Source organism: Nonomuraea salmonea, assembly GCF_042428605.1.
GTDB classification, from domain to species: Bacteria; Actinomycetota; Actinomycetes; order Streptosporangiales; family Streptosporangiaceae; genus Nonomuraea; species Nonomuraea salmonea.
Window position 1 is genome coordinate 112,627 of the sequence record NZ_JBHMCF010000003.1, and the last position, 57,509, is coordinate 170,135.

Annotated in this window: 51 protein-coding genes and 2 riboswitches (2 of these 53 only partly in view); of the genes, 20 read left to right on the forward strand and 31 right to left on the reverse strand. The window is 70.4% G+C overall.

Annotation, left to right across the window (positions count from 1 at the left end):
• The 6 genes from ACFFR3_RS01745 to ACFFR3_RS01770 form a co-directional block, all read right to left on the reverse strand.
• A protein-coding gene (locus ACFFR3_RS01745; protein WP_355421430.1) for a GTP-binding protein crosses the window boundary here: on the reverse strand, positions 1-536 show its 5' portion. The gene continues 43 nt to the left of window position 1, outside the view; only the first 536 of its 579 coding nucleotides appear in the window; its start codon is at positions 534-536; its stop codon lies beyond the left edge, outside the window.
• Positions 517-924 carry a DUF742 domain-containing protein gene (locus ACFFR3_RS01750; RefSeq protein WP_245956307.1) on the reverse strand — a complete coding sequence of 136 codons (408 nt, stop codon included), beginning with the start codon at positions 922-924 and terminating at the stop codon, positions 517-519. The genes ACFFR3_RS01745 and ACFFR3_RS01750 overlap by 20 nt, the downstream gene beginning before the upstream one ends.
• Before the next feature lie 21 nt (positions 925-945).
• Entirely contained in the window at positions 946-1,368 is a 423-nt protein-coding gene (locus tag ACFFR3_RS01755; protein WP_090935862.1) for a roadblock/LC7 domain-containing protein, read from the reverse strand.
• A complete protein-coding gene (locus tag ACFFR3_RS01760; RefSeq protein WP_379482489.1) occupies positions 1,365-4,571 on the reverse strand; it encodes a nitrate- and nitrite sensing domain-containing protein in 3,207 nt (1,068 codons plus the stop codon). The genes ACFFR3_RS01755 and ACFFR3_RS01760 overlap by 4 nt, the downstream gene beginning before the upstream one ends.
• A gap of 251 nt (positions 4,572-4,822) precedes the next feature.
• A complete protein-coding gene (locus ACFFR3_RS01765; protein WP_364384601.1) occupies positions 4,823-6,220 on the reverse strand; it encodes an aminobutyraldehyde dehydrogenase in 1,398 nt (465 codons plus the stop codon).
• A 27-nt stretch (positions 6,221-6,247) separates the two neighbouring features.
• A complete protein-coding gene (locus ACFFR3_RS01770; RefSeq protein WP_345397923.1) occupies positions 6,248-7,513 on the reverse strand; it encodes a glycosyltransferase in 1,266 nt (421 codons plus the stop codon).
• A gap of 117 nt (positions 7,514-7,630) precedes the next feature.
• Here ACFFR3_RS01770 and ACFFR3_RS01775 point away from each other — a divergent pair, with 117 nt between their 5' ends.
• Entirely contained in the window at positions 7,631-8,245 is a 615-nt protein-coding gene (locus tag ACFFR3_RS01775; RefSeq protein WP_345397921.1) for a TetR/AcrR family transcriptional regulator, read from the forward strand.
• On the opposite strand, the gene ACFFR3_RS01780 is transcribed toward ACFFR3_RS01775, so the two are convergent.
• The 4 genes from ACFFR3_RS01780 to ACFFR3_RS01795 form a co-directional block, all read right to left on the reverse strand.
• Positions 8,239-9,288: an ABC transporter ATP-binding protein gene (locus tag ACFFR3_RS01780; RefSeq protein ID WP_345397918.1), complete on the reverse strand. Its 1,050-nt coding sequence runs from the start codon at positions 9,286-9,288 to the stop codon at positions 8,239-8,241. The two genes, ACFFR3_RS01775 and ACFFR3_RS01780, sit on opposite strands and share 7 nt — an antisense overlap.
• Positions 9,275-10,054, reverse strand: a complete 780-nt coding sequence (locus ACFFR3_RS01785; protein ID WP_379482490.1) for an ABC transporter permease — start codon at positions 10,052-10,054, stop codon at positions 9,275-9,277. The genes ACFFR3_RS01780 and ACFFR3_RS01785 overlap by 14 nt, the downstream gene beginning before the upstream one ends.
• Positions 10,047-10,850, reverse strand: a complete 804-nt coding sequence (locus ACFFR3_RS01790; RefSeq protein WP_364384590.1) for an ABC transporter permease — start codon at positions 10,848-10,850, stop codon at positions 10,047-10,049. Before ACFFR3_RS01790 ends, ACFFR3_RS01785 begins: the two co-directional genes overlap by 8 nt.
• A 74-nt stretch (positions 10,851-10,924) precedes the next feature.
• On the reverse strand, positions 10,925-12,043 hold the full coding sequence (locus tag ACFFR3_RS01795) for a polyamine ABC transporter substrate-binding protein (protein WP_364384587.1): 1,119 nt from the start codon (positions 12,041-12,043) through the stop codon (positions 10,925-10,927).
• Positions 12,044-12,403: 360 nt separating this feature from the next.
• Here ACFFR3_RS01795 and ACFFR3_RS01800 point away from each other — a divergent pair, with 360 nt between their 5' ends.
• Positions 12,404-13,423: a hypothetical protein gene (locus ACFFR3_RS01800; RefSeq protein WP_379482491.1), complete on the forward strand. Its 1,020-nt coding sequence runs from the start codon at positions 12,404-12,406 to the stop codon at positions 13,421-13,423.
• Positions 13,420-14,379 (forward strand): SIS domain-containing protein, encoded by a 960-nt coding sequence (locus ACFFR3_RS01805; RefSeq protein WP_379482492.1) that lies wholly within the window; start codon positions 13,420-13,422, stop codon positions 14,377-14,379. The genes ACFFR3_RS01800 and ACFFR3_RS01805 overlap by 4 nt, the downstream gene beginning before the upstream one ends.
• A 48-nt stretch (positions 14,380-14,427) precedes the next feature.
• Here the strand turns inward: ACFFR3_RS01805 and ACFFR3_RS01810 are convergent, their stop codons facing one another.
• Positions 14,428-15,705, reverse strand: a complete 1,278-nt coding sequence (locus ACFFR3_RS01810) for an RNA-guided endonuclease InsQ/TnpB family protein (RefSeq protein ID WP_364384578.1) — start codon at positions 15,703-15,705, stop codon at positions 14,428-14,430.
• A 22-nt stretch (positions 15,706-15,727) separates the two neighbouring features.
• Between ACFFR3_RS01810 and tnpA the strand changes: the two genes are divergently transcribed.
• Positions 15,728-16,144 (forward strand): IS200/IS605 family transposase, encoded by a 417-nt coding sequence (tnpA, locus tag ACFFR3_RS01815; protein WP_364384575.1) that lies wholly within the window; start codon positions 15,728-15,730, stop codon positions 16,142-16,144.
• Positions 16,145-16,265: 121 nt separating this feature from the next.
• Here the strand turns inward: tnpA and ACFFR3_RS01820 are convergent, their stop codons facing one another.
• From ACFFR3_RS01820 to ACFFR3_RS01835, 4 genes are all read right to left on the reverse strand, one after another.
• Positions 16,266-16,832: a GTP-binding protein gene (locus tag ACFFR3_RS01820; protein WP_345397895.1), complete on the reverse strand. Its 567-nt coding sequence runs from the start codon at positions 16,830-16,832 to the stop codon at positions 16,266-16,268.
• A complete protein-coding gene (locus tag ACFFR3_RS01825; protein WP_345409593.1) occupies positions 16,813-17,127 on the reverse strand; it encodes a DUF742 domain-containing protein in 315 nt (104 codons plus the stop codon). Before ACFFR3_RS01825 ends, ACFFR3_RS01820 begins: the two co-directional genes overlap by 20 nt.
• Before the next feature lie 66 nt (positions 17,128-17,193).
• On the reverse strand, positions 17,194-17,616 hold the full coding sequence (locus tag ACFFR3_RS01830; protein WP_345397892.1) for a roadblock/LC7 domain-containing protein: 423 nt from the start codon (positions 17,614-17,616) through the stop codon (positions 17,194-17,196).
• A complete protein-coding gene (locus ACFFR3_RS01835) occupies positions 17,613-20,327 on the reverse strand; it encodes a sensor histidine kinase (RefSeq protein ID WP_379482493.1) in 2,715 nt (904 codons plus the stop codon). The genes ACFFR3_RS01830 and ACFFR3_RS01835 overlap by 4 nt, the downstream gene beginning before the upstream one ends.
• A gap of 365 nt (positions 20,328-20,692) precedes the next feature.
• Between ACFFR3_RS01835 and ACFFR3_RS01840 the strand changes: the two genes are divergently transcribed.
• The 5 genes from ACFFR3_RS01840 to betA all read left to right on the forward strand — a co-directional run bounded on the left by ACFFR3_RS01840 (position 20,693) and on the right by betA (position 27,229).
• Positions 20,693-21,721 (forward strand): quaternary amine ABC transporter ATP-binding protein, encoded by a 1,029-nt coding sequence (locus tag ACFFR3_RS01840; protein ID WP_379482716.1) that lies wholly within the window; start codon positions 20,693-20,695, stop codon positions 21,719-21,721.
• Positions 21,718-23,634, forward strand: coding sequence for an ABC transporter permease (locus tag ACFFR3_RS01845; RefSeq protein ID WP_345397880.1), 1,917 nt, complete (start codon positions 21,718-21,720; stop codon positions 23,632-23,634). The genes ACFFR3_RS01840 and ACFFR3_RS01845 overlap by 4 nt, the downstream gene beginning before the upstream one ends.
• A complete protein-coding gene (locus tag ACFFR3_RS01850; RefSeq protein WP_364384561.1) occupies positions 23,631-24,602 on the forward strand; it encodes an ABC transporter substrate-binding protein in 972 nt (323 codons plus the stop codon). Before ACFFR3_RS01845 ends, ACFFR3_RS01850 begins: the two co-directional genes overlap by 4 nt.
• A 66-nt stretch (positions 24,603-24,668) precedes the next feature.
• Positions 24,669-25,607: an ABC transporter substrate-binding protein gene (locus tag ACFFR3_RS01855; protein WP_345397874.1), complete on the forward strand. Its 939-nt coding sequence runs from the start codon at positions 24,669-24,671 to the stop codon at positions 25,605-25,607.
• Positions 25,604-27,229 (forward strand): choline dehydrogenase, encoded by a 1,626-nt coding sequence (betA, locus tag ACFFR3_RS01860; RefSeq protein ID WP_379482494.1) that lies wholly within the window; start codon positions 25,604-25,606, stop codon positions 27,227-27,229. Before ACFFR3_RS01855 ends, betA begins: the two co-directional genes overlap by 4 nt.
• A 2-nt stretch (positions 27,230-27,231) precedes the next feature.
• Here the strand turns inward: betA and ACFFR3_RS01865 are convergent, their stop codons facing one another.
• Both ACFFR3_RS01865 and ACFFR3_RS01870 read right to left on the reverse strand, forming a co-directional pair.
• Positions 27,232-28,026, reverse strand: coding sequence for an ABC transporter permease (locus ACFFR3_RS01865; protein ID WP_364384552.1), 795 nt, complete (start codon positions 28,024-28,026; stop codon positions 27,232-27,234).
• Complete coding sequence (locus ACFFR3_RS01870) at positions 28,023-28,955, reverse strand: ATP-binding cassette domain-containing protein (protein WP_364384549.1); 933 nt, start codon at positions 28,953-28,955, stop codon at positions 28,023-28,025. Before ACFFR3_RS01870 ends, ACFFR3_RS01865 begins: the two co-directional genes overlap by 4 nt.
• A gap of 79 nt (positions 28,956-29,034) precedes the next feature.
• Here ACFFR3_RS01870 and ACFFR3_RS01875 point away from each other — a divergent pair, with 79 nt between their 5' ends.
• Positions 29,035-29,805 carry a TetR/AcrR family transcriptional regulator gene (locus ACFFR3_RS01875; protein ID WP_345397862.1) on the forward strand — a complete coding sequence of 257 codons (771 nt, stop codon included), beginning with the start codon at positions 29,035-29,037 and terminating at the stop codon, positions 29,803-29,805.
• Positions 29,806-29,866: 61 nt separating this feature from the next.
• Here ACFFR3_RS01875 and ACFFR3_RS01880 read toward each other — a convergent pair whose 3' ends face one another.
• From ACFFR3_RS01880 to ACFFR3_RS01910, 7 genes are all read right to left on the reverse strand, one after another.
• Positions 29,867-30,448, reverse strand: coding sequence for a GTP-binding protein (locus ACFFR3_RS01880; RefSeq protein WP_364384545.1), 582 nt, complete (start codon positions 30,446-30,448; stop codon positions 29,867-29,869).
• Positions 30,429-30,791: a DUF742 domain-containing protein gene (locus tag ACFFR3_RS01885; RefSeq protein WP_345397859.1), complete on the reverse strand. Its 363-nt coding sequence runs from the start codon at positions 30,789-30,791 to the stop codon at positions 30,429-30,431. Before ACFFR3_RS01885 ends, ACFFR3_RS01880 begins: the two co-directional genes overlap by 20 nt.
• Positions 30,792-30,817: 26 nt before the next feature.
• Positions 30,818-31,240, reverse strand: a complete 423-nt coding sequence (locus ACFFR3_RS01890; RefSeq protein WP_345397856.1) for a roadblock/LC7 domain-containing protein — start codon at positions 31,238-31,240, stop codon at positions 30,818-30,820.
• Between the two features lie 21 nt (positions 31,241-31,261).
• Positions 31,262-34,531, reverse strand: coding sequence for a sensor histidine kinase (locus tag ACFFR3_RS01895; RefSeq protein WP_345397853.1), 3,270 nt, complete (start codon positions 34,529-34,531; stop codon positions 31,262-31,264).
• Between the two features lie 133 nt (positions 34,532-34,664).
• Entirely contained in the window at positions 34,665-36,890 is a 2,226-nt protein-coding gene (locus ACFFR3_RS01900; protein WP_364384537.1) for a [protein-PII] uridylyltransferase, read from the reverse strand.
• A 157-nt stretch (positions 36,891-37,047) separates the two neighbouring features.
• Positions 37,048-37,386, reverse strand: a complete 339-nt coding sequence (locus ACFFR3_RS01905; RefSeq protein WP_345397847.1) for a P-II family nitrogen regulator — start codon at positions 37,384-37,386, stop codon at positions 37,048-37,050.
• Positions 37,383-38,696 carry an ammonium transporter gene (locus ACFFR3_RS01910; protein WP_364384532.1) on the reverse strand — a complete coding sequence of 438 codons (1,314 nt, stop codon included), beginning with the start codon at positions 38,694-38,696 and terminating at the stop codon, positions 37,383-37,385. The genes ACFFR3_RS01905 and ACFFR3_RS01910 overlap by 4 nt, the downstream gene beginning before the upstream one ends.
• A gap of 204 nt (positions 38,697-38,900) precedes the next feature.
• Here ACFFR3_RS01910 and ACFFR3_RS01915 point away from each other — a divergent pair, with 204 nt between their 5' ends.
• Positions 38,901-39,827 carry an ABC transporter substrate-binding protein gene (locus ACFFR3_RS01915; RefSeq protein ID WP_379482495.1) on the forward strand — a complete coding sequence of 309 codons (927 nt, stop codon included), beginning with the start codon at positions 38,901-38,903 and terminating at the stop codon, positions 39,825-39,827.
• Positions 39,828-39,897: 70 nt separating this feature from the next.
• Here ACFFR3_RS01915 and ACFFR3_RS01920 read toward each other — a convergent pair whose 3' ends face one another.
• The 5 genes from ACFFR3_RS01920 to ACFFR3_RS01940 form a co-directional block, all read right to left on the reverse strand.
• Entirely contained in the window at positions 39,898-40,659 is a 762-nt protein-coding gene (locus tag ACFFR3_RS01920) for an MOSC domain-containing protein (RefSeq protein ID WP_379482496.1), read from the reverse strand.
• Positions 40,660-40,739: 80 nt separating this feature from the next.
• Complete coding sequence (locus ACFFR3_RS01925) at positions 40,740-41,681, reverse strand: sigma-70 family RNA polymerase sigma factor (protein WP_345397839.1); 942 nt, start codon at positions 41,679-41,681, stop codon at positions 40,740-40,742.
• 218 nt (positions 41,682-41,899) lie between these two features.
• Positions 41,900-42,586, reverse strand: coding sequence for an SDR family oxidoreductase (locus tag ACFFR3_RS01930; RefSeq protein WP_364384523.1), 687 nt, complete (start codon positions 42,584-42,586; stop codon positions 41,900-41,902).
• 82 nt (positions 42,587-42,668) lie between these two features.
• Positions 42,669-43,472: a MurR/RpiR family transcriptional regulator gene (locus tag ACFFR3_RS01935; RefSeq protein ID WP_345397836.1), complete on the reverse strand. Its 804-nt coding sequence runs from the start codon at positions 43,470-43,472 to the stop codon at positions 42,669-42,671.
• Positions 43,473-43,592: 120 nt separating this feature from the next.
• Positions 43,593-45,299 (reverse strand): ABC transporter ATP-binding protein, encoded by a 1,707-nt coding sequence (locus tag ACFFR3_RS01940; protein WP_379482497.1) that lies wholly within the window; start codon positions 45,297-45,299, stop codon positions 43,593-43,595.
• A 237-nt stretch (positions 45,300-45,536) separates the two neighbouring features.
• Between ACFFR3_RS01940 and ACFFR3_RS01945 the strand changes: the two genes are divergently transcribed.
• The 3 genes from ACFFR3_RS01945 (at position 45,537) to ACFFR3_RS01955 (ending at position 50,086) form a co-directional block, all read left to right on the forward strand.
• A complete protein-coding gene (locus ACFFR3_RS01945; RefSeq protein WP_379482498.1) occupies positions 45,537-46,913 on the forward strand; it encodes a DUF4331 domain-containing protein in 1,377 nt (458 codons plus the stop codon).
• A 243-nt stretch (positions 46,914-47,156) separates the two neighbouring features.
• Positions 47,157-48,368, forward strand: coding sequence for a tetratricopeptide repeat protein (locus ACFFR3_RS01950; protein WP_364378645.1), 1,212 nt, complete (start codon positions 47,157-47,159; stop codon positions 48,366-48,368).
• Positions 48,365-50,086, forward strand: coding sequence for a nickel/cobalt transporter (locus ACFFR3_RS01955; RefSeq protein ID WP_379482499.1), 1,722 nt, complete (start codon positions 48,365-48,367; stop codon positions 50,084-50,086). Before ACFFR3_RS01950 ends, ACFFR3_RS01955 begins: the two co-directional genes overlap by 4 nt.
• A 52-nt stretch (positions 50,087-50,138) precedes the next feature.
• Here ACFFR3_RS01955 and ACFFR3_RS01960 read toward each other — a convergent pair whose 3' ends face one another.
• Entirely contained in the window at positions 50,139-50,897 is a 759-nt protein-coding gene (locus ACFFR3_RS01960) for a hypothetical protein (RefSeq protein WP_364378651.1), read from the reverse strand.
• A gap of 42 nt (positions 50,898-50,939) precedes the next feature.
• A complete protein-coding gene (locus ACFFR3_RS01965) occupies positions 50,940-51,644 on the reverse strand; it encodes a FadR/GntR family transcriptional regulator (protein ID WP_345397812.1) in 705 nt (234 codons plus the stop codon).
• 124 nt (positions 51,645-51,768) lie between these two features.
• On the opposite strand from ACFFR3_RS01965, the gene ACFFR3_RS01970 reads away from it, so the two are divergent.
• The 6 genes from ACFFR3_RS01970 to gcvH form a co-directional block, all read left to right on the forward strand.
• Entirely contained in the window at positions 51,769-53,139 is a 1,371-nt protein-coding gene (locus ACFFR3_RS01970) for a glutamine synthetase family protein (protein WP_364378654.1), read from the forward strand.
• A gap of 9 nt (positions 53,140-53,148) precedes the next feature.
• Positions 53,149-54,492, forward strand: a complete 1,344-nt coding sequence (locus tag ACFFR3_RS01975) for an aldehyde dehydrogenase family protein (RefSeq protein ID WP_364378657.1) — start codon at positions 53,149-53,151, stop codon at positions 54,490-54,492.
• 6 nt (positions 54,493-54,498) lie between these two features.
• Positions 54,499-55,263 (forward strand): 3-oxoacyl-ACP reductase, encoded by a 765-nt coding sequence (locus ACFFR3_RS01980; RefSeq protein ID WP_345397809.1) that lies wholly within the window; start codon positions 54,499-54,501, stop codon positions 55,261-55,263.
• Between the two features lie 13 nt (positions 55,264-55,276).
• Positions 55,277-55,981, forward strand: coding sequence for a gamma-glutamyl-gamma-aminobutyrate hydrolase family protein (locus ACFFR3_RS01985; RefSeq protein ID WP_345397806.1), 705 nt, complete (start codon positions 55,277-55,279; stop codon positions 55,979-55,981).
• Positions 55,982-56,035: 54 nt separating this feature from the next.
• A riboswitch (glycine riboswitch) is annotated at positions 56,036-56,133 on the forward strand.
• A 4-nt stretch (positions 56,134-56,137) separates the two neighbouring features.
• A riboswitch (glycine riboswitch) is annotated at positions 56,138-56,221 on the forward strand.
• A 42-nt stretch (positions 56,222-56,263) separates the two neighbouring features.
• Complete coding sequence (gene gcvT, locus ACFFR3_RS01990; RefSeq protein WP_345397803.1) at positions 56,264-57,349, forward strand: glycine cleavage system aminomethyltransferase GcvT; 1,086 nt, start codon at positions 56,264-56,266, stop codon at positions 57,347-57,349.
• On the forward strand, positions 57,346-57,509 hold the 5' portion of the coding sequence (gene gcvH, locus ACFFR3_RS01995; protein ID WP_345397800.1) for a glycine cleavage system protein GcvH. The gene runs 226 nt beyond the window's last position; the window shows 164 of its 390 coding nt (coding positions 1-164); it begins with the start codon at positions 57,346-57,348; the stop codon falls past the right edge of the window. Before gcvT ends, gcvH begins: the two co-directional genes overlap by 4 nt.

Below are 57,509 nucleotides of genomic sequence, written 5' to 3' on the forward strand. Positions count from 1 at the left end.
AAGGTGATCAAGGTGGACTTGACCGACTCGCGCTGCCGGGCGTCGAGCCGCACGATCGGGATGTGGTCGCCGATCGACAGCGCCTCTCTGATCTCGTCCTCGGCGTGCGCGAACTGACCGTCCCAGCCGTTGATGCCGATCACGAAGGGCAGCTTGGCCTCTTCGAAGTAGTCGATGGCCGGGAAGCTGTCGGCGAGCCTGCGGGTGTCCACGAGGACGACCGCGCCGATGGCGCCGCGGACGAGGTCGTCCCACATGAACCAGAACCGGTGCTGCCCGGGCGTGCCGAACAGGTACAGGATCAGGTCGCGGTCGAGCGAGACCCGGCCGAAGTCCATCGCGACGGTCGTGGTCGTCTTGTTCGGCGTGAGCGAGACGTCGTCGACGTGCGCCGAGGCGTCCGTCATGACCGCCTCCGTGGTGAGCGGCAGGATCTCCGAGACCGCACCCACGAATGTCGTCTTCCCCACGCCGAAGCCCCCGGCCACGACGATCTTCGTCGAGGTTAGGCCGGGGCTAGAGCCTGCGAAGTCCACTGAGCACCCTTTCGAGCAAGTTGAGGTCCGGCTTTCCCGCGTCCAGCGCAGGCTGGTGCACGCGGATCAGGCCTTCCGACGCCATGTCGGCGATCAGCACCCGGACCACGCCAAGAGGCTGGCGTAAAAGGGCGGAGATCTCGGCAACCGACCGGACGTTCCGAGTCAGCTGAATGATCGCCTGATACTCCGGACTTAGTAGGGAAATGTCTTGGTATTCAGACGTCACGGAGGACACAAGTGCCTCCATGGCGAACTTCATCCGCGGCGCCGTGCGCCCCCCTGTCACGGCATAGGGCCGTACCAAGGAGCTCGGCTTCTGCGGACGGGGAGCCGCCGGATGCGGCGGAGTGCTATCACCAGCCCAACCCTGCTGACCTGACACCATGTTCTCCTGTCACCGCCCGATTCAGCGGGGGCGGGCCGCTTGCAGCTCAGCGCGTACGGCCGGCGTCAGCACCTGACCGGCCCGCTCGACCAGCAACGTCATCTGGTACGCGACCAGACCCATGTCGCAGTCGGGAGCCGCCAGGACGGCCAAGCAGGATCCATCACTGATCGACATGATCATCAAGAGCCCACGCTGCATTTCGATAACGGTCTGGGTCACCATACCGCCCTCGAAAACCCGCGCGGCGCCTTGGGTCAAGGAGATCACGCCGGAGGCCACGGCGGCCAGCTGGTCGGCCCGGTCCTTGGGAAAACCCTCGGAGAAGGCCAGCGGCAACCCGTCAGACGACACCACGACCGTGTGGGCGACGCCTGGCACGTTGTTCACGAAGTCCGTGATCAGCCAGCTGATGCCACGCGCTCCCTGGCTCATTTCTCTCATTTGTCCTCCTCATTCTCTTCTCCGCGGGTGAACGCCCGGCCTTGCCGGACACCCTGCTGGAAGCTGGAGAGCCGGCTGCGCAACCGCTCGGGTGAGATCTGCGGTGCTGGTGAGGTCGCCTGGGGCTCGGCCAGGCTGGCCGTACCGGGCACCAGGTTGGCCTTGGGAACGCGGCGCGGCAGGCCCGACTGCGTCGTGCCGCCCTGCTGCGGCTGGACCGCGGCCTGTGCCGCCTGGAAACCGGAGTCGGCGGGCGACGACCAGGACGCGCTCACACCCGACGCCCCCGGCTTGCGCTGCGGGAGCCCGGACCTGCTCACGCCGCCCTGAGCCGGGCTCTGGCTCGGGCCGCCCTGAGCGGCCGCCTGCGGCGGCGGCCCGTCGGTCACCGGCGGGTGCACCGCGGTGATCTCGTGCTCGGACTCGGGCTCGATCTCGTGGCGCGGCTTGAGCACCTCAGGGTCGGGACGGCGGAACCAGTCCGACCCGACCGAGGAGAAGATCGGCAGGAACTCCTCGTTCTGCTCCTCCATCGGCGAGTTGCGCACCGCGGGGAGCGGACCGGTCATGTCCTGGGAGGAGTAGTCGCCGGGGCCGAACGGATTGTAGGCGGAGTGCCCGTTCTGCTCGAACTGGTCGGCCGGCTTGGGCTCGTCGGCGAACGGCGAGCGGTAGCCGTCACCGAACTGGGGCCTGACCCGGTCATCCGACTCGAACAGCGACCTTCGGGGCGCCGGGTCGGCGAACGACGACCAGCGCGGCTCCTCCTGCTGCGGCTGCTGCTGGGGCGGCTCGGTGGCGAAGGACGGCCACTGCGGCTCGTCGCTCTGCAGGGGCGGCGGCTGCTCGGCGAACGACGGCCACCGGTTCTCCGCGAACGGCTTCGGCTCGGCCGCGGGCGGCTGCTCGTCGGTGAAGGACGGCCAGCGCTGCTCGCCCAGGGGCTGCTGGGGGACGTTGTTCTGCGGAGCGGGCGTCTCCTCGGCGAACGACGGCCAGCGCGGCTCCTCGGCCCGCGGCGGCTCACCGAACGCGGGCGGCTGGTCGCCGCCGAAGACCGACGGCTGGTCGCCGAACGCGGACGGAGCCGGGTCGGGGAAGGCCGGCGCCGGGTCGGGGAAGGCCGGCGGCTGCTCGCCGAACGACGGCCAGTTGCCGGTGCCCGGCGCGGGCAGCGAGCCCGGCCACTGCGTGTCCATCACCTGGTCGGGCATGTCGTCGAACGACGGGTGACCGTTGCGCGACGGCTGGCCGAGCGAGCTCGGGTCGAACGTGGTGAACGCCTCGTACTGGCCCTGCTGGCTGCCCTGCCCGTTGCTGATGAGCATGTCGGGCATCATCACCAGGGCGCTCAGGCCGCCGTGCTCGCGCATGCTGAGCTGGACGCGGACGCCGTGGCGCAGGGCCAGGCGGCCGACCACGAACAGGCCCATGCGGCGGGAGACGGACACGTCCACGACCGGCGGGTTGGCCAGGCGCCAGTTGGCCTCGGCCAGCTCCTCCTGGCTCATGCCGATGCCCTGGTCGTTGATCGTGACCAGCACGCCGCCCTCGGCGGGGGTGCTGGTGACGGTGACCTTGCTCTCGCGCGGGGAGAAGGAGATGGCGTTCTCGATCAGCTCGGCGAGCAGGTGGACGGCGTCGGTGACGGCGGGGCCGACGATCTGGGTGCCGGACGGGATCTGGATCTGGACCCGCTCGTAGCCCTCGACCTCCGACAGCGAGGCGCGGGCGATGTCGACCAGCGGCACCGGCTCGCTCCACTTGCGCGCGGCCTCCTGGCCGGCGAGGACCAGGAGGTTCTCGCTGTTGCGCCGCATGCGGGTGGCCAGGTGGTCGAGGCGGAAGAGGTTGGCGAGCCGCTGCTCGTCCTCCTCACCCTGCTCCAGGCCCTCGATGAGCTGCAGCTGGCGCTCGACCAGCGTCTGGCTGCGGCGGGAGAGGTTGACGAACATCGAGTTGACGTTGGCGCGCAGCTTGGCCTCGTCGCCCGCCAGCCGGATCGCCTCGCGGTGGACCTCGTCGAACGCCCGCGCCACTTCACCGATCTCGTCACGGGTGTTGACGCCGACCGACGGCACCTCTGGCACCTGCGCGCCCTCACCCGACTCGCGCAGCACGCGGACGGTCTCGGGCAGCCGGGTCGTGGCGACCTGCAGCGCCTCGGCACGCAGCCGGCGCAGCGGGCGGACCAGCGAGCCGGCCACGCGGGTGGTGATGATGAGGACCAGGAGCAGCAGGACCAGGATCAGCGCACCGGAGATGATGGCGTTGCGCTGCTCGGTCGCGCTCAGGTCTCGGGTCGTCGTCACGATCTTCGTGGCCAGGCCGTCCTCGACCTTGCGCATCGCGTTGGCGACGGTGGTGGTGCTCTCGTACCACTCGTTGAGGTCGCGGTTGGTGGTGACGTCGAGGTCGCGGATGCGGTTGGTGGCGCTCACCTGAGCCAGCGCGCGCTGCCGCATGGCGTCGGCGAGGTCGACCTGCGGGCCCTTGACGGTGTCCTGGTAGGTCTTGAGGTCCTGGGCGGCGGCCTCCAGCTCGAACGAGGTCTGCTCGGTCTGCTGCTTGTCCCAGGAGCCGAGGAAGTCCGACCAGTCGGAGCTGTCGACCTTGGTCCCGCGCTGCAGCTGCATGTTGATGAGCAGGATCTGCTGGCGCGCGGCCTCCTCCTTCATCCGCTGCAGCGAGCCGAGCGCGGCCACGTCACCCTGGAGGGCGTCGTCGCTGACACCGTCGCCGAGGTCGCTCTGGAGCGTGGAGAACGTCTCGATCATCGTGCTGTACGTGCCGACGACGGCTCGGGCGGGGACGCTGCCCGTCATCGACTCCCGGAGGCTGTCGAGACCCTCGAGCCAGCGGCGCATGTTCCTGACACCGTCGAGCACGCGGGTGGAGTGGGAGGCGTCGATGGCCGCGGCGGCCGACAGCACCTGCTGCTTGGCCTTGTCGGTGGCCTGCCGCTGGGTCTTGAGCTGCACCAGGCGGCCGCCCCTGCGGCGGTCGGCGACGTACCAGGCGGTGAGCGTGCGCTCCCTGGCCAGCTCGTGGTTGAGGCCGCCGACGCGCTGCACCAGCTCGGCCACCTGGGTGAGCCGCTGGTATTCGGCGCTGGTGCCGATGGCGTTGGCCAGCTGGACGCCGGCGAGCAGCACACCCACGACGGTGGGGATGAGGATCAGCGCGACCAGCCTTGAGCGCACACGCCAGTTCGCCAGCCGGAACCGTCCGCCTGTGTACTCCCCTGACCGGGTGTGCCTGGGGTCTTTCGTCCTCACTGAGTCTCGCAACCTCTCGCCGGTACGTGCTCGAAGAAAATCAGACACGCGTGTGGCGCATGGGATTCTGTCCGGCCGGGTAATTGGAACACAACCCGTACCAGATCGGCCAACCGAACATATCCCATCACATGCGCCCAAAGAGGCACTTTGGGCACGATAGCGCCACCACGTTTTCAGGCAGGGCGGAACGAATCCCGCTCGGCCGGTGCCGCATGCTTCACCATCAGGTGCCGCGTCACCGAGTACTCCTGCACCGCCTCCTGGCTCATGTCCTTGCCGAACCCACTGCCCTTCACCCCGCCGTGCGGAGCCTCGCTGGCGATGGGCAGGTGGTCGTTGACCCAGGTCACTCCCACGTCCAGCCGGTGTGATACGCGCATCGCGCGAGCCACGTCACGCGACCACACCGACGAGGCGAGACCGTATCTAGTGTCGTTGGCCAGCCGGACCGCTTCGTCCTCGCCATCGAACGGGAGCGCGACCAGGACCGGTCCAAACAGCTCACCTTGGACGATCTCGCTGGTCTGTGCGACATCAGTCACAAGCGTGGGTGGATAGAAAAAGCCGGAGCCCCCGATCGGGGAGCCTCCGTGCGGAACGCGCCCTCCGGCCCGCTCCACGAAGCCGTGCACGCGGTCGCGGTGCGCGGCGGAGATCAGCGGGCCGATGTCCGTCGCCGGGTCCCAGGGGTCGCCGGCGGTGATGCCGGCCAGCGTCTCCTTGATCGCCTCCACCGCGTCGCCGTAGACCTCCCTGGCGACGTAGACGCGGGTGGCCGCGGTGCAGTCCTGGCCGGTGTTGTACGTCGCCCCCATGGCGACGCCCCGGGCCATCTCCGCCAGATCGGCGTCCTCGAACACCAGGGCGGGCGCCTTGCCGCCGAGCTCGAGGTGAACCCGCTTGAGCGTGGCGGCCGCGCCGGTCATGACGGCGCGGCCGGTCTCGGTCGAGCCGGTGACGCTCACCATGTCCACGCCGGGGTCGGTGACCAGGGCCTGGCCGACCTCGGCGCCGCCGGTCACCGCCTGCACCAGGCCATCGGGTGCGCCCGCCGCGCCGAACAGCTCGGCCAGGCGCAGCGTCGTACGCGGGGTCTGGGGAGCCGGCTTGATCACCACGGCGTTGCCCGCGGCCACCGCGGGACCGACCTTCCAGACCGCCATCACGAACGGGAAGTTCCACGGCGCGATCGACCCCACCACCCCGACGGGACGGCGCAGCAGGACCGAGGTGTAGCCGGCGCTGAACACCCCGGCCCCGGTGCCCTCCAGCGACCGGGCGGCCCCGGCGAAGAAGCGCAGGTTGTCGGCGGCGAAGGGCAGCTCACCGTCGCGGAAGACCGCCGCCGGCTTGCCCGTCTCCTCGACCTCCAGCCTGGTCAGCTCCTCGGCCTCGGCCTCCACCAGGTCGGCCAGGCGCAGCAGCACCCGGGCGCGCTCGCCGGGAGTGGCCTGCGACCACTCCTCGTACGCCGCGCGCGCGGCCGAGACCGCCTTCGCGACCTCCTCGACAGGCGTGTCGGGGACCTCGGCGAAGGGCAGGCCGGTGGCGGGGTTGATCAGTTCGCGCATCAGGAAGACTTCAACTTTCGGGTCGTGCTACTGGCCGAGCTGCTCGATCAGGTCGGCGGCCTTGCGCAGGCCGTCGCGGCGCCTGATCTCCTCGCCCGAGGCGGCGAGCCGCGCCCGCAGCTCGGTGTCGCCGAGCAGCTTCGCGATCGCCCCTGTGAGTTCTTCGTCGGTGAAGGTGTAGGTGGAGAGCCTGACACCGTAGCCGAGCTCATCGACCCTCTGGGCGTTGTCGTACTGGTCCCAGAAGAGCGGCAGCAGGATCATCGGCTTGCCGAAGTGCAGCGCCTCGGTGGTCGTGTTGTTGCCGCCATGGGTGATGACCAAGTCACACAGTGGGATGATCTTAGTCTGCGGGAGGAACTCCTCGCCCCACATGTTGTCGTGCAGCTTGATCTCCTCGTGCAGCGGGCCCTTGGAGACGACGTACTGGTGCGGGGTGGTGCCCAGCACGTCGATCACCCGCTGCATGAGGCCCACGTCGGCGGAGCCGAGCGAGCCGAGCGAGAAGTAGATCAGCGCGTGCTCGTTGCGCTCGAAGGGCAGCTCGAAGTCCTGCTCGGTCTCACGCACCGAGGAGTCGAGCCGGTGCCACGCCGGGCCCAGAGGGCGCTCGGCGACGTAGTCGAGGATCTCCGGGTAGACGTAGAGGTTCAGGTCGCCCTCGTGGATGAAGTCGAGGTCGGGCAGCGGCGGCGTGCCCTGCTCGACGCACCACGCGTTGTAGGCGGTCCACAGCTCGCGGTGGGTGCGCTCGTACTCGGCGCGGAAGGCGTCCCACTCGGAGCGGTCGTTCGCGGGCAGGCCGGAGAAGACCGGCGGGATGTTCGGGCCGCGCACCTCCAGCGGCTGGCAGGAGACGATGCGCACGAACTTCTTGCCGGCGGTGATGAGGGCCGGGAACGTGAGCACGTTGTCCTCGATGATCACGTCCGGGTTCACCCGCTCGATGATGGCCTTGAGCTGCGGCTCGCAGTACTTCGCTCCGTCGATGAGCTCGGCCCAGATGGGCTTGGTGACGGTCTCGAGCTGCTCGCGCGTGCTCTTGCGGTACTCCGGCGCGGTCTCGCGGATGAAGTCCTTCCAGAACTGGCCGGGGTCCTGCTCCTCCTCGGACGGCGGGGCCAGGTCGACGAGGTCCTCCTCGAAGCCGAGCGCTTCGAGCTTGCCCTTCCACGAGGCCTCGGCGGCGAAGACGACGCGGTGGCCGCGCTTGCGCAGGATGTCGCCGATGCCGATGGAGTTGTTGGTCGGTCCGTACGCGCTTTCCGGCATGAACAGGAAGGTGAGAGACATCGAGACTCCGGGAGAACTCGTCATTTTGAAGGTGAATTCAAAAACGGATCTAGCGTGAAGGTCAAGTTAAGGGCACTATGGTCAACGGCCAACTGAACAGTGGCCTAAGGAGTGAAGGTGGTGAGGGTGGCTCAGCGCAAGAGCCGCAGTGACCGGCGCATCGACTTGATCGAAGCCGCACGCAGGGCCATCATCCGCCATGGCATCGACGGTGTACAGCTCTCGCACGTCGCCGAGGAGGCCGGGCTGACCTCCGGCGCCGTGCTCTACCACTACCCCGACCTCAGCGAGCTGCTGGTCGAGGCGCAGCAGGCGGGCATGGAGCGCTTCTACGAGCAGCGGCTGCGCCGGCTCGCCACGATCACCGACCCGGTCGAGAAGCTGGTCGTCACGATCAGGTCGGGGCTGCCCACCGGGCCGCTCGACCCCGACGTGCGCCTGCTCAACGAGCTGGGCGGGGCCGCGGGCCGCAACCGGGTCTACGGCGTGCTGCTCACCTCCCTGTACGACCGGCAGGTCTCGATGTACCAGGCGATCCTGGACACCGGGGCCGCGCTGGGCGTCTTCAGGCTGAGCGCCGACTCGGTGACGATCGCCCGCAACCTGGTGGCCCTGGAGGACGCCTACGGCTACCGCATCACCGCCAGGCACCCCCTGATCGGCCCGGCCGAGGCTGCCGGGCTGATCCTGTCCTACGCCCGCGCGGCGACGGGCAACGACCTGGCTCATTGACCGGCCGCCATGATGACCGCGTCCTCGGCGTTCCAGCGCACCTTGACCTTGGCGCCCGCCTTGATCGTGCCGGCGCCCTGGACGGCGGCCAGCACCGGCTTGTCCTGGCCCTGAACCTGCACCGACAGGTGCGAGACGCCGCCGAAGAAGCTGACGTCGAGCACGGTGCCCGGCAGCCCCCTGGTGGCGCTCTCCTCGGCCAGCTCGATCTTCTCGGGCCGGACCGCCAGCAGCGCCTCCGCGCCCGCCTCCAGCTCGTCCAGCGGCGTGCCGGCGAGCATGCCGAACGTCGTGCTCTTGATGCCCTCAAGGCCGCTCGCGGTGCCGGTGAACAGGTTGTTGGCGCCGACGAAGTCGGCCACGAAGGGCGAGCGGGGCCGCTCGTAGAGGGCGATGGGCTCGTCCACCTGGCAGACCCGGCCGCTGTCGAAGACCGCGATGCGGTCGGCCAGCGACATGGCCTCCTCCTGGTCGTGCGTGACGACCACGAACGTGATGCCCACCTCGTGCTGCAGCCGCTTGAGCTCCAGCTGCATGTCGGCGCGGACCTTCTTGTCCAGGGCCGACAGCGGCTCGTCGAGCAGCAGCAGCCGGGGCCGCTTGACGATGGAACGGGCCAGCGCCACGCGCTGCCGCTGGCCGCCGGACAGCTGCGCGGGCTTGCGCCCCGCGTGCGCCGACAGGCCCACCGTCTCCAGCACCTCGCCGACGCGCTGCTTGACCTCCTGGCGGGGCAGCTTCTCCCGCTCCAGCCCGTACGCGACGTTCTTCGCCACGGTCATGTGCGGGAACAGCGCGTACGACTGGAACATCAGGCTGATCGGCCGCCGGTTCGGCGGCTTGGCCAGCAGGTCCTCCCCGTCGAGCGTGACACCGCCCGCGTCGGGCGTCTCGAACCCGGCGATGATGCGCAGCAGCGTGGTCTTCCCACAGCCGGAGGGCCCGAGCAGGGCGAAGAACTCCCCCTGCTCGATCTCCAGCGAGACGTCGTCCAGCGCGGTGACACTGCCGAACTTCCGGGTGATCCCGTCAATCTCGAGCACGCGATTCCCCGATCTTGGTCAGGCGCTGCCCGGCGATCACGGCCGTGAAGCTCACCAGCAGCACGATCGCGGCCAGCGCATTGATCTTCGGAGTGACCCCGAATCGGATCATGGAGTAGATGACGATCGGCAGCGTCTGCTCGCTGTTGCCGATCGTGAAGAACGCGATCACGAACTCGTCCAGCGACAGCGTGAACGCCAGCAGCGCGCCGGCCACGATGCCCGGCATCAGCTGCGGCAGCGTGATCTTCATGAACGTGGTGACCGGTCCCGCGCCGAGGTCGCGTGACGCCTCCTCGAGCGAGGTGTCCGCGCCCGTCAGCCGGGTGCGCACCACCGCCGCCACGAACGCCATCGCGAACACGCCGTGGGCCAGCACGACCGAGTACAGGCCGAGCGTGAGCTGGATCGTCCCGTACAGGATCAGCAGGCCGATGGCGATCACCAGGTCGGGCAGCACGGCGGGCATCAGCGCGACCGCTTCCAGCACCTTGGACCTGGTGTGCCGGACCAGGCCGACGGCCAGCAGCGTGCCGAGCACGGTGGCGATCACCGTGGAGCCGGCGGCCACGATCAGCGTGTTCACCACGCCGGACAGGACCCGGTCGTCGCGGGCCAGCTCGCCGTACCACTTGAGGCTGAAGCCGTCGAAGCTGTACGCCGAGTCGCCCGCGTTGAACGACATCACGACCAGGACGGCGATCGGGAGGTAGAGGAAGACGTACGTGGCCCAGAACGGCACGTACAGGAGCTTTGACCTACGCACGGCGCGTCACCCAGGCCTGGATCATGAGCAGCACGATCAGCATCGCGATCACCGCCAGCGCCAGCGTCGAGCCGAACGGCCAGTCGCGCGCGGTCAGGAACTGCTGCCTGATGAGGTTGCCCACCATGATCGACTTGCTGCCCCCGAGCAGCTCGGGGATGACGAAGTTGCCCAGGCTCGGCACGAACACGAACATGCTTCCGGTCAGCACGCCGGGGATGGTCAGCGGCAGCGTGACCTTCCTGAACGTGGTGAACGCCGAGGCGCCCAGGTTGGCCGACGCCTCCCGCAGCTGCGGGTCGAGCCGCTCGATCGCGGCGTACAGCGGCAGCACCATGAGCGGCAGGTACGAGTACAGCAGCCCCGTCACGATCGCGCCCTCGTTGTAGAGCAGCTCCAAGGGCTCGATGCCGAAGACGTTCAGCGCGCTGTTGATCAGCCCCGGGCCGCTCAGCAGGATGATCCACGCGTAGACGCGGATGATGAAGTTCGTCCAGAACGGCAGCACGACGGCGACCAGCGCGATGGTCTTCCACTTGCGCGGCAGCTGCGCGATCAGGTACGCCGTCGGATAGCCGATCAGCAACGCGATCACGGTCGTCACCGCCGCGATCTTCAGCGACTGCAGCACCACGCCGAAGTAGAGCGGGTCGATCAGCCGGCTGAAGTTCTCGGTGGTGAACTCGTAGACGACGCCGCCGAAGCGCCCCCGCTGGAACACCGTGTAGCTGAGCACCAGCGCCAGCGGCACCAGCAGCAGCACCAGCAGGTAGGCGAGCCCGGGTGTCAGGAACACGAACGCGCCCAGCCGACGCCCTCGGGAACGGGACGCCGGCCGGGCCTTGACCTCTGACTTCACTACAACGACAACTACTTCGCCTGGATGTCGGCGGACAGGCGGGTGTACTTGGTGGACGCCTGGCCCAGGTCGATGATCGACTCACCGTCGAGCAGCTTGTCCGGCGCGATGCCGAGCAGCGAACCCTTGGGGATCTTCACCTGCTCCATGGCCGCCTTGTTGGGGACCTTGTAGTTGATGTTCACGGCCGCCCAGCTGTGCACCTCGGGGCTCAGGATGTAGTTGATCAGGGCGTGCGCGGCCTCCTTGTTCTTGGAGGACTTCAGGATCACCATGGTGTCCACCCAGAGGTCGCTGCCCTCCTTCGGGTTCGCGAAGCCGATGTTGCCCTTGGGGTCGGTGGTCGGGCACCAGCCGTCCCACGCCTCGACCATGACGGCCTCGCCGTTGACCAGGCGGTCACCGAAGGTGGTGTCGTCGTAGGTGAGCAGGTGCGGCTTCTGCTCCTCCAGCAGCTCGCGGGCCTTCTCGATCTCCTCGTCCTTGTCGGTGTTGACCGAGTAGCCGAGGGCCTTGAGCGCGGGCAGGGCCAGCCAGCGCTCGGTGGTCATCATGGTGACCTTCTTCTCGGCCCAGGCCGGGGGCTTGAGAATATCGTTCCAACTGTCCGGGACCTTCTTCACGAGGTCCTTGCGGTAGCAGATGCCGGTGGTGCCCCAGGTGTAGGGCACGGAGTACTTGTTGCCCTTGTCGTAGGACAGCTGGGTGGCCTCGGGGTAGAGGTTGGCCAGGTTGGGGATCAGCTCGGGGTGGATCGGCTCCAGCAGGCCCATGGCGTTGAGCGCCTGGGCGTACTGGCCGGACACGAACGCCACGTCGATGCCGCTGTCACCGGGGGCGGTGAGCTTGGTCATCGCCGTCTCGTTGGTGTCGTGCAGCTGGATCTTGATGTCCTTGACCTTGAGGGTCGACTTGACCCTGTCGGCCAGCTCCTTGGGCAGGTAACCGTCCCAGACCGTGACCTGCAACGACTGCTTCGTCAGGTCCGCGTTGGGCTTGAGCTCGGCCGCCGCCCCCGTCGTCTCCTGTGAACTTGACGAGGCCCCACCGCCGCACGCCGCGACGGCAAGCGCGAGGCCGACCACCGCGACGGTGGCCGGGAGACGACGGGTGAACCGGGAACGGGACACGGCCGCTACTCCTTCTGAAATTGAGATGTAAGAGGGGTCGCGCGACCTTACCGGACACAGCCGACCAGAGCAGGAGTGTTGCAGCAGAAATCAACATGAGCAAGACTTTTCATGACATTGCTACCTGGAAGTTTGGTCCACGAGTTGAATTGGGATTCAATACACCGGCGAGTGATCTCGCTCGGTGAGAGGCCGCTCACCCCACGAGATCGCGGGCTCAGCGCCGCTCTCGTGGCGCACCTCGGGGAGGAGGCGCCGGAGCCGCTGTCCGTACGACGGTTTCTGCCGTTGCCCACCCTCTCGTACGGCTCTGCAGATCTCCACACTGGGGTCCCAGGTGAGCGGGATTTCGGAGCGCACGTGGACCAGACGAACCACTCGGTGATCGTGGACGAGCGCGTCGTGGTGAAGTGGCTCACCCCTCCCGCCCCGCTGCCGCATCCCACCCCCGACATCCTCGCCCATCTGGTTGAGGCCGGATTCAACGACACCGCCCCTCCTTACGCGGCTCTGACCGGCGTGGTGGACGGCCGCGAACACCTCCTCGCCCTGGTGACCGGTTACCTGCCGGACGCCAGGGACGGCTGGGAGTGGTGCGTGGACGAGGCCGTCGCCGGCACCACCGCGTTCGCCGCCGCCGTCGGCCGCCTCACCGCCGACCTCCACCTCGCCCTCTCCACCCTCCCCCACTCCCCTGCGACGGCACCGGCGGAGGGGACCGCCACGGGGCTGCCGGCCCCGCTCGGGGCGAGGCTCGCGGAGCGGGCGGAGGCGGCGCTGTCCGAGGCGCTGGCGGTGACCGACGGCGAGGACGGGATCTGGCTTGCCGAGCGGGCCGAGGTCATGCGGCAGGAGTTGGACGCCCTGACCGCACCCGTCACCACGCCGCTGATCAGGATTCACGGGGACCTGCACGTCGGTCAGATCCTCCAGTGGCGCGACGGCTATGCGGTCATCGACTTCGACGGCAACCCCACCGTGTCCGACGCCGACCCCCGCCAGCCGGCCGCCCGCGACGTGGCGCAGCTCACCACCAGTCTTGAACACGTGGCCCAGGTCGCGATCAAGCGCCGCGGCACCCCTCCTGACCAGGCCGCCGCGTGGGCCCGCCGCGCCCGCGCCGAGCTGCTCGCCGCCTACCGCGACCGGCTGGCCGCGCGGCACCGGCCCGACCTGCTGGACGAGGGGCTGATCCGGCCGTTCGAGGTGGAGCAGGAGTGCCGCGAGCTGATCTACGCCGCCCGCCATCTCCCCCGCTGGCGCTACGCCCCCATGGGCGTCCTGCACACCTGGTACGACGCCCGAAAGACGTCCGCAGCCACCCCCGCGGCGACCTCCGTGCCGAACCCGGCGCGGAAACCTGAGGAGAACATCGCGTGAAATCCGAGCTCTACCTGACCGACCTGGAGTCCAAGCCGCAGGCGCTGGCCGACCTGGCCGCCGCGCTCAGGACGGCCGACCCCTGGGCCGGGCTGCCGCAGGGCGTCGACCGGGTGCTGTTCCTCGGCATGGGCAGCTCCCGTTACGCGGCGGGCGTGGCCGCACGACGCATGCGCGCCGCCGGGGTGTCCACCTTCGCCGAGTACGCCTCCGCCGCCACCGCGCTCCCCCCCGCCAAGGGCACCCTGGTCGTGCCGATCTCGGCCACCGGCGGCAGCCGCGAGACGCTCGACGCGATCGGGGCGTACACGGGCGGCCCCTCCTTCGTCGCGGCGCTCACCAACCAGCCGGGCTCCCCGATCACGCGGGGCGCCGACCTGGTGGTGGAGATGCGGGCGGGCGAGGAGCGCGGCGGCGTCGCCTGCCGTACGTTCCAGCACACGCTGGCCCTGCTGCTCGCCCTGGAGAGCCGGCTCACCGGCCGCGCGCACGACCTGCCCGCCCTGGTCGAGCGGGCCGCCGAGGCCACCGCCGACCTGCTGGAGCGCAGGGACGAGTGGCTGCCACTGACCATGGAGCTGCTCGACGGCCCGCACGGCGTCTACACGATCGCCCCCGCCGAACGCCTGTCGTCGGCCGAGCAGTCGGCGCTGATGCTGAGGGAGGGCCCGCGCCGCCCGGCCGACGCCTGCGAGAGCGGCGACTGGTCGCACGTGGACGTCTACCTCACCAAGACGCTCGACTACCGCGCCCTGCTCTTCCCCGGTTCCCGCTACGACGAGCAGGCCATGGACTGGGTACGCGAGCGCGGCTCGACGGTGGTCACCGTGGGCGGCGAGGTGAAGGACGCCGCCACGGCCATCCGCTACGTCCACGACGACGACCCCGACGTCGCGCTGCTCACGGAGACGCTGGTGGCCGAGCTGGTGGCGGCCTACTGGTGGTCGGCGCATTGACGCGCTCCCCGGCGTGAACGCCGGGGATTCAGCCTGTGCCGTGTGGTGTCACGCGGCACTTCTGTGGCTTCCTGTTTCATCGACCGTGCCCCCGCGCTCGCCCCGGGGAGCGGGCGGAGGGGTCTTACCGGTCTCCGCAGGCGTTTTCCGTCTCCGCTTCCCGCCCATCTCAGGCACGGGTTTCCGTCCAGCGGCGACGATCCGGCGCCCTTCGGCCCGGATGTTGATCTCGGCGTTGACATCCCGGTCGTGGGTGACCCCACACGGGCAGGTCCACCGTCGTACGGCCAGCGGCATCTGCCCGGCCAGCGCCCCGCAGGCCGAACAGAGCCTGGAGGAGGGGAAGAACCTGCCGATCTTCACGAACGTCCGGCCGTACAGCTTCGCCTTGTACTCCACCATGCCGATGAACGACGCCCAGCCCGCATCATGCACGCTCTTGGCCAGCTGAGTGCGTGCCAGCCCCTTGACCGCCAGGTCCTCCACATAGATCGCTTGATTTTCGCGGATCAGCTTCGTGGACAACTGGTGGTGGAACTCGCGCCGCGCGTCGGCGACCTTGACATGCCGGCGGGCGAGCTTCGTCCGGGCCTTGGCCCGGTTCTTGCTGCCCTTCTCCTTACGCGACAGGGCCTTTTGCGCCCGCTTGAGTTTCTTCTCCGCTCGGCGCAGGAACCGCGGGCTGTCGATCTTTCGTCCGCCCGACAACACCGCGAAGTGCGTCAGGCCGAGATCGATCCCGGTCTCGGCCCCGGTCCCGGTTTCGGTCTCGGTCTGAGGCAAGGAGGTTTCGGCGGCTTCGATGACAAACGAGGCGAAATACCTCCCGGCCGCGTCCTTGACCACGGTGACCGAAGAGGGCTCGGACGGCAGAGTCCGTGACCAGCGCACCACCACATCGCCGATCTTCGGCAGCCGCAACCTGCCGGCCGCGGTGATGGCGAAACGAGCGTTACGGGTGAAGCGGATCGCCTGCCGGTTGTCCTTGCGGGACCGGAAACGCGGCGGCCCCAGCATGGGCCCCTTGCGGGTCCCGGCCCTGGAGGCGAAGAAGTTCCGGAACGCCGCACAGGCGTCGGCCAGGGCCTGCTGGAGCACCACCGCCGACACCTTGCCCAGCCAGGAGCGTTGCGGTGTCTGCTTCGCCTGGGTGATCACCAGGCGGGACAGTTCCGTGTCGGTGAGGAACGGCAAGCCCTGCTGGTGGGCATGGTTGCGTCGTGCGATCGCGTCGTTGAACACCACCCGGGCGCATCCGAACGCCCGCGCGAGCTCGATGCGCTGGCCGGGGGTCGGATCGATCCGGAAGGAGTACCGCAACTGCACACGATCATCTTACAGTTGGGCTATGGCCGATCACAGCGATATCAGGACCGGCAGGCATTGCGTTTTCATGCTGCACGCACATTTGGTTTTCGTGACGAAATTCCGGCATCGGGTGTTCACCGGCAAGCACCTGACCCGGCTGCAAGAGATCATGAGATCCGTGTGCGCCGACTTCGAAACCGAGCTGCGCGAGTTCAACGGCGAGGACAACCACGTCCACCTGCTGGTCGACTTCCCACCCAAGGTGGCCCTGTCCAAGCTGGTCAACAGCCTCAAGGGCGTGTCCTCGCGCCGGATGCGTCAGGAATTCCCCGAACTGGCCCGCCACTACTACCGGGCGAACAAGCTGTGGTCGGGCTCCTACTTCGCCGGCTCGGTGGGCGGCGCTCCGATCAGTGTCCTGCGCCAGTACATCGAGCAACAGAACCGGCCCGTCTGAGCTGGGTGGACACCGTTTCGCCCGGCGGCGAAACGGCTGTTCTCGCCCCGCTACGCGGGCTGGCCGGCTTCACCCCCGGCCTGAACGCCGGAGCACCGCCGACGATTCCGGTAGCGGGGCCTCATGCCGACCGTACGGTGAGCGCGTGCTCCACCAGCGTGATCAGCGTGTGCTTGACCGCGGGCCGGGCCCGCGCGTCCGTCCGCACGATCGGCACGTGCCCGGAGATCGTCAGCGCCTCCCGCACCTCGTGCTCGGCGTGCGGGAACTCGCCGTCCCAGCCGTTCAGCCCGATGATGAACGGGATGCCGGAGTTCTCGAAGTAGTCGACGGCGGGGAAGCTGTCGGCCAGCCGCCGCGAGTCGACCAGCACGACGGCCCCGATCGCGCCGCGCACGAGGTCGTCCCACATGAACCAGAACCGGTGCTGCCCCGGCGTGCCGAACAAATAGAGAATGAGGTCCTGGGCCAGCGAGAGCCGGCCGAAGTCCATCGCGACGGTCGTGGTCGTCTTGCCCGGTGTGTGGCCGAGGTCGTCGATGCCGGTCGAGGCGTCCGTCATCACGGCCTCGGTCGTGAGCGGCATGATCTCCGACACCGCGCCGACGAACGTGGTCTTGCCCACGCCGAATCCGCCCGCCACGACGATCTTGGTGGAGGTGAGCCGGCTAGAGCCTTCGAAGTCCACTGAGCACCCTTTCGAGCAGGCCCCTGTCCGGCAGGCCCGCCTCAAGCTGAGGCTGGTACACCTTGACCAGCCCGTCCGCCTCCATGTCGGCGACCAGCACCCGCGCCACCCCGAGGGGCACGCTGAGCAGCGCCGAGATCTCCGCCACCGAGCGCACCTGGCGGCACAGCTCGCTGATGGCACGGTACTCCCGCGTGTACGTCATGCCCAGCTGCGCCGAGGTGGCCGACGACACGAGGGCCTCCATGGCGAGGTTCGTCCGTGGGGTGGTGCGGCCGCCGGTGACGGCGTACATGCGGACGAGCGAACTGCGTTCGGGCTCCTCTTCCCCGTTGTGCCACGATGCCAAGGTTCACTCCCATCACCAGGGGCGCACGGAGGACAGCTCCGCTCGCACGGCAGGAGTGAGCACCTGCCCCGCGCGCTCGACCAGGATCGTCATCTGGTAGGCGACCAGGCCCATGTCGCAGTCGGGCGCGGCCAGCACCGCGAGGCAGGATCCGTCGCTGATCGCCATCACCAGCAGCAGACCGCGTTGCATCTCCACGAGGGTCTGAGTGACCTCGCCACCGCCGAACACCCGCGCCGACCCCGCCGTCAGGCTCACCAGTCCGGCCGCGATGGCGGCGAGCTGGTCGGCGCGATCCTGGGGGAAGCCCCTGGAGTAGGCCATGGGGAGCCCGTCGGCCGAGACCACCACCGCGTGCGCCACGCCGGGGATCTCTTCGACGAAGGCGGTGACCAGCCAGTTGACGTCTCTGGCGGCCTGGCTCAGCTCCTTCATGCGTCCTCCTCGAGCTCGGCGCGTCCCTTGCGTACGCCCTGCTGGTAGCTGGCGAGCCGGCTGCGCAGTCGGTCAGGGGACACCGGAGGAGCGGGAACGGGCGGAGGTTGCGGGTTCGCGGTCCCCGGTACCAGGTTCGCGCGCGGGGTCCGCTTCGGCAAGCCGGAGTTCGTGGTGCCGTTCCTGGCCGGCTCGGCGGCGGCGCCCGCGGCCTGCCAGCCCTGGTCGGCGGGGGACGACCAGGACGGGTCGCGGTGGTCGGCGGTGGGCGCCGACCCGCTGAACCAGCTGCTCACCTCGACGGCAGGCTCCTGAGCTGGTGGTTCCTGCGGCGGGGCGATGCCCAGCTCGGCGGCGGGCGCGCTCAGCGGGTCGGGGAAGGACGTCACCGGCTCCGGCGCCGCCTGCTCCACCGAGTCCTGCTCCACCGAGTCCTGCTCCACCGAGTGCGAGTGGGTGTGGGTGACGCTGAACCACGACGAGTCGGCCGCGTCCTGGCTCGCGGGGGGAGGGGCGTTGTAGGACGGGACGCTCTCGTACGGCGGCGGGGCCACGGTGTCGAAGGACGGATGTCCGCCGGAGAACGGCGGCATGGACCGGGGAGCAGGAGCCGCATGCGCCGGGGCGTGCGTCGGCGGCGCGTTCGCCGGCCCGTGGGTCGGCCCGTTGGCCGGCCCGTGGGTCGGCCCGTGGGCCGGCTCGCTGGTCGGACGGGGTGCCCGGTGCCGCTGTCCCGCTCCCGGCACCGGCCCCGGCACGCCGGTGAGCAGCGCGGGCGGGACCAGCACCATGGCGGTCAGCCCGCCGATGTCCTGCCGCCGCAGCTGCACCCTGATGGTGTGCCGCAGCGCCAGCCGGCCGACCACGAACAGGCCCATCCGCCGCGACACCGACACGTCCACGACGGGCGGGTTGGCCAGGCGCCAGTTGGCCTCGGCCAGCTCGTCGGGCGTCATGCCGATGCCGTGGTCGGTGACCGACAGCAGCAGGCTGCCGCCGTCGATGCGGCTGCTGGAGATGATGACCTTGGTGTCGCGGGAGGAGAACGACACGGCGTTCTCGACCAGCTCCGCGAGCAGGTGCACCACGTCGGTGACGGCCTGCCCGGCGATGGCGACGTCCGACTGGACCTGGATGCTGACCCGGTCGTAGCTCTCGACCTCGCCCAGCGCGGCCCGGACGATGTCCATCAGCTCGACCGGCTCCGTCCACTTGCGCGCGGCCTCCTGGCCGGCGAGGACGAGCAGGTTCTCGCTGTTGCGCCGCATGCGGGTGGCGAGGTGGTCGAGCTTGAACAGGTCGCCGAGCCTGGCGTCGTCGCGCTCGCCGCGCTCCAGCTTCTCGATCAGCGTGAGCTGCCGTTCGACCAGGGTCTGGCTGCGCCTGGACAGGTTGACGAACATGGCGTTGACGTTGGAGCGCAGCTTGGCCTCGTCGCCGGCCAGCCGCACGGCCTCGCGGTGCACCTCGTCGAAGGCCCGCGCGACCTCGCCCACCTCGTCCTTGGTGAAGATGCCGATGGGCGGCACCTCGGCGTTCACCGCGCCGTCGCGGGACTCGCGCAGGTGCTGGACGAAGTCGGGCAGCCGCCTGCCGGCGATCTCCAGGGCCTCGCCGCGCAGGCGGCGCAGGGGGCGTACGAGGGAGCGCGCCACCCCGGTCGTGATCAGCAGCACGGCCACGAGCAGGGCGAGCACGGCGGCGGCGGTGATGACGGCGCGCTGCCGCTCGTCGGAGCTGAGCGCCTCGCTGCGCTGCACGATGCCCCCGGCCTGGCGCTGCTCGACCTTGCGCATGGAGTCGACGACCACGCTCGCCGCGTCGAACCACTCCTTGGCGTCGTCCTTCCTGGCGAGGTCGAGGCCGCGCAGCGGCAGCCCGGTGGTGGCCCTGATGAGCACCAGCTCGCGCAGGAACAGCATGCGGTCGGCGGAGCGGCCGTTGACGGTCTCGTCGAACAGGCGGCGCTCCTCCGCGGTGGCCTCGGCGGCGAAGCCCCTGCGCTCGTTGGCCTCCCTGGACTGCTCGCCGAGCAGCCGCTTGAGCGATTCCGGCTCGAACGCGCCCTCGACCAGCGCCACGATGACGAGGGCCTGCTGGTACGACACGCTCTCCTTGGCCCGCGCGAGCGCGTCGAGCATGCGCGTCTGGCGGAACAGCTCGTCGTCCACGCTGCCCTTGACCAGCTCGTTGTGCACCGACAGCAGGCCGTTGACGATCACGGTGTAGAGCTCGACGGCCGGTCCTGGCAGCAGGTTGGCGTCGAGGGCCTGGCGGCGCAGGGAGGTCAGGTCGTTGAGCCGGTTGAGCAGGTTCTCCAGCTGGTCGGCGGTGCGGCCGGTGGCGTCGGCGAGCAGGGCCCTGGCGACGTCGCGTACCTGCTTGGCGGACAGGTCGACCTGCGCCATGTGGGACTGCACCTCGGCGAAGGCGTCGGCGGGCCGGTCGCGGGCGATGTACCAGGCGGTTCTGGCGCGCTCGGTGGAGACGAGGTGGGTGAACTCGCCGAGTTCGGCGGACAGTCGGGCGAACTGGTTCGTCCTGGCGTAGTCGGAGGCGGCGGAGGTCGAGTTGAGCACCTGGACGCCGCCGAGCAGGACGGCGGCGGCGGTCGGTACCAGGATGAGGGCCACGAGCCGCGCGCGGACACGCCAATTGCGCAGCCGCCAGCCACCCTCGCTGGCCTGCCTGACGCCCACCTGTGTACTCACCGAACGCACCTCGTCGAATCGGCCTATATGCGGGCCGTGTGCCCTGGGGAAATCAGCAAGTGCCGGGTAATTGGAACACATCGCATGGCTTGTGGCCAAGCGAACATAACGCGACAAATGATGGTCTGCGTGACTCATGAGGATAGAAGCTGGCGCTCCATGCGGGAAGTGCTCCCGGCACGAAATAAACCTACAACACGATAAATGTCCTCCTATGGGCGATTTGCTCGTTCCAATCGCGTAACACGACCGGCGCGCAGTGATCTCCGGAAGGTCACGCCGTTGAGAATCACGCTATTCACCACATATGTTGAGCCACGTCAAACGAGGAGGCGAGGGTGGGAGATTCTCCCGGCAACGCGGCAATCACCGTTGCGGGCCTTTGGAAGATCTTCGGGCCGAAGGCGCAAAAGGTGCTGGACAGTGATGACAGACATCTGGACCCAGCCGCGCTCAGGGAGAAGACCGGCTGCACCGCCGCCGTCCGCGACGTGAGCTTCGAGGTACGCCCCGGCGAGGTCTTCGTCGTCATGGGCCTGTCGGGCAGCGGCAAGTCCACCCTCGTCCGCTGCCTCACCAGGCTCATCGAGCCCTCCGCCGGCCAGGTGACGATCGCCGGCGAGGACATCGGCGCCGCCTCCCCCGCCCGCCTGCGCGAGATCCGCCGCCACCAGGTCAGCATGGTCTTCCAGCACTTCGGCCTGCTGCCGCACCGCAAGGTCATCGACAACGTGGCGTACGGGCTGGAGATCCAGGGCGCCGCGAAGGCCGACAGGCACGCGCGGGCCGCCGAGATCCTCTCGCTCGTCGGCCTCGACGGCTACGCCGACGCCTACCCCGACCAGCTCTCCGGCGGCATGCAGCAGCGTGTCGGGCTGGCCAGGGCGCTGGCCGTGGAGCCCCAGGTGATGCTGTTCGACGAGCCGTTCAGCGCGCTCGACCCGCTGATCAGGCGCGACATGCAGGCCGAGGTGATCAGGCTGCACCGCGAGGTCGGCAAGACCATGGTCTTCATCACGCACGACCTGTCGGAGGCGCTCAAGCTCGGCGAGCGCATCGCGATCATGCGGGCGGGCTCGATCGTGCAGCTCGGCACGGCGGAGGAGCTCGTGGGCGCGCCGGCCGACGACTACGTGGCCGACTTCGTCCGCGACGTGCCGCGCAGCCACGTGCTGACCCTGCGCTGGATCTGCCGCGACCCCGAGCCGGGCGAGCCGCTCGACGGCCCCGAGCTTCCCGTCACCACCGTCATCAAGGACGCCATCGGCGTCGCGTCGGGCTCCTCCCGCCCGATCAAGGTCGTGGACGGCGACGAGCTGGTCGGGGTCGTGGACCGGGTCGACTTACTGGGCTTCCTGGCCGGTCAGGACCCCGCCGTGAAGGCGCCGGCATGAGCAGCACGGCCGTCACCACGCCCTCCAGGCTCGGCCTGCCGAGGTGGGCGGCCCCCGCCGGGGTGGCGGTGCTGTTCGTGGCGGCGTACCTGGTCTTCCGTGGCTCGGGGACGCTGCCGCACGACAAGGAGGCGCCGCAGTTCCTCGCGGTGACCGAGCTGCGCGAGTGGATCGACGACCACCGCAACGACAATCCGCTCTTCCTGTACTTCCTCAACTACATCAGGCTCTTCGTGGGCCAGCTCTACTCCCTGTTCCAGACCACCCTGTACGCGCTCGGCTGGCCTGGCATCATCGGCGTCATGGGCGCCCTGGCCTGGCTGGCGGGCGGCTGGCGGATCGCGCTGCTCGCGGTCGGCGGGGTGAGCGCGTTCGGCGTGCTGGGGCTGTGGGAGTCGAGCGTCGACACGCTGGCCCTGGTCGGGGTGGCGGTGCTGCTGTCGCTGGCGATCGGGATCCCGATCGGGGTGTGGGCGGGCCTGTCCGCGCGGACGCGGCGGGCGATCACGCCCGTGCTCGACGTCATGCAGATCATGCCGACGTTCGCCTATCTGGCGCCGCTCGCGCTGTTCTTCCACATCGGGGCGCCCGCGGGCGCCATCGCCACGATGATCTACGCGATCCCGCCCGCCATCCGCATCACCGCGCTGGCGATCTCGTCGGTCTCCCCCACGGCGGTCGAGGCGTCCAGCTCGCTGGGCGCCACCAGGCGGCAGACGCTGTTCAAGGTCTATCTGCCGCTGGCCCGCTCCACGATGGCGCTGGCCATCAACCAGACCATCATGATGGCGCTGTCAATGGTGGTCATCGCGAACCTGATCTCGGCGCCCGGCCTGGGTGGCGACATCATCCGCGGCCTGTCGAGGGCGCAGGTCGGCATCATGCTCCCGGCCGGCGTCGCCATCGTGATCATGGCGGTGATGCTGGACCGGATGATGATGGCGGTCGCCCGCCGCGACGCGCACGCCAAGCTGCGCAGGACCGACCTCGTCGGCGCGGGCGTGCTGGGCGTCGCTGGGCTCGCGCTCATCCCCGTGCTGCCGCCGATCTGGCCCGAGAGCCTGACGGTGAACGTCGTGGCCGAGGTCAACGCGGCCGTGAGCTGGGCCGAGACGAGCTGGTACCCGGTCACCACGTTCATCAAGGACGTCACCTCGCACGCGCTGCTCAACCCGCTGGAGTCGCTGCTCACCGCCGCGCCGTGGTGGCTGGTCGCGCTCGCGGTGCTGAGCCTCGCCTGGCGGGTCAGCGGCACGCGCCCGGCGCTCATCGCGCTGGCCTGCCTGCTCGGCATCGCGCTGCTCGGCGTGTGGGAGCACACCATGCAGACGATGACCACGGTCGCCGTCGCGGTGCTGGTCACGCTGCTCATCGGGCTGCTGCTCGGCGTGGCGGCGGCCCGCTCGCCGCGCTACTCCGCCATCCAGCGCCCGCTGCTGGACGCCGCCCAGACCATGCCCGCGTTCGTGTACCTGCTGCCGGCGCTCGCGTTGTTCGGCACCACCCGGTTCACCGCGATCTTCGCGTCCATCATCTACGCGGTGCCGCCGGTGGTGCGCCTGGTCGAGGACGGCATCAAGGGCGTGCCCGCCACCGTCGTCGAGGCCGCCGCCTCGGCCGGCTCCACCTCCGGCCAGCTGCTGTGGAAGGTGCAGCTGCCGATGGCCAGGCGCGCCATCCTGCTCGCGGCCAACCAGGGCATCGTGATGACGCTGGCCATGGTCGTCGTCGGCGGTCTGGTCGGGGCGGGGGCCCTCGGCTACGACGTGGTCGCCGGTTTCTCCCAGCGGACCGACTTCGGCATGGGCTTCGTGGCCGGCATCGCGACCGTGCTGCTCGGCGTCATGCTCGACCGCATCACGCAGGGCGCCGACACCAGGCGCCCGTCCCCCCGAAAGAGGAAGTTCACATGAAGATTCGCCTGCTCGCAGGCCTGCTCGCCGTGGGGCTGGCCGCCGGTTGCGGCGGGGCCACCGTGGAGACCTCACCCAGCGCCTCCGCCCCGGCGGCCGGGGCCAGCGCCTCCGGCGGGTCCGCCGGGACCGTGAAGATCGCCATCAACCCCTGGGTCGGGTACGAGGCCAGCGCGAACGTCGTGGCGTACCTGCTGAAGAACGAGCTGAACTACGAGGTGGAGCTGCCCGAGATCAAGGAGCAGCTGGCCTGGGAGGGCTTCGAGACCGGCGACGTCGACGTCATCATCGAGAACTGGGGTCACCCCGACCTGAAGAAGCAGTTCATCGAGGAGAAGAAGACCGCGCAGGAGGCCGGCTCGACCGGCAACAAGGGCGTCATCGGCTGGTACATCCCCAAGTGGATGGCCGACGAGCACCCCGGCATCACCGACTACAAGAACCTCAACAAGTACGCCGACCTGTTCAAGACCTCCGAGTCGGGCGACAAGGGCCAGCTGCTGTTCGGCGACCCCTCGTACGTCAGCAACGAGGATGCGCTGATCAAGAACCTCAAGCTCGACTACAAGGTCGTGGTCGGCGGCAGCGAGGCGGCCCTGATCAAGAGCGCCCAGCAGGCGCAGGAGCAGAAGAAGCCGCTGCTGTTCTACTTCTGGGACCCGCACTGGCTGTTCAGCAAGACCGAGCTGGTCCGGGTGAACCTGCCGCCGTACACCGAGGGCTGCGACGCCGACCCGAAGAAGGTGGCCTGCGACTACCCGGAGATGGACCTCGACAAGATCGTCAGTACGAAGTTCGCGCAGTCCGGCGGCAAGGCGTACGAGCTGATCAAGAACTTCTCCTGGACCAACGAGGACCAGAACGCCGTGGCCGACGACATGACCAACGGTGGCATGACCGGCGAGGAAGCCGCCAAGAAGTGGGTCGAGGCCAACCCCGCCAAGTGGCAGGCCTGGATCCCCCAGTGACCCCCTCCTGACCCCCCATGACCGCGCGCCCGCCCCGGCGGGTGCGCGGTTCCCGGAGACCTCATCATGATCCGAATCAAGACGCTCGCCGGCCCGCTCGTCGCGGCCCTGCTGCTGACCGCCTGCTCCAGCGGTGAGCCCGAGACCACGGCCAAGGCCAAGGGAACCGTGAACATCGACGTGCACGGCTGGGTGGGGTACGAGGCCCAGGCCGCCGTGCTCGGCTACCTGCTGGAGCACGAGCTGGGCTACAAGGTGAACAAGCGGGCCGTGAAAGAGGACCAGTCCTGGCGGGATTTCGAGTCGGGCAAGGTCGACGTGATCGTGGAGAGCTGGGGTCACAACGACCTGAAGAAGGAGTACATCGAGGAGAAGAAGGTCGCGCTGTCGGCGGGGCTGACGGGCAACAAAGGCGTCATCGGGTGGTACGTGCCCGAGTGGATGGCCAAGAAGTATCCCGACATTACGGACTACCGAAACCTCAATAAGTACGCCGCCCTCTTCCGAACCGATAAAACCGGAAATGCCGGACAAGTGCTCGACGGAGACCCGACATTCGTCACCAACGACGAGGCTCTCGTCAAGAATCTCGGGCTCAATTACAAGGTCGTCTACTCCGGCAGCGAGGCGGCGCTCATCAAGGCGGCGCAGGAGGCGACGAAGAACCGGACGCCGCTGCTGATGTATTTCTACGAACCGCAATGGCTCTTCAGCAAGATCAAACTCGTCAAGGTCGCGCTGCCGCCCTACGCCGTCGGCTGTGACAGCGATCCGGCGAAGGTCGCCTGCGACTATCCGCCGTACCTGCTGGACAAGATCGTCAGCCGGCGGTTCGCGGAGGCGGGCGGGCAGGCGTACGAGCTGGTCCGCAACTTCACCTGGACCAACGACGACCAGAACGCCGTGGCGAGCGACATGATCAACGAGCGGATGACCGCCGAAGAGGCCGCCGAGCAGTGGGTGCAAGAGAACAAGATCGTGTGGAAGGACTGGATTCCGCGTTGAGGTTCGACTTCGTCATCGTGGGCGGCGGCTCCGCCGGAAGCGCCCTGGCCAACCGGCTGAGCGCCGACCCCTCGACGTCGGTGCTGGTGCTGGAGGCAGGGCGTCCCGACTACCTGTGGGACGTCTTCATCCACATGCCGGCCGCGTTGATGTTCCCCATCGGCAACCGCTTCTACGACTGGAGATACGAGTCCGAGCCGGAGCCGCACATGGGCGGCCGGCGCATCTACCACGCCCGCGGCAAGGTGCTGGGCGGCTCCAGCAGCATCAACGGCATGATCTTCCAGCGCGGCAACCCGCTCGACTACGAGCGCTGGGCCGCCGACCCCGGCATGAAGAGCTGGGACTACGCCCACTGCCTGCCCTACTTCAAGCGCATGGAGACCTGCCTGGCCGACCCCGGCACCGACTTCCGCGGCGGCGAGGGGCCGCTCAAGCTGGAGCGCGGCCCGGCGCACGGCCCGCTGTTCGAGGCGTTCTTCGCGGCCGTGCAGCAGGCCGGGCACCCCCTGACCGACGACGTCAACGGCTACCGCCAGGAGGGCTTCGCCGCCTTCGACCGCACCATCCACCGGGGCCGCAGGCTCAGCGCCGCCCGCGCCTACCTGCACCCCGTACGCGGGCGCAAGAACCTCAAGGTCAGGACCCGCGCCTTCGTGGAGAAGGTGCTCTTCGACGGCACCCGCGCGACCGGCGTGCTGTGCGACGGCGAGCGCATCGAGGCCGGCGACGTCATCCTGTGCGGCGGCGCCATCAACACCCCGCAGCTGCTCCAGCTGTCGGGGGTGGGGCCGCGCGCGCTGCTGGAACCGCTCGGCGTCGAGGTCGTGCACGACCTGCCGGGCGTCGGCGAGAACCTCCAGGACCACCTGGAGGTCTACGTCCAGCACGCCTGCACCGAGCCGGTCTCCCAGCAGCCCTCGCTTGCCCTGTGGCGGCGGCCGTTCATCGGGGCCAACTGGCTGTTCCTGCGCGGTGGGCCGGGCGCGACCAACCACTTCGAGGCGGGGGGCTTCATCCGCTCCGACGACGAGGTGGCCTACCCCAACCTGATGTTCCACTTCCTGCCCATCGCCGTGCGCTACGACGGCACGGCCCCGGCCGGCGGGCACGGCTACCAGGTGCACATCGGGCCGATGTACTCCGACGCCCGCGGCTCCGTCCGCATCACCTCCACCGACCCCCGGCACAAGCCCGCGCTGCGCTTCAACTACCTGTCCACCGAGCAGGACCGCCGTGAGTGGGTGGAGGCGATCAGGCACGCCAGGAAGATCCTCTCCCAGCCCGCCTGGGCGGACCTGGACGGCGGCGAGATCTCCCCCGGCCCGCGGGTGCAGACCGACGAGGAGATCCTGGCCTGGGTCGCCAAGGACGGCGAGACGGCCCTGCACCCGTCGTGCACCTGCAAGATGGGCACCGACGAGCAGTCGGTCGTGGACCCCGAGACCATGCGCGTGCACGGCCTCGACGGGCTGCGCGTGGTGGACGCCTCGGCCATGCCGTACGTCACCAACGGCAACATCTACGCCCCCGTGATGATGCTCGCCGAGAAGGCCGCCGACCTCATCCTCGGCAACACCCCGCTACCGCCCGAGCCGGTGGAGTTCTACCGCGCCCGCTGACCTCACCTGTCCAGCCGCTGGTAGAGGCGGACGGACAGGGTGAAGAAGACGACGGTGATGACGGCCGGCCAGACGAGAGCCATCAGCACGGCGTGCTCAGCCACCCAGGAGTCGCCGCCCCAGCCCGGATTGCCGAACAGTTCCCTGGCCGCCGCCACCGTCGCCGACAGCGGGTTCCACTCGGCGACGGCGCCGAGCCAGCCCGGCATGGTGGCGGGGGCTACGAAGGCGTTGGACAGGAAGCCGATGGGGAACTCCATGGTCTGGATCGCCACCGCCGCCCCCGGGTCCTTGGTGCGCAGCCCCAGGTAGACGCCCGCCCACAGCAGCGAGAAGCGCAGGAGCAGCAGCAGGCCGACCGCGCCCGCCGCGCCGGGGAGCGTCTCCGGGCGCCAGCCGACCGCCAGGCCGCAGAGCAGCAGGCCGGCCAGGATCAGGACCGAGTGCAGCAGGTCGGCCACGGCCCGGCCGGTGAGCACGGCGGAGGGCGCCATGGGCAGCGACCTGAACCGGTCGGTGACGCCCTTGGCCGCGTCGGTGGTGACGGCGATCATCGTGGAGCTGAGACCGAAGAGCATCGTCATGCCGTACATGCCGGGCATGAGGAACGCGAAGTACCCGGCCCCCTCCGGCACCTGCACCGCACCACCGAACAGGTAGCCGAAGGCCAGGGTGATGACGATGGGGAAGGCCACCCCGAAGACCACGGTCATCGGCTGGTTGGCCCAGTGGATCAGATCGCGCCGGGCGATCGTCCACCCGTCCACGATCGCCCAGCGCAGCGTTGTCGCCGTCATCGGCGGTCACCTCCGGTGAGCTGCAGGAAGACCTCGTCGAGGGTCGGACGGCGGAGGGCGACGTCCTCCGCCTCGATGCCGGCCGCGGCCAGCGCGTTCAAGGCTGCGGTGAGCGTGCGCACGCGGTCGCTCACCGGGGCGCTCAGGCGGGCGGTGTCCCGGTCCGGCTCGGCGGGGGCGCCGGTCACTCGCTCGATGATCGCGGCCGCCTCGGCCAGACGCCGCGGGTCGCGGACGACCACGTCGAGCCGGTCACCGCCGATCTTGCTCTTGAGCGCGTCGGGCGTGCCCTCGGCGACCACCCGCCCGGTGTCGATCACCGCGATGCGGTCGGCGAGCTGGTCGGCCTCCTCCAGGTATTGGGTGGTCAGCAGCACCGTGGTGCCGCCCGCCACCAGGTCGCGCACCGCCCGCCAGATCTCCGTGCGGCTGCGCGGGTCGAGCCCCGTGGTCGGCTCGTCCAGGAACAGCACGGGCGGCGCCAGGATCATGCTGGCGGCCAGGTCGAGCCGCCTGCGCATGCCGCCGGAGTACTCCTTGGCCGGCCCGGGGTGCTCAAGACCGAAGCGCTCCAGCAGCTCGGCCGCCCTGGCACGGGCCTGCCTGCCGCCGAGGTGGTGCAGCCGGCCGAACATCTCCAGGTTCTGCCGCCCGGTCAGCAACTCGTCCACCGCCGCGTGCTGGCCGACCAGGCCGATCGTGCGGCGTACCTGACGGGGCTGGGTGACCACGTCGAAGCCGCCCACCTCGGCGCGCCCGCCCGAGGGGCGCAGGAGCGTGGTGAGGATGCGCACGGTGGTGCTCTTGCCGGCGCCGTTGGGGCCGAGCAGCCCGCAGACCGTGCCGGGGGCCACGTCGAGGTCGATGCCGTCGAGTGCCGCCTTCTCGTCGTAGGTCTTGCGCAGTCCCCGTACGCGTACCGCTGTCAAATGCCGCCTCCTTACTGCCGTACACTGTACCGTACACCATACGGCAAGGGACGGCAACCGTACGGTGTACCGTACGAAGGTGAGCGTTGAGTACTCGGGCAAGGGCGACCCGGCGCGCAGCCTCGCGCTGCTCTGGCGCACGAGCGAGCCCACCGGCCGCCGCAAGGGCAAGCCGGAGCTGAGCGTCGAGCGGATCGTGCGCGCCGCCATCGAGGTGGCCGACGCCGAAGGACTGCAGGCGCTGTCGATGCGCCGGGTGGCCGAGCGGCTGAGCGTCGGGACGATGTCCCTCTACACGTACGTGCCGGGCAAACCGGAACTCTTCGACCTCATGCTCGACACGGTCTACGGCGAGACCGCCAGACCGGCGGACGTGCCGGGCGGCTGGCGGGGCAGGCTGGAGCAGATCGCCAGGGAGAACTGGGCCCTCTACCTGCGCCACCCCTGGCTGCTGCAGGTGGCGGCGAACCGGCCGGTGCTGGGCCCCAACCTCACGGCCAAGTACGACCACGAGCTGAGCGCGGTCGACGGCATCGGCCTGACCGACGTCGAGATGGACTCGGTGATCACCCTGATCACCGGCTTCGTGCACGGCACCGCCAGGGGCGCCGTGGAGGCGGCGCAGGCCGAGAGCATGACGGGGCTGAGCGACGAGCAGTGGTGGGCCGCGCACGCGCCCTTCCTCAGCCGCATCGCCGACCCGGCGCGCTTCCCCACCGCCTCCCGGGTCGGGCAGGCGGCGGGCGAGGCGCTCAACTCGGCCTACAGCCCCGAGCACGCCTTCGAGTTCGGGCTCCAGCGCGTGCTCGACGGCATTGAGGCCCTGGTGAAGCAGCGAACCGGCGGCTGAGACTCCAGCACGCCGGCTCGATGCAGGCTTCAGCGGGCCGCGCGTGCGGCCCTCCCGCCTCTCAGTAGGCGGCGGGGGCGGCGCGCAGGCGGACGACGTGCTCGACCAGCGAGATCAGCGTCGCCTTGACCGACTCGCGGTTACGCGCGTCGGTGCGCACGATCGGCACCTGCGGCGACAGCGCCAGCGCCTCCCTCACCTCGCCGTCGGAGTGCGGGAACTGGCCGTCCCAGCCGTTGACCCCGATCACGAAGGGCAGCTTGGCCTCTTCGAAGTAGTCGATGGCGGGGAAGCTGTCGGCCAGGCGGCGCGTGTCGAGCAGCACCACCGCGCCGATGGCGCCGCGGACGAGGTCGTCCCACATGAACCAGAACCGGTGCTGCCCGGGCGTGCCGAACAGGTAGAGGATCAGGTCACGGTCGAGTGAGAGCCGGCCGAAGTCCATCGCCACGGTCGTGGTCTGCTTGTTCGGGGTCAGGCCGAGATCGTCGATGCCCGCGGACGCGTCGGTCATCACCGCTTCCGTGGTGAGCGGGAGGATCTCGGACACCGCCCCCACGAAAGTCGTCTTCCCGACGCCGAAACCACCGGCGACGACGATCTTCGTCGACGTGAGGCCGGGGCTAGAGCCTGCGTAGTCCACTGAGCACCCTTTCGAGCATGTTGAGGTCTGGCTGTCCCTGGCTGAGGCGTGGCTGGTGCAGGCGGACGAGCCCTTCATCTGACATGTCCGCCACGAGCACCCTGGCCACGCCCAGCGGGACGCGGAGCAGGGCCGAGATCTCGGCGACCGACCGGAACGACCTGCACAGCTGCATGATGGCCTCCTGCTCGGGGGTGAGCATGGCCATCTCGTCGTCCGGGATCGACATCGACGAGATCAACGTCTCCATCGCGAGGTGGTAGCGCGGCTCAGACCTGCCGCCCGTCACCGCGTAAGGACGGAACAGGGGCTCCTCTTCCCCGATTCCGTCAGCGCCGTACACGGCCCGCTCCCATCAGTTCCATCACATCACCGGGTCCTGGCGGCCTGCAGCTCCGCGCGCAGGGCCGGCGTCAGTGCCTGTCCAGCCCTGTCTACCAGCAACGTCATCTGGTACGCCACGAGTCCCATGTCACAATCAGGACCCGCCAGAACCGTGAGCACCGAGCCGTCACTGATCGCCATGACGAGCAGCAGACCGCGCTGCATCTCGACCACGGTCTGCGTGACCGCGCCACCCTCGAACACCCGCGACGCGCCCACGGTCAGGCTCAGCAGCCCCGCGGCGACCGCGGCGAGCTGGTCGGCCCGGTCCGGCGGGAACCCCTCGGACGCGGCCAGGCAGAGCCCGTCGGCCGAGACGACGACGGCATGGGCCACTCCGGGCGTGTGCCGGACGAAGTCGGTGATCAGCCAGTCGAACCTGTTGGCCTCACTGCTAAGGGTTGTCACGCATCCTCCCCGGCGGGACGCTTACTCACTCTTGTCCTCCTGTCCACGAATCTCCTGGCGACCCCTGCGCACACCCTGCTGGAAGCTGGCCAGCCTGCTGCGGATCCGGTCAGCGGAGACCGGAGGCGGCGGCGGTGCCTGCCGCTGCTCCTGCTGCTGCGGTGCCTGCGCGGGCCGGCTGCTCGCCGTGCCAGGCACCAGGTTGGCCTTGGGGGTGCGCTTGGGGAGCCCGGCGGCGGTGATGCCACCGAGGCTTGGCTCGGCGGCCGCTTTCGCCGCTTGCCAGCCGGCGTCCGCGGCCGTCCGCCACGCTTCCTCACCAGAGGGTACGGCGTGCGCGGCCGTGGACTCTCCCGGCCCCTCCGCCGCCTCGCCCGGCGGCCTGCGGAACCAGGCCGACTCCACCGCGGCGAAGATCGGCAGGTAGTCCTCCCGCCCCTGCTCAGGCGGGGTGTCCGCCGAGGGGGCCGGGTCGGGCGTACGCACGTCGTTGGTCGAGTAGGACGAGGGCTGCGGCGTCTGGAACGCGCCATTACCAGATGCGCCGGGAGGAGCACTGGGGTACGAGGGGTAGGCGCCGGAGTCGTACGTCCCCTGATGCCTGCGGTAGGCGCCGCCGTCGGTGTCGGCGGTGAAGCCGTTGACCCCGGCACGGCCCGGGTCGGAGGGGAACGATCCGTACGAAGGCCCGCCGTCGAACGACCGCGCCCCGGTCTGGGGTCCGGTCTGGGGTCCGGTCTGGGGGGCCGCAGGGCCGCCGTTCGCCGGAGGAGCCTGCGGCGGCGCGCCGTCGAAGGACCTCGGCCCCTGTCCAGGCGCGCCGTCGAACGAGCCGGGCGAGCGCCTGGGCAGGCCGCCCGGCCTGACGTGGCCACCGTTGACGGGCCCGTTCACGGGCCCGTTCACGGGGTGCGCCGGCCCGCCCTCGGCCGGACGGCCGGGAGCGCCGTCGAAGGACGAAGGCCCCTGCCTGCCTGGCCCGCCTTCGAACGCGGACGGACCCTGCGGCGCGGAACCGCTGTCGAACGCGGACGGGCCCTGCGGCGCGGGACCGCCCCCGAACGCCGGGGCGCCGGGCCGCACGGGACCGCTGTCGAACGTCGAGGGACCCTGCCGCGCCGGGCCGCTGTCGAACGCGGCAGATCCAGGCCGGTGTCCGTTGTCGAAAGAACCCGCGCGTGGCCCCGCCGCGTCGAAGGAGTCGAAGCTGGCGAACGACCGGAACGACCCGTTCTGCGCGGGCGCGCCCGCCTGCGACGGCACGGTCCCGCCGCCGAACGCGGGCCGCTGCGGCAGCGGCTGCTGCTGGGTGCCGTCGGCGATCAGCGTCGGCGGCAGCAGCACCATGGCGATCAGGCCGCTGCCCTCGCCCCTGCGCAGCTGCACCCGGATGCCGTGGCGCAGCGCCAGGCGGCCGACCACGAACAGGCCCATGCGCCGGGAGACCGACACGTCCACGACGGGCGGCTCGGCCAGCCGGCGGTTGGCCTCGGCCAGTTCCTCCTCGGTCATGCTGATGCCGCTGTCGGTGACCGACAGCAGGGCGCCGCCGCCCTCGATGAGGCTGCTGGTGACGATGACCTGGGAGTTGCTCGGGGAGAACTGGATGGCGTTCTCGACCAGCTCGGCGACCAGGTGGACGAGGTCGTTGGCGCAGCTGCCGAGCACGGAGGTGGCGCGGTGCACCCGCACCTGGACCCGCTCGTAGCCCTCGACCTCCGACAGCGCGGCGCGGACGACGTCGACCAGCTTGGCCGGCTGGCTGCGCCGGCGGGTGGCGTCGTGGCCGGCGAGGACCAGGAGGTTCTCGGAGTTGCGGCGCATGCGGGTGGCCAGGTGGTCGAGCTTGAACAGGTCGGCCAGCCGGCCGCCGTCCTGCTCGCCCTTCTCCAGGCCGTCGATGAGCGAGATCTGCCGCTCGACCAGGGTCTGGGTGCGGCGGGAGAGGTTGACGAACATCGAGCTGATGTTGCTGCGCAGCTCGGCCTCCTCGCCCGCCAGGCGGACGGCCTGCCGGTGCACCTGGTCGAAGGCCCTGGCCACCTCGCCGATCTCGTCGTCGCCGTCCACGGCGATGGGCTGCACCTCACGCACGGAGGCGGGGTCGCCGCTGACGCGCAGCTGGCGCACCACGTCGGGCAGCCGGAACCCGGCCACCTCCAGCGCCTCGGTGCGCAGCCGCCGCAGCGGGCCGACCATCGAGCGGGCGATGGCCACGGTGAGCAGCAGCACGACCGCGAGCAGCGCGAGGATGAGGATCCCCGCGATGATCGCGTTGCGGATCTCCTGCGAGCGCAGCTCCTGGCTGCGCAGGTTCACCTTGTCCGCCAAGCCCTTCTCGATGCCGTGCAGCAGGTCGATGGCGGCGGTGTTGCTGTCGAACCACTCCTGCCGCTCGGCCCTGGCCGAGATCAGGTTGTCGACGATGCGGGCGCCCGGCTCCTTGCCGCTGACCAGCGCGATCGCCCGGGACTTGGTGAGCTGGATGTTGACGTACTCGGGCTTGGAGGCCAGCGCCTTGGACAGTTCCAGGCCGACCTCGACGCCGGCCTCGGCGCCCACGGTGGCGATGTCGCTCTGCTGGCGGGCGTTGGAGGCGATGAACTGCTCGACCTCCTTGGCGTCCACGCTCGCGGCGTCGTAGGACGCCTGCAGGAGCTGGACGCGCTGGCGGGAGATCTCCTCCTTGGCCGCGACGAGCGCGCTGAGGCCGCGGAACTGGCCGACGATCTGCGAGTCGTCCGACATCAGCGAAAGCTCGTCGTGCAGCTTGATCAGGGTGTCGGTGAGGAAGTCGTAGCGGATGGTGTTCCTCTGGCCCTCTTCCCTGATCTTGGGCAGCCGGCCGAGGTCGTACCTGACCTGCTCGACGGCCTTGACCACGCGGGGACCGTAGGACTCGTCCATGGTGTCGAGGTCCGCGCGGACGGCCTTGACCAGCGTGTCCACGGCGGCCTTGCGCTGGGCGAGCGGCGTGGCGAGCTTCTTGCGCATGGCCCGGCTCGCGCCGACCCAGCCGCCTGTGTCGCGCTCCAGCCCCAGCGCCTGCACCAGGTCACGGATGCGGCCGGCCTGCTCGGCGGCGGTGGCCGTGCGGTCATAGACGGCGATGCTCTGGACCGAGCCCACCACACGCGCTCCCCCGAGCACGACTGCGGCGATGGTCGGCACCAGGATGAGCGCGGTGAGCCGCCACCGCACCCGCCAGTTCCGCAGGCCGAGCCGCTGCAGCAGCCGCTTCGCGCGGCCTGGCTGCGCGGCCGTGCCGCTGCCCGAATTCCCCGTAGTCACCGCTCCCGCTACCCCTCAATCGTCCCGTCCGCAACGGGTCGTCAGACCGACCACAAGGTATCCGCAGCATCTGACTTAACAGGCATATCGGACACAATCGTTACAAACGTGACCGGTTGTCGTGTGTTGTTGGTTATCGCAGTGCGGCAAGGACTTGATCGCGGACTTGGGCCCTTTGCGCGTCGTCGCTGAGGGGGCGACCAGCGCGGTCCACAACGTAGAAGACGTCCACCGCCTCCGCGCCGAGAGTCTCCACGCGAGCGGCCCTCACGTCAAGACCGCACTCACCGAACGCCCGCCCGATGCGCCACAGGAGCCCCGGCCTGTCATGGGCCCTGACTTCGACCACCGTGGCGGTCGCCGAGGCGTCATCCACCAAGGTCACACGGGGCGGAGCGACCGGTACGCGAGGCGGCCTGACGGCCCTCGCGCGGCGGGCCAGTCGTTGCTCTATGTCAAGACGGCCGGCAAGGACGAGACGGAGATCGGCTTCGAGGGTCGCGGGGTCCGGCGGGGAGCCGTACTCGGGGATGACGGAGAACTCGATCACCGCCGTCGAACCGGCGGACGCCGACGACGCCGAGCGCACCACGAGCCGGTGCGCCGACAGCACGCCGGCGGCGCTCCACAGCAGGCCCACCCGGTCGGGCGCGACGACCGTGACCGCTCCCCCGTGCACCCGGACGGCCCCACCTCCATGGCGGGCGAGACCGGCCTGCTCGGGCGAGAGCGTCGGCGGCTTGGGCGGGGGCGAGCCGGCCAGCACCGAGCGCACCCGGCGGACGAGGTCGGCCACCAGGCCGGCCTTCCACGAGTTCCAGGCGGCCGGGCCGGTCGCGATGCCGTCGGCGACAGCCAGCGCGGCCAGCAGGTCGAGCACCTCGCGCGAGCCGACCGTGCCCGCGACCTTCTCGATCGTGACGGGGTCGTCGAGGTCTCTGCGGGTGGCGGTCTCGGGCAGCAGCAGGTGGTGGCGTACGACGGTGGCCAGCGTCTCGACGTCGGCGGACGGCAGGCCGATGCGGGTCGCGATGTCGCGGACCACCACCTCGCCGGTCGCCGAATGGTCGCCGGGCCAGCCCTTGCCGACGTCGTGCAGCAGCGCCGCGATCAGCAGCAGGTCGGGCCTGGAGACCTCGCGGGTGTGGCTGGCGGCGTTGGCCGCGGCCTCGATCAGGTGACGGTCGACCGTGAACCGGTGGATCGGGTTGCGCTGGGGGCGGTGGCGTACGCGCTCCCAGTCAGGAAGCAACTTGACAATGATGCCCGCCTGATCGAGCTCCTCCCACACGGGCACGGCGGCGCGGCCCGCGCCGAGGATCGACACCAGCGCGTCGCGGGCCTCCTCGGGCCAGGGCACCGGCATCGGCGCCGACTGAGCTGCGAGCACGGAGACGGTCGCGGGCGCGAGCGGCAGCCCCGAGTCGGCCGCGGCGGCCGCGGCGCGCAGCACCAGGACGGGATCCTTACGCGGATCGACGCCCCTGGCGAGCACCACCTCGCCGCCGTGCTCCACCACGCCGTCGGCCAGCGGGCGGCGCCCGCGTGGAGCCGGGCCTGACACCAGCCTGTCAACGGTGCGCCAGGTCGCGTCGAAGGCGTGGGAGATCGTGCGGCCCGCCTCGGCCAGCCGGCGCATCAGCGCCTCGGCGTCGAGCAGGCCGAGCAGCCCGGCCACCGCGTCCTGCTCCTGGAGCACCAGGCGGTCGGTGCCACGGGCGGTGACGACGTGCAGCGCGTGCCGCACGTCGAGGATGAACTCGTACGCCTCGCGCGCCCGCGGTCCGGGGGCCGAGGCGACCCATGCGGCGGCCACCGCCTGCATGGCCTGGACGTCGCGGAGCCCGCCGCGGCCGTCCTTGAGATCGGGCTCCAGCAGGAATGCCAGCTCCCCGCTGGCCTGCGCCCGCTGGTCGGCGGCCTCCCGCAGCTCGCCGAGCCGGCGCCGCGAGTCGGCCCGCCATTCGGCCAGCACCGCCTCCCTGGCCTTCCTGGTCAGGTCGGGGTCGCCGGCCACGTGCCTGGCCTGGATCAGGCCGAGCACGGCCTTGAGGTCCTGCCTGGCGACCGAGACCGCCTCTTCCACCGTGCGCACGGAGTGGTCGAGACCGACCGCCGCGTCCCAGATCGGATACCAGATCCGGTCGGCGATCCTCGCCACGTCGGCCCGGCCGGTGTGGAGCAGCACCAGGTCGAGGTCGCTGCCCGGCGCCGGCTCCCCCCTTCCCAGGCTGCCGACGGCGACCAGGGAGACCTGGTCGCCGTCGCTCGCCGTGCGGAAGAGATCCTTGAGCCAGCGGTCGGTGTCCGCGGTCCGCTCCTTGCGGGCCGCGGCGTACGAACGGGCCTCTCCCCTCACTGCAGTGCCCCCTTGCAGAGCTCCGCTCGGACGCCCTCGTCCGGGCTTCGCCTCGGGTCCTTCCCCCTGTGAACCCCCCGCCGGACGTCGTCGGCCGGTCGGGCCTCGCTCCGCGCGGACGCCCCCGGGAGGGTGCCCGCGCTTCGCCGCGGTTTCATCACAGGGCTTCCGGACCCCGTTCGCCGGTGCGTACCCGGATGACGGTGTCGACGGGGACGGACCAGACCTTGCCGTCGCCGATCTTGCCGGTGTGCGCCGCCTTGGTGATGACGTCGATCACGTCCTCGGCGTCGTCCTCCTCGATGAGGACCTCGAGGCGCACCTTGGGCACCAGGTCGACCTGGTACTCGGCGCCGCGGTAGACCTCGGTGTGGCCGCGCTGCCGGCCGTAGCCGCTGGCCTCGCTGACCGTCATGCCTTTGATGCCGAACTGTTCGAGCGCGGCCTTCACGTCATCGAGCTTGAAGGGCTTGATGATCGCGGTGATGAGCCTCATGCGTCCACCTTCTTCGTGGCGGGAGCCGTGACGGGGCCGTTGGGGGAGCTCACGCCGGAGGCGTGAACGGTGCCGAGGTCGTAGCCGGTCTCGGCGTGGGTGGTGATGTCGATGCCGGTGACCTCGTCCTCGGCCTTGATGCGGAAGCCCATCGTCTTGTCGATGATCTTGCCGATGATCCACGTGATGACGAAGGAGTAGAGGCCCACGGCCACCGGGCCGAGCACCTGGAGCCCGAGCTGGCCGAAGCCGCCGCCATAGAACAGGCCCTGGCTCTGCTCGTCGGTGGCGGGGTAGGCGGCCACGAAGCCGAGCGCGACGGCGCCGATCACGCCGCCGACCAGGTGCACGCCGACCACGTCGAGGGAGTCGTCGTAGCCGAGCTTGTACTTCAGGCCCACGGCGTAGGCACAGACGGCGCCGGCGAGCAGGCCGATGAGCATGGCCGCCCAGGGGTCGACGAAACCACAGGCCGGGGTGATGGCGACCAGACCGGCGACCGCGCCGGAGGCCGCGCCGAGGCTGGTGGCGTGGCCGTCACGCAGCTTCTCCACCGTGAGCCAGGCGCCGACCGCGACCGCGGTGGCGACCTGCGTGTTCATGAAGGCCAGACCGGCGATGCCGTCGACGACCAGCTCGGAGCCTGCGTTGAAGCCGAACCAGCCGAACCACAGCAGGGCCGCGCCGAGCAGCACCAGCGTGAGGTTGTGCGGCCGCATCGGCTCCTTGCGCCAGCCCTGGCGCTTGCCCAGCACCAGCGCCAGCGCGAGCGCCGCGGCTCCCGCGTTGATGTGGACGACCGTGCCGCCCGCGAAGTCCTCGATGCCCATCGAGTTGAGCCAGCCGCCGCCCCACACCCAGTGGGCGACGGGGAAGTAGACGATCGTGGCCCAGATGACGCCGAACAGCATCCACGCGCCGAACTTCGCGCGGTCCGCGATGGCACCGCTGATCAGCGCGACGGTGATGATGGCGAACGTCATCTGGAAGGCGGAGAAGACGAGGCTCGGCATGCCGGTGCCGTCGTCACTGGTCGCGGTGTCCACCAGGCTCTGCAGGCCCAGGGCGTCGAAGCCGCCGACGAAGGCGTTGAGCGCTGAACTGGGGTTTTCCGTGAAAGCGAGTGAGTGGCCGTAGAGCATCCAGGTGATGCTCACGACGACGATGGCGCCGAACGACATCATCATCATGTTCAGGACACTCTTGGCCCTGGTCATGCCCCCGTAGAAAAGCGCGAGGCCCGGTGTCATCAACAGCACCAATGCGGTGGCCGCGAGCATCCAGGCAGTCGTGCCGCTGTCGATCTTCACGACGCGACCCTCCTTACATGTGACGTGTGGCCACAGCGTGTTCGCCCGGAGTTTCGTGGCTCGACCAGGTGTGTTTCACATTCGTGAATCTCAGCGCAGAGGTGTTTCGCACGCGTTTCGGACGTCTCACAGAACGCTTTTGAGCACGGCGATATCGTCCGTGCCATACTTAGGTTTGCCTTACCTAACGATCAAGGAACGCCCATGCGCCTACGCCTGGCCATCGCCGCCATGCTGCCCGCTCTCGCCCTCGCCGCCTGTGGCACGTCCACCACGGCCGAGGACGCGGGCCCCACCCGTACCGTCAAGCACGCCATGGGTGAGACGAAGGTGCCCATGACGCCGAAACGGGTTGTCGTGCTCGACACCGACAAGCTCGACTCCATGGTCTCGCTCGGCCTCGCGCCCGTCGGAGCCGCCCAGGCCCAGGAGAACCAGACCTGGCCCGAATACCTCGGCTCCGCCCTGGCCGGCACCAAGCCCGTGGGCACCCTCCAGCAGCCGAACATCGAGGCCATCATCGCGCTCAAGCCCGACCTCATCCTCGGCTCGAAGTTCCGCCAGGCCGCCTTCTACGACAAGCTCTCCAAGATCGCCCCGACCGTGTTCACCGAGCGGGTCGGCATCACCTGGAAGGAGAACTTCCTGCTCGACGCCGAGGCTCTGGGCAAGAAGGAGCAGGCGCAGCAGCTGCTGACGGCGTACGGGACGCGCGCCAAGGAGGTCGGCGCCAAGTACGCCAAGCTGCAGGTCAGCATCGTCCGGTTCATGCCGACCGAGATCAGGATGTACGGGCCGCAGTCGTTCAGCGGCATCGTGGTCGGCGACGCCGGCATCCCGCGACCCGAGGCGCAGCAGCTCAACGACCAGGAGGACCGGCGCTTCGGCAAGCTGAGCCAGGAGAACATCGCCAAGGCCGACGGTGACGCGATCTTCTACAGCGCGTACGGGGAGAACGCCGCCAAGGCGCAGGCCGAGGTCACCGGCGGCCCCCTGTGGAAGAACCTCGGGGCGGTCAAGTCCGGCAACGCCCACAACGTGGACGACGAGATCTGGATGACCGGCATCGGCGTCACCGCCGCCGGCAAGATCCTCGACGACCTCGACAAGCACCTCGCCCCGCTGGCGTGACCCCGAAGCTGGCGTGACTCCGAAGGTGGAGGCGGCCCGGCCGTTCGAGGGCGGCCGGAGGGCCGGGCGTTCAGAGGAGGGTGACCTGGTCGCCCTTCCTGACGCGGCCGGGGCGGGTCACCCGCGCGTACACCCCGGCGCACGGCTGCGGCCCCATGTCGAACACCGCCACCCGGTTGTGCCTGGCCACGGTGCGCAGCGCGTCGGTGTCGCGGACCAGCGCGCCGTGCTCCAGCGTCGGCACCGCGCAGCGCGGGCTGGTCACGATGACGTGCAGCTCCACCTCGTCGCCGACGCGCAGCCGCCGGTCCACCCAGCCGTTCTCGACGAACCCCTCCCCCTCGGTGGCGATCACCAGGTTGGGGCGGTAGCGCACGTCCTCGACCCGCCCGCGCGGCCCCTGCGCGCCGATCGCGCCGAGGGCGGAGGTGGTGATGAGGTGGAGGGGCGCGAAGTCGAAGAACGTGCCCGCGGGAGCGCCCGCCCCCAGCGTCCCCACCGTGTACGGCACCTCCGCCTCGATCCCTTCGGCCAGCACCCGCTCCGGCACCGACCGCTCCAGCTCGGCCCCCTCCGGCGGCACGTCGATCACCCGCACCTCGCGCCCGAGCAGCTCCGACAGCTCGGCGTCACCGGGCACCCGAGCACCTTCGAGGGTGAGCAGCCGCCGCCACAGCCGTGGATTCTTGGCACTGGCGATCTTCCCGGTGGCCACGTCGAGCACCGCCCGCGCCCGGTCACCGGCCAGCCCGCGCTCGCTCACCACGCTCTCGGCGAGCTCTTCGCCCAGCATCGACTTCACGGGATAGCGGCGCAGAATCTCCACATGCATGCACAAAAGCCTAGGGCCCGCCGACGCGCCTCCCCCTCCGGGACGTCAGCGGGCCCTCAGCTCGGTCGTCGGCTCGGTCGTCAGGCGGCGGCCGTGGCCATCTTGCGCAGGCGGGCCAGCGCGTCGCGCTCGATGCGGCGGGCGCGGTCGCGGCCGATGCCGTAACGCTCGCCCACCTCGGTCAGCGTGTGCTCGCGCCCGTCGACCAGCCCGTAGCGCCAGCGCAGCATCTCGCTGGTCGGCCCCTCAAGACCGGTGAGCCACTGGTCGAGCCGCTCACGCTCCAGGATGTCGATGGCCTGCTGCTCGGGATCGGCCCACGTCTCGTCGGCGATCATGTCGCCCAGCTCGGTCTCGTCCTCATCACCCACGCCGAGCTGCAACGACACCGGGTCGGACGCCCAGCGGCGCAGCTCGCGCACCCGCTCGATCGGCAGGTCGAGGATGCCGGCGAGATCGTCGTCGGTCGGCTCGGCGTCGAACTCGGCCAGCATGTCGCGCCGGACCCGCATGAGCCGGGTCATCTGCTCCCCCGCGTGGGTGGGCAGCCGCACCGGGCGGGCCTGCTCGTGGATGGCCCGGCCGACGGACTGCCTGATCCACCACGTCGCGTACGTCGAGAACTTGTAACCGCGCCGGTAGTCGAACTTCTCCACCGCCCGCACCAGGCCCAGGTTCCCCTCCTGGACGAGGTCGATCAGCGGCATGCCCCGGCCCGAGTATTTCCTGGCCACCGCCACCACCAGGCGCAGGTTGGCCTGGATGAACTCCTCCTTCGCCCGCCGGCCGGAAATGGCCAGCCGCTCAAGCTCCTCGTCGGCCGCGTCCCCGATGCGCGGCTCCGTGCCCCCGCTGTCGAGCAGCTGCTCGGCGAACAGACCCGCCTCGATCCGCTTGGCGAGCTCCACTTCCTCCTCCGCCGTGAGCAGCGGGACCCGGCCGATCTCGGCCAGGTAGGTCCCCAGCAGATCGCGCTCGGCGACGTGCTGCTCCTGCGTGCGACTCCCCGTAGGCCTTGCCATCCCCTGGCACCTCGTTCCGCAGCTGCGTTCTATATCCGGCCAACGTCCGACCAGAAGCAAAGATTCCCTAAAGCACTACGTCTGCGGGAGGGTTCTGGATGTCCTCCTCAAGGAGGAGAGGGCGCTGAAACCCCTGGTGAACGAGGGATGGGCCGGGCCGGCCCTGCCGGGAGGGGACGCCGGGGCCACCCTACGTCCCCACGGCCGCGCGCGCGGACTCAGTTCACCGGACCGCCCCTGGGACGCAGGGTCAGCTCGGTGAGGTGCGCGTCGGGCCCTGCGGTGATCGTCGCGACGACGGCCCGCGCCACGCTCTCCGGCCGCAGGTAGCGCTCGGGCTCGAACTCCCCGCCCTCGTACGCCCGCACGCCCCGCTGCATGTCGGTGGCCGTCCTGCCGGGATAGACGGTGGTGACCCTGAGCAGGGGCTCCTCCAGCCGCAGCACGTCGGCGAACGCCTTCAGGGCGAACTTGCTGGCCGCGTACGCGCCCCAGTCGGGGTTGGCCCGCTGCCCGGAGCCCGAGTTCACGCACACGACGTGCCCGCCCGCCTGCCTGAGCGCGGGCAGCAGCAGCCTGGTCAGCTCGGCGACGGCGACCACGTTGACCTCGTACGTGCGCCGCCAGACGTCGGCGCTCTGATCGGCGATGCGGCCGAGGGTGGCCACGCCGGCGCTGTGGACGAGCACGTCGAGCCGGTCGATGTCAGCGACGTCGGCCTGCGTGACCCCGGTCAGCTCCACCGGCCAGGGCCGCGCCCCGGGCAGCTCGGCGGCGAGCGCGGACAGCGCCTGCTCGTCACGGCCGCCGAGCAGGACGTCGTGGGTGGGGGCCAGGGCCCGCGCGACGGCCGCGCCCACCCCTCGGGAGGCGCCGGTGACCAGCGCCTTCGGTCGTTCAGTCATAGCGGCAGCTTATTGACCTTGAGCGCCACGCGGAGGCACTGCGGGCTGGGCACGGGGCCTTGAGGTCCGGTCCGCCGCCGGGTCAGGCGGGGTCGCCGGTCAGGAAGGTGCCGGTCTCCTCGGTCATCCGCTCGTACTCCTCCAGCCTGGCCCGCGTCCGCAGCGGCACGGCCTCGGCCATGGCCTCCACCAGCGCCATGGCCAGCATCAGCGGCGCGGCGTGGGAGTTGAAGACGAAGCCGTCGCCCACGGGCGCGTCGAGCACTACCTCGGCGGGCAGCCCTACCCTGTCGGTGATGGCGGCGACCCGCAGGCCGAGCTTGGTGGCGTACTCCAGGGCCTGCAACGTCTCGGCGGGATAGCGCGGCAGCACCACGGCCACCACCCACTCGGCGCCCGCCCGCTGGGCGGCGTGCAAGCCCTCGGCCAGCTCGGAGCCGCCGTGGACGAGCAGCCGCACGTCGGGGTGGATGCGGCGGGCGTAGTAGGCGAACGTGGTGGCCAGCCCGCACGAGGCCCGCAGGCCCAGCACCGGCAGCGGCTCGGTGGCGGCGAGGTGCTCGCCCAGCTCCTTGAGCGGGAAGTGGGACAGGCGCTCCCTCATCGTGGCGAGGTTGCGGATCTCGCAGTCGATGGCGGTGCGGAGCAGGCTCTCGTGCGGCGACTCCGCGCCCCCGCCGAGCACGAGGGGGCGCAGCGCCTGGCGCAGCTCGGGGTAGCCGGTGAAGCCCAGCACCATCGCGAACCGGGTCACGGAGGGCTGGCTGACCCCGGCCCGTTCGGCCAGCTCGACGCTCGACAGGAAGATCGCCTCGTCGAGGTGCTCGCTGAGGTAGTCGGCGATCCTGTGCTGTACGGGCGACAGCCTCCGGCCATCCAGCAGCATCTCAAGCCCACCGTGATATCCGTCCGCCACGCCACCCTCAACGCACGGGACCCGCCGTTCTCATCCCGCCCTCCCGTGCGCCCACTCCCCATAGGTAACGTTTTCCCTGGTCAGGTGCCGTCAGCCGACCAGGAACTGGGTGGCAGCCAGCTCCCTGTAGAGCTCGTCGGAGCCGACCAGCTCGTCGTGGCTGCCGACCGCGCGTACGCCGCCGCCCTCCATCACCACGATCCGGTCGGCGCCGGTCACCGTCGAGAGGCGGTGCGCGATGACCAGCACCGTGGTCTCCGCCGCGACCTCGGCGATGACCTCGCGCAGCCGCAGCTCGTTGACCGCGTCGAGCTGGGAGGTGGCCTCGTCGAGCAGCAGCAGCCTGGGCTTGCGCAGCAGCGCCCTGGCGATGGCCACGCGCTGCCGCTCGCCGCCCGACAGCAGCACGCCGCGGTGGCCGACCGGGGTCTCCAGCCCGTCGGGCAGCCGGGCGACGAGGTCGTCCAGCCTGGTACGCGCGATCGCCGCCCGCAGCTCCTCCTCGGTGGCGTCCTGTGCGGCGAAGAGCAGGTTCTCCCGCAGCGTGCCGGCCAGGACGGGGGCGTCCTGCTCGACGTAGCCGAGCGCGGCGCGCAGCTCGCCGAGCGGCCAGTCGCGGATGTCGCGGCCGTCCACCAGGATCTGCCCGCCCTGGTGCTCGTAGAAGCGTTCGAGCAGCGCGAACACCGTCGACTTGCCCGCTCCCGACGGGCCCACCAGCGCGGTCAGGCCGCCGGGCGACACCTCGAAGGTGACGCCGTCGTGCACGACGGGCCGGTCGTCGCCGTACCGGAAGACGACGTCGCGGAACTGCACGCCGATCGGCCTGGCGTCCTCGCGCGGGGCGACGCCGGCGGGCTCGGCCGGCAGGTCCTCGACCTCCTTGATCCGCCGCAACGCGGCCAGCCCCTGCTGGAGCTGCACCCCGCCCTGCACGAGCTGCCCGATCGGCGGCACCAGGTAGAACAGGTAGAGCAGGAACGCGATCAGCGACGAGACCTCGAGCGTGCCCGACGAGACCCGCGCGCCGCCGACGCCCAGCACGGCGAGGAACGCGATCTGCACCGCCATCCACGTCGCCACCCCCGCGAGCGACGTCCAGCCGGCGACCTGCAGCCCGCGGTCGCGGGCGCGCGTGGCGGCCACGCCGACCTCGGCGATCTCCCGCTCCTCCGCGCCGCTGGCCTTGACCGTCCGGTACGCCTGCAGCGCCCGGTCCAGCACGGCCCCCATCTCGCCCACGGCCTCCTGGGCCTGGGTCTGCGCCCGCTGGATACGCGGCATGATGAGCGCGACCAGCCCGCCGATCACCACCACGACGAGCAGGGTGACGAGCAGCAGCACGCCGTCCATGGCGGCCATCAGCACGATGGCGCCGACCAGCATGAACACCGAGCTGACCGAGTCCACGACGCCGTTGGTGAGCACCGAGCGGAGCAACGTCGTGTCACCGGTCACCCGCGACAGCAGGTCGCCGGGCTTGAGCCGGTCCACGTCGGCCACCCTGAGCCGCAACATCCGGTCCACGAGCCTGCGACGGGCGCCGAGCACGATGCCCTCGCCCGTACGTTCCATCAGGTAACCGCCTCCGGCCGAGACCACGGCGCCGACCAGCACCGCGACGGTCAGCCCGAGTAACGGCCCGGCCAGGGAGCCGTTCTGGCCGAAGGCGTCCACGACGTACTTCGCCAGCAACGGCATCGCGAGGCCCGCCGCCGAGCCGATCAGGCCCAGCAGCCCGCCCACAAGAAGGATCTTCCTGTGCGGGCGCAGGTAGGCGAGCAACTCCTTGACCACCACATCTCCTCTCACGACATTTCTCGACTTGCCCAACGAACGGGACCACGCGAACCGCACCCCCGACACGGGTCAACCTAAATTGACGACCTGAGTATGTCAACTTTGGTTGACTCCTCCTCCTTGAGGAGGAGCTGAAATCTCCTGCATCCAACGGCCGCCGCCGGACGAATAGGGCGTCGAGGAACCCGGCCGGATCCCTCGTACGTCACGATCAGCCCTTCGAAAGGACCGAACATGGAGCTCCGGATCAACCGGCGCGCTCTAGTCGGACTTGGCCTCGCCGCAGCGGTCGCCGCGTCGTCCCTGGCCGCGTTCCGCACCGACTCCGGCGACGCTTCCTCGCACCGCGAAGCCCCGATGATCTCGGGGGACCCTCAGCACGACAACACCGACGTGTACGCGTTCGTGAGCCCCGACAAAGCCGGCACCGTGACCCTGATGGCGAACTGGATCCCGTTCGAGGAGCCCAACGGCGGCCCGAACTTCTACCCGTTCGCCACCAGGTCCCGGTACAACATAAAGATCGACAACGACGGTGACGCCAAGACGGACATCACCTACCGGTGGACGTTCCGCAACGAGGACAGACGCGGCACCACCACGTTCCTCTACAACAACGGCCCCGTCACCTCGCTCGACGACCCCAATCTGCTCTTCCGCCAGCGCTACACGCTCAAGCGGATCACCCAGGGCGGCACGAGGACGCTGGTCTCCGACGGCGTCGTCGCCCCCAGCAACGTCGGCCGCGCCTCGATGCCCGACTACGGCGCCCTGCGCGACCAGGCCGTCAAGACCCTGCCGGGCGGCGGCAAGAGCTTCGCCGGGCAGTCGGACGAGGCGTTCTTCCTCGACCTGCGCGTGTTCGACTTCCTGTACGGGGGCAACCTGTCCCTCGTCGGTCAGGACACGCTCAAGGGCTACAACGTCAACACCGTGGCCGTCCAGATCCCCGCCGCCGAGGTCGCGCTCAAGGGCGACCCCAAGCGCAACCCCGTGATCGGCGTCTGCTCCACCACCGACAAGTACAACGGCAGCTCGTACGTGCAGGTCTCCCGCCTGTGCAACCCGCTGGTCAACGAGCTGGTGGCCTCCGCCGGGCTGAAGGAGGCCTACAACGCGCTCGACCCGTCCAAGGACGCCGGCGTCAAGGCGCTCGTGGACCGCGTCACCGACCCCGAGGCGGCCAGGCTGCTGCAGGCCGTCTACGGCATCAAGGCGCCCGCCACCCCGCGCGCCGACCTCGTCGAGATCTTCCTGACCGGCATCGCCAAGCAGAACGGCCCCATCAAGGCCGACCTCAACTCGCAGGTGCTCAACAAGGACGCCGGCAAGCTGCGGCCCGCGGAGATGCTCCGGCTCAACATGTCGATCCCGCCTGCCAAGGACCCGAACCGGCTCGGCGTGCTCGGCGGCGACCTCCAGGGCTTCCCGAACGGCCGGCGGCTCACCGACGACGTCGTGGACATCTCGCTCCAGGCCGTGGCCGGGGCCGCGCAGACCGGCAAGCTGGTGGCCGGCCTGACGGACAAGGTGGACGCCAACGACAAGCCGACGCTGCCCGCGTTCCCGTACATCCCGCTGCCGAGCAACGTGGCCGTCAACCAGCGCTGACCATCGCGGACCGGCCGGTCTCCTCTCCGAACCGGCCGGTCCTCCCCGGCGGCAGACCTCCCGTCTCCCAACGTCTGCCGCCACCGGAAAGGAGCCGGCCGGCCGTGCCCCCGTCACAGCCGGCCGGCTCACCCCACCCGCGCGGGCCTCCCACACAACGCACCCCGCACACCCTTATGACGACCACCCGCGCCCCCCCGTGGAGACTCACGGCCCCCGCATCCTCCTCTGGAGCCCAGCCACATGCGTGCCCTCGCCCTCTTCGCCGGACTCGCCCTCGTAGGGGCGGTGCTCATCACCCTCGTCTCGTTCACGTCGGCCCCGACGCCCGCGCCGGCGGCCGACCCGCCCCGCCGGGAGACCCTGCAGGAACGGCTCAGAAGGCTGCCCGGCGACCACAGGGGCTGGGCCGAGCTCGCCACCCGCCACATCGACCAGGCCCGCCTCACCGGCGACCCATCCGCGTACACGAAGGCGGAAGGCGCGCTCGCCACGGCTGCGAAGATCGCCCCGAAGGACGACGCGGTGCTCACGGGGCAGGCCGCGCTGGCGGCGGCCAGGCACGAGTTCGCCAGGGCCGCCGAGCTGGCCGAGAGCGCCATCGACGCCAACCCGTACGCCGCCGCCGCGTACGGCGTGCTCGCCGACGCCCGCACCCAGCTGGGTGACCTGCGCGCCGCCCAGCAGGCCGTGGACGCGATGATGGCCCTGCGCCCGGGTGTGGCCGCCTTCACCCGCGCCTCCTACGCGGCCGAGCTGCGCGGGGACGTGGAGACGGCCCGCACCTACCTCGACTACGCCCATGAGGACGCCTGGCTCCCCGCCGACCGCGCCTACGCCCGCTACTACCAGGGCGAACTGGCCCTCCACGAGGGAGACCTCGAAACCGCCGCCCGCCACTATGCCGACGCCCTGAACACCTACCCCGCCCACATCCCCGCACGTGCCGGACAGGCCAAGGTCGCCGCCCTGGACGGCCGCCTGAGCGAAGCCCTATCCCTGTACGACCAGGTGGTCCAACGCCTCCCCCTCCCCCAGTACCTCATCGAGCAGGGCGAGACCCGCATCAAAGCCGGCCTCCCCGCCGACTGGACCCTCCTGGAAGCCCAGCGCGAGCTCTACGAGGCGGCCGGAGTGCGCGACGACCTGACCTGGGCCGAGTTCGAAGCCGACCACGGCGACCCGAAGGCCGCCGTCCGCCACGCAAGGGCGGAATACACCCGCAACCCCAACCTCGTGGCCGCCGACGCCCTGGCCTGGTCCCTCTTCAAGGCCGGCACCCCCGAGAAGGCCCTCCCCTACGCCAGACACGCGACCGGAACAGGCTGGAAGAACCCTCTACTGACCTATCACCGCACCCGCATAGAGCACTCCCTGGGCCTCACCGAAGCCTCCGGCGCGCCCTCCGTCCGCGGCTTCGACCCCGACCTCCCAGCCCTGGCGAGGTTCTCATGAGACGCGCCCTCCTCCTCACCGTCACCGCCCTCCTGTCCCTGGGCCTGTCCCTGGGCCCCGCACTGCTGTCCGTTAACACCGCCGCTGCTCAGGCGAGCGCGCCGCAGGTCGGCGTGGTGGCGCATCCGCTGGGGCGGTTCACCGTCAATCGCTACAACGGGCTGCGGGTCACGCCCTCCCACGTCCGGAACCTCGCCGTCGTGGATCTGGCCGAGTTGCCCACCGTGCAGGCCGAGCCGGAGGTGAGCGCCGCCGGGCCCGCCTACGCCGCCCGCCGGTGCGCCGCGCTGGCCGCCGCCCAGCGGCTCCAGGTGGCGGGCCGGGTGGTGCCGTGGCGGGTGGAGTCCGCGGCGTTCGCGTACGCGCCCGGTGAGGGCGGGCTGCGGACCAGCCGCCTGTCCTGCCGGCTCGTCGCCGAGGTCCGCCCATCAGGGGCCGTGACCTTCACCGACGGGTTCGAGCAGGACAGGCTCGGCTGGCGCGAGATCACCGCCACCGGGGACGGCGTCCGCCTGACCGCCTCCTCGGTACCCGCGACGAGCATCAGCCAGGAACTGCGCACCTACCCCGACGACCTCCTGACGACGCCCCTCGACCAGCGCACCGCCACCCTCACCGTCTCCCCCGCCACGGACCCACCGCCGTCCAGCGACACCACACCGCCCGGTGGCGAAGGGACCGAAACCACCGCCACACCGCCCGACAGCCGCAAAGCCGAGCCCGGCGACACGCCGCCCGGCAACACAGAAGCCGAGCCCGGCGGCGCGCTGCCCGGCGGGCTGGGGGCCGAGATCGGCGGGCCCATCGGTGACGCGTTGGCCGCCCTGGATCGCACGCTCACCGCGCTGATCGGCTCGGACACGCTGACGGTGCCGTTGGGGCTGCTGGCGGTGGGGCTGGCGATCGTACTCGGGGCGGGACACGCGCTGATCCCGGGCCATGGCAAGACCATCATGGCCGCGTACCTGGCCGGACGCCGTGGACGCCCGCGCGACGCCCTGGTGGTGGGCGCGGCGGTGACGGCCACCCACACGGCCGGAGTGCTGATGGTGGGCCTGCTGCTGACCGTCTTCACGGCGCTGGCCGGCGAGACGGTGCTGGGCTGGCTCGGCGTGGCCAGCGGCGCCCTGATCGCCCTGATCGGCCTCCGCCTCCTCCGCACCGCCCGCCACCACCCAGAAGACCACCCCAACCACACCCACGCCATCGCCCACTCCCCCACTTCCGCCCACGGCCACGGGCACGGCCGTGGGGACGAAGACGGCTACGGGGACGGGGATGGGGACGCATACGAGCACCGCGACGGTCACGCAGGCGCGCAGGGGAACCAAGAGCACCCCCACTCCCACTCCCACTCCCACGACCACGGGCACGGGCACGGGCACGGGCACGGTGGTAGGCGGGGTGGGTTGGTGGGGTTGGGGGTGGCGGGAGGGCTGGTGCCGAGTCCGTCGGCGCTCATCGTGCTCCTCGGCGCGATCGCGCTCGGCCGGACCTGGTTCGGGGTGGCGCTGGTCACCGCCTACGGTCTCGGGATGGCCGCGACGCTCACCGTGACCGGTCTGCTCCTCGTCAAACTGGTGGACCGGCTGGAGCGGCGGGCCGCCAAGGGACGGCGGCTGGCCGCGCGGCTGTCGGGGCTGGCGCCGATGGGGACGGCTGCGATGGTGATCGTCCTGGGCACGGGGCTGGCACTGCGCTCGGTGGCCGCGCTGTAAGCCCCGTGTCCGGCCGTAGGTCCCGCGCCCAGTCGCATGCCCCGCGCCAGGCTCACGTACGGGAGCGGCGGGGGCGGCGGGTGGAGGGGAGGTCGTGGCGGCCGGAGAGGAACTCCTGGAAGGCGATTTTCGCCCGGATGGCCGGCCGGCGCCATCGTTCCTCCCGGTGTACGGCCTTGGCGAGTTTGCGGGGTGACCGCCCGGCGATGAACCAGCGGGCCCACGGGGAGCCGGGCCGCGCCAGCCGGAGGGCGCCCACCAGCAGCATGGGCGGGACGAACAGCCCGGCCATGCCGGTCCAGATCTTGCCCTTGAGCAGGGTGACGACGGCGAGCACGAGGTTGGCCACGATGAGCGCCGCCGGGTTGACGACGGGCGTGCCGTAGTCCCAGGTGAGGGGGCGCAGGCCGATGAGCAGCAGCCCGCTGACGGCGATCGCGATGAACACGGCGTCGACCGAGGTGCGCCCCTCCTCCTCCCAGTAGACGTCGTGCAGGTGCAGGATGAGCGCGAACTCGTCGAGCACGAGCGCGGAGCCCACCCCGAAGACGGACGCGGCGACGGCGGTGCCGACCTGGGAGCCGGGCGAGACGATGAGCGCCACGCCGCCGATCAGCATGAGCACGACGCCGAACACCACGTGGTGGATGTGCATCTCGCCGACGGTGAAGTTACGGAACCAGCCGATCTTCGCCCTGATCAACCGCACGTTGATGCGGGTGGCGATGAAGGCCACGATGAGCATGACGAAGTAGCAGAACAGCGGAAGCCGTCCTGTGGCGACGATGCTGTGCTGAAACCAGTGCCCCATGACCCTTGAGATCGATGGTACGAGCCGCGCAAACCGGTCGGGTCACGCCAGGAACGCGCGCAGCAGCGCGGCGGTGCCCTCCAGGTGCTCGGCGACGGCCCGCCTGGCGGCGTCGGGGTCGGCGGCGAGGATGGCGTCCACGATGGCCCGGTGCTGGACGGCGGCGTGGTCGAGGTTGACCTGCAGCATGGGGATGGCGTCGAGCAGGCCGCTGACCCGGGAGCGGGCGTCGGCGCAGCTGGCGGCGAGCAGGGACGAGCCGGTCAGCTCGGCGATCGACAGGTGGAAGGCGGTGTCGAGGCGGCGGTAGTCGTCGAGACCGGCGGCGTTCAGCTCGGTGAGGCGGCGCAGCAGCGCCTCGCGGGTGGCGTCGCCGAGCGGCGAGGCGGCGAGCACCTGGGCGGCGCCGCATTCGACGGCGAGCCGGAAGGTGAGCGCGTCGGACAGCTCGTCGGCTCCCATCTCCTGGAGGGCCTCGCGGGCCTTGCCCGCGTCGGGCTCGGGCGGCCGGTACGTCACGAAGGCCCCGCCATAGCGGCCCCTGCGCACGTCGAGGTATCCGGCGTCGGACAGCGCCCTGATGGCCTCACGCAAGGTGACCCGGCTGATGCCGAGCTGGACGGCGAGCTCGCGCTCGGGCGGCAGTTTGCCCCCCGGCGGGACGACGCCGAGCTTGATCGCCTGGAGCAGCCGCTCGACCGTCTCCTCGAAGGCGTTGCCGGCCCTGACCGGCCGCAACACCGTCATCAAACGCGCCGACTCGTCCAACGTGTCCTCAGGCCTTGACAAGTGATCCCACCATGCACATCAATGGTCTGAGACTAGCCCAATCAGCGGGAAAGCGCGTCAGGCCAGATCGGAGCGACGTAGCGTGAGCGATCGAGCGAGCAGCGGGTTCCTGTCCGTGACCGAGCTGCGCGACGACATCGCCGCCGGCCGGATCGACACCGTGCTCCTCGCGATCGCCGACATGCAGGGCAGGTTGCAGGGCAAGCGGCTGTCGGCGCGCTACTTCCTCGACGAGGTGCTGCAGCACGGCTCAGAGGGCTGCAACTACCTGCTGGCCGTCGACGTGGACATGAACACCGTCCCGGGTTACGCCATGTCGTCCTGGGAGCGGGGCTACGGCGACTTCGTCATGAAGCCCGACCTTTCGACGCTGCGCCGGGTGCCCTGGCACGAGGGAACCGCGCTGGTCATGGCCGACCTCGCATGGGAGGGCGGCGCCGAGGTGACCGCCTCGCCGCGCCAGATCCTGCGCCGCCAGCTCGCCCGGCTGCAGGAGCGCGGCCTGGCCGCGTACGTCGGCACGGAGCTGGAGTTCGTCATCTACGACGACACCTACGAGGACGCCTGGCGCCGCGCGTACCGCGATCTGACCCCCGCGAACCTCTACAACGTCGACTACTCGCTGCTCGGCACCGGCCGCGTCGAGAAGCTGCTGCGGCGGATCAGGCGTGAGATGGAGGGCGCGGGCCTCTACGTCGAGTCGGCCAAGGGCGAGTGCAACCTGGGCCAGCACGAGATCGCCTTCCGCTACGCCGAGGCGCTGGCGACCTGCGACAACCACGTCATCTACAAGACGGGGGCCAAGGAGATCGCCGCCCAGGAGGGCCGGTCGATCACGTTCATGGCCAAGCCGAACCAGCGTGAGGGCAACTCCTGCCACATCCACATCTCGCTGCGCAGCGTGGACGGCGACCCGGTGATGGCGGGTGAGGGGCCGTACGGGATGTCCCAGCTGGGCGCCGGTTTCGTGGCCGGGCAGCTGGCCGCGATGCGGGAGCTGACCCTGCTGTACGCGCCCAACATCAACTCCTACAAACGTTTCGTGCCCGGCAGCTTCGCCCCCACGGCGCTCAAGTGGGGCGTGGACAACCGCACCTGCTCGCTGCGCCTGGTCGGCCACGGCCTGTCGCTACGAGTGGAGAACCGCGTGCCGGGCGGCGACGTGAACCCGTACCTGGCGGTGGCGGGGCTGATCGCGGCGGGGCTGCACGGCATCGACGCCGAACTGCCGCTGGAGGATCCGTACGCGGGCAACGCCTACGCCTCGGGGGCGGAGCGGGTGCCGGCGACGTTGCGCGAGGCGCTGGCCGTGTTCGAGGGGTCGAAGCTGGCCAAGGAGGCGTTCGGCGAGGACGTGGTCGAGCACTACGCCAACAACGCGCGGGTGGAGCTGGCCGCGTTCGACGCGGCGGTGACGGACTGGGAGATGTTCCGTGGTTTCGAGCGGATGTGACGGGCTCGCATGAAAATCGTGAATCCGGCCACGGAAGAGGTGCTGGCCGACGTCGAACTCGCCGACGCGGCCGAGGTCGACCGGGCCGTGGAGCGTGCCAGGACGGCGTACGCGGGCTGGCGCGCGGTCGCGCCGGGTGACCGGGCGAGGCTGCTGCGCAGGTTCGCGGACCTGGTGGACGCGCACGGCGCGGAGCTGGCCGAGCTTGAGCTGGCCAACGCCGGGCACCCGATCGGCAACGCCCGCTGGGAGGCCGGCGCCGTACGCGACGTGCTGCACTTCTACGCGGGCGCGCCCGAGCGCGAGCACGGCAGGCAGATCCCGGTCGCGGGCGGCGTGGACGTCACCTTCCACGAGCCGCTCGGTGTGGTCGGGGTCATCGTGCCGTGGAACTTCCCGATGCTGATCATGTCGTGGGGCGTGGCCCCCGCGCTGGCGGCCGGCAACACGGTGATCGTGAAGCCGGCCGAGTGGACCCCGCTGACGGCGCTGAGGCTGGCCGAGCTGGCCTTGGCGGCGGGCCTCCCCGAGGGGGTGCTCCAGGTGCTGCCTGGGGCAGGGGAGGTCGCGGGCGCCCGCCTGGTCGAGCATCCCGGCGTGGCGAAGATCGTGTTCACCGGCTCGACCGAGGTGGGCAAGGAGATCGCGGCGAAGGCGGCGCGCCAGGTCAAGCGGGTGACGCTGGAGCTGGGCGGCAAGTCGGCCAACATCGTCTTCGCCGACGCCGACCTGGAGAAGGCGGCGGCGACGGCGCCGTACGCGGTGTTCGACAACTCGGGCCAGGACTGCTGCGCCCGCTCCCGCCTGCTCGTCCAGTCGAGCGTGTACGACGAGTTCATGTCCCTGCTCGCCCCCGCCGTGCTGGGCGTCAAGGTGGGCGACCCGCGCGACGATGCCACCGAGATGGGCCCGCTCATCAGCGCCGAGCACCTGGCCCGCGTCGCGAGCTTCGTCGACGGCGACCCCTACGTGCAGGGCTCGTGCCCCGAGGGCAGGGGCTACTGGTTCCCGCCCACCGTGCTGACCCCCGAGGTCACCGACCGGGCGTTCACCGAGGAGATCTTCGGCCCGGTCCTGTCGGTGGCCAGGTTCGAGGACGAGGCCGACGCCGTCCGCATCGCCAACGACACCCCGTACGGGCTGAGCGGCTCCATCTGGACCCGCGACGTGGGGCGGGCGCTGCGGGTGGCCAGGGCCGTCGAGTCGGGGGCGCTGTCGGTCAACTCCCACTCCTCCGTCCGCTACTGGACCCCGTTCGGCGGCTTCAAGCAGTCCGGACTCGGCAGGGAGCTCGGCGCGGATGCCCTTGCGGCGTTCACCGAGGTCAAGAACGTCTTCATCGCAACGGAGTGACACGGGATGCAGCGGTTGCAGGATCGGGTGGCGGTCATCACGGGAGCGGCGGGCGGCATCGGGCTGGCCACGGCCCGCCGGTTCGCCGAGGAGGGCGCCAAGGTCGTCTGCGCGGACGTCGACGAGGCGGCGGGCAAGCAGGCCGCGAGCGAGGTCGGCGGCCTGTTCGTACGGGCCGACGTCACGAACGAGGACGACGTCGTCCGCATGTTCGCCACCGCGTACGAGACGTACGGCAGCGTGGACATCGCCTTCAACAACGCCGGCATCTCGCCGCCCGACGACGACTCGATCCTGGAGACCGGCATCGAGGCCTGGCGCCGCGTCCAGGAGGTGAACCTGACCAGCGTCTATCTCTGCTGCAAGCACGTCATCCCGTACATGCGGCGGCAGGGCAAGGGCTCGATCATCAACACGGCGTCGTTCGTGGCGGTCATGGGGTCGGCGACCTCGCAGATCTCCTACACCGCCTCCAAGGGCGGCGTGCTGGCGATGTCGCGTGAGCTGGGTGTGCAGTTCGCCAGGGAGGGCATCAGAGTGAACGCGCTGTGTCCAGGCCCGGTGAACACGCCCCTGCTCCAGGAGTTGTTCGCCAAGGACCCGGAGCGGGCGCAGCGGCGGCTGGTGCACGTGCCGGTCGGCCGCTTCGCGGAGGCGTCGGAGATCGCGGCGGCGGTGGCGTTCCTCGCCAGCGACGACGCCTCGTTCGTCACGGCCAGCGAGTTCCTGGTGGACGGCGGCATCTCCGGCGCGTACGTCACGCCGCTCTAGAGGGGGGCACGCCATGCGGCGTCCGGTCATCGGCATCACCTGCTACGTCGAGCAGGCCACGTTCACGGTGTGGCGGGACACGCCCGCCGCGCTGCTGCCGTACGCGTACGTGGAGAAGGTGGCGGCGGCCGGCGGGCAGCCGGTCGTGCTGCCGCCGGCCGGTGAGCCCGCCGCGCTCGTGGGCCGGCTGGACGGGCTCGTGCTGGCGGGCGGCGGTGACATCGACCCGGCCAGGTACGCCGCGGCCCCGCACGAGCGCACCGGCTACGTGCGGGAGTTCCGCGACGAGGCGGAGTTCGCGCTGCTGCGCGCGGCGCTCGACGCCGGGCTGCCCTACCTGGGCATCTGCCGGGGGCTCCAGGTGCTGAACGTGGCGCTCGGCGGCAGCCTGCACCAGCACCTGCCGGACGTCGTGGGCCACACCGGCCACTGCCCAGGCCCTGGCCGCTTCGGCGACCTGCCGGTGACGCCCGTCCCCGGCTCGCGCCTGGCGAAGGCGCTGGGCACGGTGCCGCTGCCGGAGCCGCTGCCGGTGCCGCACTACCACCACCAGGGCGTGGACCGGCTCGCGCCCGGCCTGTCGGTCACCGCGACGGCGGCGGACGGCACGATCGAGGCGGTGGAGCTGGAGGGCGCCGGGTTCGCGATGGCGGTGCAGTGGCACCCGGAGGTGGCGGAGGATCGGGCGCTCTTCGAGACGCTGGTCGCGGCCTGCTGAACCGCGAACGCGACAACAGCCCCATATCCCCACTAGGCTGGCGGACATCACCGACGAAACCGTGCGGGAGAGTGCCCTGACAGCCGGTCAGGGCCCCTGAAGGAGCAAGCCCTCCCCGCGAACCTCTCAAGGCAAAGGACCGCACGGCTACGGTGTCTCTGGAAAGCAGGCCCTCGCGGCCTCGCCGAAGGTGAAAGTCCGGCAAAAGTCGGGCGAAGCTCTCAGGCACCGATGACAGAGGGGGAGGATGCTGGCATCCACTCCTGTCCTGAGGTGCGTCCAATGTCCCGACCGACACCGCTCCGAGACGTTCACGAGAGCCTCGGCGCCACCCTGACCGACTTCGCCGGCTGGCTCATGCCCCTCCGGTACGGCAGCGAGTCCGCCGAGCACCGGGCCGTCCGCGAGGCGGCCGGTCTGTTCGACCTGTCGCACATGGGCGAGATCTTCCTGACCGGCCCGCAGGCCGCCGAGGCGCTCGACTACGCGCTGGTCGGCCACCTGTCGGCGCTGGCCGTCGGCCGGGCCCGTTACACCATGATCGTGAACGAGCGCGGCGGAGTGCTCGACGACCTCATCGTCTACCGGCTCGGTGACGAGGAGTTCATGGTCGTGGCGAACGCCTCCAACTACGAGAAGGTGGCCCGCGAGCTGCAGGAGCGCGCGAAGGCGTACGACGCGGTGGTCGAGGACCGCTCCGACCGGTACGCGCTGATCGCCGTCCAGGGCCCGCGCGCGCAGGAGATCCTGGCCACGCTCACCGACGCCGACCTGGCCGGGCTCAAGTACTACGCCGGCCTGCCCGGCACGGTGGACGGCCGGCAGGCGCTCATCGCCCGTACCGGTTACACCGGCGAGGACGGCTTCGAGCTGTTCGTCGCGGGCGAGGACGCCGTCCCGCTCTGGGGCGCGCTCATGACGGCCGGCGAGCCGTACGGGCTCAAGCCCGCGGGCCTGTCCAGCCGCGACACGCTCCGCCTCGAGGCCGGCATGCCGCTGTACGGCAACGAGCTCGACGCGGAGCTGACCCCGTTCGACGCGGGGCTGGGCAGGGTGGTGAAATTCGACAAGCCCGGTGACTTCGTCGGCCGGTCTGCGCTCGAGGCGGTCAAGGACGACCAGCCGCGGCGCCGGCTCGTCGGCCTGGTCGCGCGGGGCCGCCGGGTGCCGCGCCACGGTTACCCGGTCACCCGAGACGGCGCCGTCGTCGGCGAGGTCACCAGCGGTGCGCCTTCCCAGAGCCTGGGCAAGCCCATCGCGATGGCCTACGTGGACACCGGCGCCGATTCAGGCCTGGCTGTGGACATCCGGGGCAGCCATGAACCTGTGGACCTGGTTGAGCTGCCCTTTTACAGGAGGAACAAGTGAGCAACATCCCTGACGACCTGAGCTACACCAAGGAGCACGAGTGGGTGCGCGGTGTCGAGGACAGCGTCACCGTGACCGTCGGCATCACGGCCTTCGCCGCCGACTCCCTTGGTGACGTCGTCTACGTGCAGCTCCCCGAGGTCGGCAGCAACGTCGAGCC

What these genes read in the sequence shown, in the direction of transcription:
- ACFFR3_RS01750 (WP_245956307.1), bottom strand. Translation starts at nt 924, where the DNA reads ATGGTGTCAGGTCAGCAGGGTTGGGCTGGTGATAGCACTCCGCCGCAT.
- ACFFR3_RS01755 (WP_090935862.1), bottom strand. Translation starts at nt 1,368, where the DNA reads ATGAGAGAAATGAGCCAGGGAGCGCGTGGCATCAGCTGGCTGATCACG.
- ACFFR3_RS01765 (WP_364384601.1), bottom strand. Translation starts at nt 6,220, where the DNA reads ATGCGCGAACTGATCAACCCCGCCACCGGCCTGCCCTTCGCCGAGGTC.
- ACFFR3_RS01770 (WP_345397923.1), bottom strand. Translation starts at nt 7,513, where the DNA reads ATGTCTCTCACCTTCCTGTTCATGCCGGAAAGCGCGTACGGACCGACC.
- tnpA (WP_364384575.1), top strand. Translation starts at nt 15,728, where the DNA reads ATGGCCGATCACAGCGATATCAGGACCGGCAGGCATTGCGTTTTCATG.
- ACFFR3_RS01825 (WP_345409593.1), bottom strand. Translation starts at nt 17,127, where the DNA reads ATGTACGCCGTCACCGGCGGCCGCACCACCCCACGGACGAACCTCGCC.
- ACFFR3_RS01830 (WP_345397892.1), bottom strand. Translation starts at nt 17,616, where the DNA reads ATGAAGGAGCTGAGCCAGGCCGCCAGAGACGTCAACTGGCTGGTCACC.
- ACFFR3_RS01845 (WP_345397880.1), top strand. Translation starts at nt 21,718, where the DNA reads ATGAGCAGCACGGCCGTCACCACGCCCTCCAGGCTCGGCCTGCCGAGG.
- ACFFR3_RS01850 (WP_364384561.1), top strand. Translation starts at nt 23,631, where the DNA reads ATGAAGATTCGCCTGCTCGCAGGCCTGCTCGCCGTGGGGCTGGCCGCC.
- ACFFR3_RS01855 (WP_345397874.1), top strand. Translation starts at nt 24,669, where the DNA reads ATGATCCGAATCAAGACGCTCGCCGGCCCGCTCGTCGCGGCCCTGCTG.
- ACFFR3_RS01865 (WP_364384552.1), bottom strand. Translation starts at nt 28,026, where the DNA reads ATGACGGCGACAACGCTGCGCTGGGCGATCGTGGACGGGTGGACGATC.
- ACFFR3_RS01905 (WP_345397847.1), bottom strand. Translation starts at nt 37,386, where the DNA reads ATGAGGCTCATCACCGCGATCATCAAGCCCTTCAAGCTCGATGACGTG.
- ACFFR3_RS01915 (WP_379482495.1), top strand. Translation starts at nt 38,901, where the DNA reads ATGCGCCTACGCCTGGCCATCGCCGCCATGCTGCCCGCTCTCGCCCTC.
- ACFFR3_RS01920 (WP_379482496.1), bottom strand. Translation starts at nt 40,659, where the DNA reads ATGCATGTGGAGATTCTGCGCCGCTATCCCGTGAAGTCGATGCTGGGC.
- ACFFR3_RS01925 (WP_345397839.1), bottom strand. Translation starts at nt 41,681, where the DNA reads ATGGCAAGGCCTACGGGGAGTCGCACGCAGGAGCAGCACGTCGCCGAG.
- ACFFR3_RS01930 (WP_364384523.1), bottom strand. Translation starts at nt 42,586, where the DNA reads ATGACTGAACGACCGAAGGCGCTGGTCACCGGCGCCTCCCGAGGGGTG.
- ACFFR3_RS01935 (WP_345397836.1), bottom strand. Translation starts at nt 43,472, where the DNA reads ATGCTGCTGGATGGCCGGAGGCTGTCGCCCGTACAGCACAGGATCGCC.
- ACFFR3_RS01945 (WP_379482498.1), top strand. Translation starts at nt 45,537, where the DNA reads ATGGAGCTCCGGATCAACCGGCGCGCTCTAGTCGGACTTGGCCTCGCC.
- ACFFR3_RS01950 (WP_364378645.1), top strand. Translation starts at nt 47,157, where the DNA reads ATGCGTGCCCTCGCCCTCTTCGCCGGACTCGCCCTCGTAGGGGCGGTG.
- ACFFR3_RS01955 (WP_379482499.1), top strand. Translation starts at nt 48,365, where the DNA reads ATGAGACGCGCCCTCCTCCTCACCGTCACCGCCCTCCTGTCCCTGGGC.
- ACFFR3_RS01960 (WP_364378651.1), bottom strand. Translation starts at nt 50,897, where the DNA reads ATGGGGCACTGGTTTCAGCACAGCATCGTCGCCACAGGACGGCTTCCG.
- ACFFR3_RS01965 (WP_345397812.1), bottom strand. Translation starts at nt 51,644, where the DNA reads ATGACGGTGTTGCGGCCGGTCAGGGCCGGCAACGCCTTCGAGGAGACG.
- ACFFR3_RS01975 (WP_364378657.1), top strand. Translation starts at nt 53,149, where the DNA reads ATGAAAATCGTGAATCCGGCCACGGAAGAGGTGCTGGCCGACGTCGAA.
- ACFFR3_RS01980 (WP_345397809.1), top strand. Translation starts at nt 54,499, where the DNA reads ATGCAGCGGTTGCAGGATCGGGTGGCGGTCATCACGGGAGCGGCGGGC.
- ACFFR3_RS01985 (WP_345397806.1), top strand. Translation starts at nt 55,277, where the DNA reads ATGCGGCGTCCGGTCATCGGCATCACCTGCTACGTCGAGCAGGCCACG.
- gcvT (WP_345397803.1), top strand. Translation starts at nt 56,264, where the DNA reads ATGTCCCGACCGACACCGCTCCGAGACGTTCACGAGAGCCTCGGCGCC.